Annotated in this window: 70 protein-coding genes; 66 read left to right on the top strand and 4 right to left on the bottom strand. The window is 70.4% G+C overall.

What is annotated here, in order from left to right; translation table 11 throughout:
- Positions 1-162: 162 nt before the first annotated feature.
- From ABT300_RS19095 to ABT300_RS19030, 14 genes are all read left to right on the top strand, one after another.
- Entirely contained in the window at positions 163-870 is a 708-nt protein-coding gene (locus ABT300_RS19095; RefSeq protein ID WP_351676929.1) for a hypothetical protein, read from the top strand.
- Positions 863-1,195, top strand: coding sequence for a hypothetical protein (locus ABT300_RS19090; RefSeq protein ID WP_351676926.1), 333 nt, complete (start codon positions 863-865; stop codon positions 1,193-1,195). The genes ABT300_RS19095 and ABT300_RS19090 overlap by 8 nt, the downstream gene beginning before the upstream one ends.
- A complete protein-coding gene (locus ABT300_RS19085) occupies positions 1,192-1,788 on the top strand; it encodes a hypothetical protein (RefSeq protein WP_351676923.1) in 597 nt (198 codons plus the stop codon). Before ABT300_RS19090 ends, ABT300_RS19085 begins: the two co-directional genes overlap by 4 nt.
- The gene (locus ABT300_RS19080; RefSeq protein WP_351676920.1) at positions 1,788-2,234 is read left to right on the top strand and encodes a hypothetical protein; all 447 of its coding nucleotides are present in this window, start codon (positions 1,788-1,790) and stop codon (positions 2,232-2,234) included. Before ABT300_RS19085 ends, ABT300_RS19080 begins: the two co-directional genes overlap by 1 nt.
- Positions 2,231-2,437 (top strand): hypothetical protein, encoded by a 207-nt coding sequence (locus ABT300_RS19075; RefSeq protein ID WP_351676917.1) that lies wholly within the window; start codon positions 2,231-2,233, stop codon positions 2,435-2,437. Before ABT300_RS19080 ends, ABT300_RS19075 begins: the two co-directional genes overlap by 4 nt.
- A complete protein-coding gene (locus ABT300_RS19070; protein ID WP_351676915.1) occupies positions 2,437-2,733 on the top strand; it encodes a hypothetical protein in 297 nt (98 codons plus the stop codon). The genes ABT300_RS19075 and ABT300_RS19070 overlap by 1 nt, the downstream gene beginning before the upstream one ends.
- Positions 2,733-3,074 carry a WhiB family transcriptional regulator gene (locus ABT300_RS19065; RefSeq protein WP_351676913.1) on the top strand — a complete coding sequence of 114 codons (342 nt, stop codon included), beginning with the start codon at positions 2,733-2,735 and terminating at the stop codon, positions 3,072-3,074. The genes ABT300_RS19070 and ABT300_RS19065 overlap by 1 nt, the downstream gene beginning before the upstream one ends.
- A 225-nt stretch (positions 3,075-3,299) precedes the next feature.
- Positions 3,300-3,539 carry a hypothetical protein gene (locus ABT300_RS19060; protein ID WP_351676911.1) on the top strand — a complete coding sequence of 80 codons (240 nt, stop codon included), beginning with the start codon at positions 3,300-3,302 and terminating at the stop codon, positions 3,537-3,539.
- Positions 3,540-3,576: 37 nt separating this feature from the next.
- Complete coding sequence (locus ABT300_RS19055; RefSeq protein ID WP_351676908.1) at positions 3,577-3,717, top strand: hypothetical protein; 141 nt, start codon at positions 3,577-3,579, stop codon at positions 3,715-3,717.
- Positions 3,718-3,787: 70 nt separating this feature from the next.
- Complete coding sequence (locus ABT300_RS19050; protein WP_351676905.1) at positions 3,788-4,096, top strand: helix-turn-helix domain-containing protein; 309 nt, start codon at positions 3,788-3,790, stop codon at positions 4,094-4,096.
- A complete protein-coding gene (locus ABT300_RS19045; RefSeq protein WP_351676903.1) occupies positions 4,096-4,527 on the top strand; it encodes a hypothetical protein in 432 nt (143 codons plus the stop codon). Before ABT300_RS19050 ends, ABT300_RS19045 begins: the two co-directional genes overlap by 1 nt.
- Positions 4,524-4,961, top strand: a complete 438-nt coding sequence (locus ABT300_RS19040; RefSeq protein WP_351676900.1) for a hypothetical protein — start codon at positions 4,524-4,526, stop codon at positions 4,959-4,961. Before ABT300_RS19045 ends, ABT300_RS19040 begins: the two co-directional genes overlap by 4 nt.
- Positions 4,958-5,146: a hypothetical protein gene (locus ABT300_RS19035; protein ID WP_351676897.1), complete on the top strand. Its 189-nt coding sequence runs from the start codon at positions 4,958-4,960 to the stop codon at positions 5,144-5,146. The genes ABT300_RS19040 and ABT300_RS19035 overlap by 4 nt, the downstream gene beginning before the upstream one ends.
- On the top strand, positions 5,143-5,370 hold the full coding sequence (locus tag ABT300_RS19030) for a hypothetical protein (protein ID WP_351676894.1): 228 nt from the start codon (positions 5,143-5,145) through the stop codon (positions 5,368-5,370). The genes ABT300_RS19035 and ABT300_RS19030 overlap by 4 nt, the downstream gene beginning before the upstream one ends.
- Before the next feature lie 9 nt (positions 5,371-5,379).
- Here the strand turns inward: ABT300_RS19030 and ABT300_RS19025 are convergent, their stop codons facing one another.
- Positions 5,380-5,580 carry a hypothetical protein gene (locus ABT300_RS19025; RefSeq protein WP_351676892.1) on the bottom strand — a complete coding sequence of 67 codons (201 nt, stop codon included), beginning with the start codon at positions 5,578-5,580 and terminating at the stop codon, positions 5,380-5,382.
- 111 nt (positions 5,581-5,691) lie between these two features.
- Here ABT300_RS19025 and ABT300_RS19020 point away from each other — a divergent pair, with 111 nt between their 5' ends.
- The 10 genes from ABT300_RS19020 to ABT300_RS18975 all read left to right on the top strand — a co-directional run bounded on the left by ABT300_RS19020 (position 5,692) and on the right by ABT300_RS18975 (position 11,027).
- Positions 5,692-6,270 (top strand): GIY-YIG nuclease family protein, encoded by a 579-nt coding sequence (locus ABT300_RS19020; protein WP_351676890.1) that lies wholly within the window; start codon positions 5,692-5,694, stop codon positions 6,268-6,270.
- Entirely contained in the window at positions 6,267-7,598 is a 1,332-nt protein-coding gene (locus ABT300_RS19015) for a hypothetical protein (protein WP_351676888.1), read from the top strand. The genes ABT300_RS19020 and ABT300_RS19015 overlap by 4 nt, the downstream gene beginning before the upstream one ends.
- Before the next feature lie 56 nt (positions 7,599-7,654).
- Positions 7,655-8,266 carry a hypothetical protein gene (locus tag ABT300_RS19010; protein ID WP_351676886.1) on the top strand — a complete coding sequence of 204 codons (612 nt, stop codon included), beginning with the start codon at positions 7,655-7,657 and terminating at the stop codon, positions 8,264-8,266.
- A gap of 72 nt (positions 8,267-8,338) precedes the next feature.
- The gene (locus ABT300_RS19005; RefSeq protein WP_351676884.1) at positions 8,339-9,121 is read left to right on the top strand and encodes a hypothetical protein; all 783 of its coding nucleotides are present in this window, start codon (positions 8,339-8,341) and stop codon (positions 9,119-9,121) included.
- Positions 9,122-9,367: 246 nt separating this feature from the next.
- Positions 9,368-9,574 (top strand): hypothetical protein, encoded by a 207-nt coding sequence (locus ABT300_RS19000; RefSeq protein ID WP_351676883.1) that lies wholly within the window; start codon positions 9,368-9,370, stop codon positions 9,572-9,574.
- Positions 9,571-9,750: a hypothetical protein gene (locus ABT300_RS18995; protein WP_351676881.1), complete on the top strand. Its 180-nt coding sequence runs from the start codon at positions 9,571-9,573 to the stop codon at positions 9,748-9,750. Before ABT300_RS19000 ends, ABT300_RS18995 begins: the two co-directional genes overlap by 4 nt.
- Positions 9,747-10,064, top strand: a complete 318-nt coding sequence (locus ABT300_RS18990; RefSeq protein WP_351676879.1) for a hypothetical protein — start codon at positions 9,747-9,749, stop codon at positions 10,062-10,064. Before ABT300_RS18995 ends, ABT300_RS18990 begins: the two co-directional genes overlap by 4 nt.
- Positions 10,064-10,561, top strand: a complete 498-nt coding sequence (locus ABT300_RS18985) for a hypothetical protein (RefSeq protein WP_351676877.1) — start codon at positions 10,064-10,066, stop codon at positions 10,559-10,561. Before ABT300_RS18990 ends, ABT300_RS18985 begins: the two co-directional genes overlap by 1 nt.
- On the top strand, positions 10,561-10,827 hold the full coding sequence (locus ABT300_RS18980) for a hypothetical protein (protein WP_351676875.1): 267 nt from the start codon (positions 10,561-10,563) through the stop codon (positions 10,825-10,827). Before ABT300_RS18985 ends, ABT300_RS18980 begins: the two co-directional genes overlap by 1 nt.
- Entirely contained in the window at positions 10,824-11,027 is a 204-nt protein-coding gene (locus ABT300_RS18975; protein WP_351676873.1) for a hypothetical protein, read from the top strand. The genes ABT300_RS18980 and ABT300_RS18975 overlap by 4 nt, the downstream gene beginning before the upstream one ends.
- 138 nt (positions 11,028-11,165) lie before the next feature.
- Here ABT300_RS18975 and ABT300_RS18970 read toward each other — a convergent pair whose 3' ends face one another.
- Positions 11,166-11,513 carry a DUF6233 domain-containing protein gene (locus tag ABT300_RS18970; RefSeq protein WP_351676871.1) on the bottom strand — a complete coding sequence of 116 codons (348 nt, stop codon included), beginning with the start codon at positions 11,511-11,513 and terminating at the stop codon, positions 11,166-11,168.
- A gap of 63 nt (positions 11,514-11,576) precedes the next feature.
- Positions 11,577-11,903, bottom strand: coding sequence for a hypothetical protein (locus tag ABT300_RS18965; protein ID WP_351676869.1), 327 nt, complete (start codon positions 11,901-11,903; stop codon positions 11,577-11,579).
- Positions 11,904-12,209: 306 nt separating this feature from the next.
- Between ABT300_RS18965 and ABT300_RS18960 the strand changes: the two genes are divergently transcribed.
- The 7 genes from ABT300_RS18960 (at position 12,210) to ABT300_RS18930 (ending at position 15,913) form a co-directional block, all read left to right on the top strand.
- Positions 12,210-12,389, top strand: a complete 180-nt coding sequence (locus ABT300_RS18960; RefSeq protein WP_351676867.1) for a hypothetical protein — start codon at positions 12,210-12,212, stop codon at positions 12,387-12,389.
- Positions 12,389-12,622 carry a hypothetical protein gene (locus tag ABT300_RS18955; RefSeq protein WP_306952461.1) on the top strand — a complete coding sequence of 78 codons (234 nt, stop codon included), beginning with the start codon at positions 12,389-12,391 and terminating at the stop codon, positions 12,620-12,622. Before ABT300_RS18960 ends, ABT300_RS18955 begins: the two co-directional genes overlap by 1 nt.
- A gap of 76 nt (positions 12,623-12,698) precedes the next feature.
- On the top strand, positions 12,699-13,214 hold the full coding sequence (locus ABT300_RS18950; protein WP_351676864.1) for a hypothetical protein: 516 nt from the start codon (positions 12,699-12,701) through the stop codon (positions 13,212-13,214).
- Positions 13,211-14,011: a hypothetical protein gene (locus tag ABT300_RS18945; protein ID WP_351676862.1), complete on the top strand. Its 801-nt coding sequence runs from the start codon at positions 13,211-13,213 to the stop codon at positions 14,009-14,011. The genes ABT300_RS18950 and ABT300_RS18945 overlap by 4 nt, the downstream gene beginning before the upstream one ends.
- 34 nt (positions 14,012-14,045) lie before the next feature.
- A complete protein-coding gene (locus ABT300_RS18940; protein ID WP_351676860.1) occupies positions 14,046-14,462 on the top strand; it encodes a hypothetical protein in 417 nt (138 codons plus the stop codon).
- Positions 14,459-15,538 (top strand): hypothetical protein, encoded by a 1,080-nt coding sequence (locus tag ABT300_RS18935; protein WP_351676858.1) that lies wholly within the window; start codon positions 14,459-14,461, stop codon positions 15,536-15,538. The genes ABT300_RS18940 and ABT300_RS18935 overlap by 4 nt, the downstream gene beginning before the upstream one ends.
- Positions 15,539-15,658: 120 nt before the next feature.
- Positions 15,659-15,913 (top strand): hypothetical protein, encoded by a 255-nt coding sequence (locus tag ABT300_RS18930; protein ID WP_351676856.1) that lies wholly within the window; start codon positions 15,659-15,661, stop codon positions 15,911-15,913.
- A gap of 56 nt (positions 15,914-15,969) precedes the next feature.
- On the opposite strand, the gene ABT300_RS18925 is transcribed toward ABT300_RS18930, so the two are convergent.
- Positions 15,970-16,257 carry a hypothetical protein gene (locus ABT300_RS18925; RefSeq protein ID WP_351676854.1) on the bottom strand — a complete coding sequence of 96 codons (288 nt, stop codon included), beginning with the start codon at positions 16,255-16,257 and terminating at the stop codon, positions 15,970-15,972.
- Positions 16,258-16,428: 171 nt separating this feature from the next.
- On the opposite strand from ABT300_RS18925, the gene ABT300_RS18920 reads away from it, so the two are divergent.
- The 35 genes from ABT300_RS18920 to ABT300_RS18750 all read left to right on the top strand — a co-directional run bounded on the left by ABT300_RS18920 (position 16,429) and on the right by ABT300_RS18750 (position 42,948).
- Positions 16,429-16,644 (top strand): hypothetical protein, encoded by a 216-nt coding sequence (locus ABT300_RS18920; RefSeq protein ID WP_351676852.1) that lies wholly within the window; start codon positions 16,429-16,431, stop codon positions 16,642-16,644.
- A gap of 67 nt (positions 16,645-16,711) precedes the next feature.
- Positions 16,712-17,401, top strand: a complete 690-nt coding sequence (locus tag ABT300_RS18915) for a hypothetical protein (RefSeq protein WP_351676850.1) — start codon at positions 16,712-16,714, stop codon at positions 17,399-17,401.
- A gap of 35 nt (positions 17,402-17,436) precedes the next feature.
- Positions 17,437-17,793: a hypothetical protein gene (locus ABT300_RS18910; RefSeq protein WP_351676848.1), complete on the top strand. Its 357-nt coding sequence runs from the start codon at positions 17,437-17,439 to the stop codon at positions 17,791-17,793.
- Positions 17,794-17,825: 32 nt separating this feature from the next.
- Positions 17,826-18,089: a hypothetical protein gene (locus ABT300_RS18905; RefSeq protein WP_351676846.1), complete on the top strand. Its 264-nt coding sequence runs from the start codon at positions 17,826-17,828 to the stop codon at positions 18,087-18,089.
- A gap of 180 nt (positions 18,090-18,269) precedes the next feature.
- Complete coding sequence (locus tag ABT300_RS18900) at positions 18,270-18,611, top strand: hypothetical protein (RefSeq protein WP_351676843.1); 342 nt, start codon at positions 18,270-18,272, stop codon at positions 18,609-18,611.
- Between the two features lie 19 nt (positions 18,612-18,630).
- Entirely contained in the window at positions 18,631-19,155 is a 525-nt protein-coding gene (locus ABT300_RS18895) for a hypothetical protein (RefSeq protein ID WP_351676840.1), read from the top strand.
- Positions 19,156-19,221: 66 nt separating this feature from the next.
- A complete protein-coding gene (locus tag ABT300_RS18890; RefSeq protein WP_351676837.1) occupies positions 19,222-19,596 on the top strand; it encodes a hypothetical protein in 375 nt (124 codons plus the stop codon).
- A 51-nt stretch (positions 19,597-19,647) separates the two neighbouring features.
- Positions 19,648-20,538 carry a hypothetical protein gene (locus ABT300_RS18885; protein ID WP_351676835.1) on the top strand — a complete coding sequence of 297 codons (891 nt, stop codon included), beginning with the start codon at positions 19,648-19,650 and terminating at the stop codon, positions 20,536-20,538.
- A 25-nt stretch (positions 20,539-20,563) separates the two neighbouring features.
- Complete coding sequence (locus ABT300_RS18880; protein WP_351676832.1) at positions 20,564-20,710, top strand: hypothetical protein; 147 nt, start codon at positions 20,564-20,566, stop codon at positions 20,708-20,710.
- A 19-nt stretch (positions 20,711-20,729) separates the two neighbouring features.
- A complete protein-coding gene (locus ABT300_RS18875; protein WP_351676829.1) occupies positions 20,730-20,909 on the top strand; it encodes a hypothetical protein in 180 nt (59 codons plus the stop codon).
- A gap of 127 nt (positions 20,910-21,036) precedes the next feature.
- Complete coding sequence (locus tag ABT300_RS18870; RefSeq protein WP_351676826.1) at positions 21,037-21,291, top strand: hypothetical protein; 255 nt, start codon at positions 21,037-21,039, stop codon at positions 21,289-21,291.
- Positions 21,292-21,355: 64 nt separating this feature from the next.
- Complete coding sequence (locus tag ABT300_RS18865) at positions 21,356-22,411, top strand: N-6 DNA methylase (RefSeq protein WP_351676824.1); 1,056 nt, start codon at positions 21,356-21,358, stop codon at positions 22,409-22,411.
- A gap of 27 nt (positions 22,412-22,438) precedes the next feature.
- Positions 22,439-22,732 (top strand): hypothetical protein, encoded by a 294-nt coding sequence (locus tag ABT300_RS18860; RefSeq protein ID WP_351676821.1) that lies wholly within the window; start codon positions 22,439-22,441, stop codon positions 22,730-22,732.
- Positions 22,733-22,755: 23 nt separating this feature from the next.
- A complete protein-coding gene (locus tag ABT300_RS18855; RefSeq protein ID WP_351676818.1) occupies positions 22,756-22,980 on the top strand; it encodes a hypothetical protein in 225 nt (74 codons plus the stop codon).
- Between the two features lie 141 nt (positions 22,981-23,121).
- Entirely contained in the window at positions 23,122-24,657 is a 1,536-nt protein-coding gene (locus tag ABT300_RS18850; protein ID WP_351676816.1) for a hypothetical protein, read from the top strand.
- A gap of 90 nt (positions 24,658-24,747) precedes the next feature.
- A complete protein-coding gene (locus ABT300_RS18845) occupies positions 24,748-25,230 on the top strand; it encodes a hypothetical protein (protein WP_351676813.1) in 483 nt (160 codons plus the stop codon).
- Between the two features lie 63 nt (positions 25,231-25,293).
- Complete coding sequence (locus tag ABT300_RS18840) at positions 25,294-25,488, top strand: hypothetical protein (protein ID WP_351676811.1); 195 nt, start codon at positions 25,294-25,296, stop codon at positions 25,486-25,488.
- A gap of 128 nt (positions 25,489-25,616) precedes the next feature.
- Positions 25,617-26,114 carry a hypothetical protein gene (locus ABT300_RS18835; RefSeq protein ID WP_351676809.1) on the top strand — a complete coding sequence of 166 codons (498 nt, stop codon included), beginning with the start codon at positions 25,617-25,619 and terminating at the stop codon, positions 26,112-26,114.
- A 121-nt stretch (positions 26,115-26,235) separates the two neighbouring features.
- Complete coding sequence (locus tag ABT300_RS18830; protein ID WP_351676807.1) at positions 26,236-27,483, top strand: ParB/RepB/Spo0J family partition protein; 1,248 nt, start codon at positions 26,236-26,238, stop codon at positions 27,481-27,483.
- Positions 27,484-27,729: 246 nt separating this feature from the next.
- A complete protein-coding gene (locus ABT300_RS18825; protein ID WP_351676805.1) occupies positions 27,730-28,557 on the top strand; it encodes a class I SAM-dependent methyltransferase in 828 nt (275 codons plus the stop codon).
- 119 nt (positions 28,558-28,676) lie between these two features.
- Positions 28,677-29,057: a hypothetical protein gene (locus ABT300_RS18820; RefSeq protein ID WP_351676802.1), complete on the top strand. Its 381-nt coding sequence runs from the start codon at positions 28,677-28,679 to the stop codon at positions 29,055-29,057.
- Positions 29,058-29,116: 59 nt separating this feature from the next.
- Positions 29,117-29,536, top strand: a complete 420-nt coding sequence (locus ABT300_RS18815; protein WP_351676799.1) for a hypothetical protein — start codon at positions 29,117-29,119, stop codon at positions 29,534-29,536.
- A gap of 32 nt (positions 29,537-29,568) precedes the next feature.
- On the top strand, positions 29,569-29,751 hold the full coding sequence (locus tag ABT300_RS18810; protein WP_351676797.1) for a hypothetical protein: 183 nt from the start codon (positions 29,569-29,571) through the stop codon (positions 29,749-29,751).
- Positions 29,752-29,823: 72 nt separating this feature from the next.
- Positions 29,824-30,744 carry a hypothetical protein gene (locus ABT300_RS18805; protein ID WP_351676795.1) on the top strand — a complete coding sequence of 307 codons (921 nt, stop codon included), beginning with the start codon at positions 29,824-29,826 and terminating at the stop codon, positions 30,742-30,744.
- Between the two features lie 30 nt (positions 30,745-30,774).
- Positions 30,775-31,662, top strand: a complete 888-nt coding sequence (locus tag ABT300_RS18800) for a hypothetical protein (protein WP_351676793.1) — start codon at positions 30,775-30,777, stop codon at positions 31,660-31,662.
- Between the two features lie 151 nt (positions 31,663-31,813).
- Positions 31,814-33,544, top strand: coding sequence for a DNA cytosine methyltransferase (locus ABT300_RS18795; RefSeq protein ID WP_351676792.1), 1,731 nt, complete (start codon positions 31,814-31,816; stop codon positions 33,542-33,544).
- A 121-nt stretch (positions 33,545-33,665) separates the two neighbouring features.
- The gene (locus ABT300_RS18790; protein WP_351676791.1) at positions 33,666-33,884 is read left to right on the top strand and encodes a hypothetical protein; all 219 of its coding nucleotides are present in this window, start codon (positions 33,666-33,668) and stop codon (positions 33,882-33,884) included.
- Between the two features lie 109 nt (positions 33,885-33,993).
- Complete coding sequence (locus ABT300_RS18785; protein ID WP_351676789.1) at positions 33,994-34,725, top strand: magnesium chelatase domain-containing protein; 732 nt, start codon at positions 33,994-33,996, stop codon at positions 34,723-34,725.
- A 79-nt stretch (positions 34,726-34,804) separates the two neighbouring features.
- On the top strand, positions 34,805-35,422 hold the full coding sequence (locus ABT300_RS18780) for a hypothetical protein (RefSeq protein ID WP_351676787.1): 618 nt from the start codon (positions 34,805-34,807) through the stop codon (positions 35,420-35,422).
- An 86-nt stretch (positions 35,423-35,508) separates the two neighbouring features.
- Positions 35,509-36,261, top strand: a complete 753-nt coding sequence (locus ABT300_RS18775) for a hypothetical protein (RefSeq protein WP_351676784.1) — start codon at positions 35,509-35,511, stop codon at positions 36,259-36,261.
- 120 nt (positions 36,262-36,381) lie between these two features.
- The gene (locus ABT300_RS18770; RefSeq protein ID WP_351676783.1) at positions 36,382-37,053 is read left to right on the top strand and encodes a hypothetical protein; all 672 of its coding nucleotides are present in this window, start codon (positions 36,382-36,384) and stop codon (positions 37,051-37,053) included.
- Between the two features lie 389 nt (positions 37,054-37,442).
- Positions 37,443-38,798 (top strand): putative antirestriction adenine methyltransferase, encoded by a 1,356-nt coding sequence (locus ABT300_RS18765; RefSeq protein WP_351676780.1) that lies wholly within the window; start codon positions 37,443-37,445, stop codon positions 38,796-38,798.
- Positions 38,795-39,733: a ParB N-terminal domain-containing protein gene (locus tag ABT300_RS18760; protein ID WP_351676778.1), complete on the top strand. Its 939-nt coding sequence runs from the start codon at positions 38,795-38,797 to the stop codon at positions 39,731-39,733. The genes ABT300_RS18765 and ABT300_RS18760 overlap by 4 nt, the downstream gene beginning before the upstream one ends.
- Positions 39,730-40,326, top strand: coding sequence for a hypothetical protein (locus ABT300_RS18755; protein ID WP_351676776.1), 597 nt, complete (start codon positions 39,730-39,732; stop codon positions 40,324-40,326). The genes ABT300_RS18760 and ABT300_RS18755 overlap by 4 nt, the downstream gene beginning before the upstream one ends.
- A gap of 3 nt (positions 40,327-40,329) precedes the next feature.
- On the top strand, positions 40,330-42,948 hold the full coding sequence (locus ABT300_RS18750) for an LAGLIDADG family homing endonuclease (RefSeq protein WP_351676773.1): 2,619 nt from the start codon (positions 40,330-40,332) through the stop codon (positions 42,946-42,948).
- Positions 42,949-43,009 lie beyond the last annotated feature (61 nt).

The following is a 43,009-nucleotide window of genomic DNA, read 5'->3' as shown; positions in this document are numbered from 1 at the left end:
CCCCACCCAGCCGGCCCCGCCCGCGCTGTGGCTGGAAGGCCGCGCCGATCTCGCCGATTTCGACCACTGCCCGCAGGAGAACCGCCGGAGACCGCACGCGATACGCGTGGACGGCTCCCGGTGCCGCTTCTGCTGCGGACACGAGACCCCGGGACGAACCTCATGACGCAACCCCTCGCAACCTGCCCGCCTCCGGAGCCGCAGAAGCTCCGACCGGCACAGCTGCCGTGCCCCAACTGCTCGTGCTGCTCCGCCGTGCTGTGCGAACGCGGCCGGAACGACATCGGTGAGTGCATCGCCCACACCCCCGCGGACCATGCCGCCACCGTCGCCGACTGCCCGTGCTCGGCGGAGACCACGCGCGGCACGCACGCGTGGCGGGCGGCCATGCTCCGGATCACGAAGCACGCGACCGAGAACCCGATGGCACCCCAGGCGCAGAGCATCCTCCACGCCCTCGCCGGTGACGCCATGGCGTTCGAGGACCCCAAGGGGCACCTGCGGACGCTGCGCTCCCTGCGGTACGTCACCGGCTCCGAGCCGGCGTACCAGATCACGGACTTCGGGCGCCGCTACCTGGCCGCGGTCACCGAGCCTCGCTTCACGACCCCCGTCGAGGTCGAGTCGGTCGACCTCAAGCTGCGCACGGCCCGCGTCGTGGTCGTCGGCTGGAACATCGCAGATCCCGTGACGGTGCTCCTCGACCCGATCCGTCAGTCGACCGGGCTGAACCCGGAGCAGCTGATCGGCCGGTTCCTGGAGGCCAAGGCCAACTGCTACGCCCAGACCGCCGACGACATCGTTCTGACGCGGATCCAGTTGGCGCCGCCGCTGCCCGAGAACTGGATGACCGGGGGCAGCGGTGAGTGAGCCCCTGAAGACCGTGGTCACGGTGATCGCCGTCGACGAGGGCAGCCGGCTCGACTGCTGCGACGAGGACACGGCTCACGTATGGGTGCGAGTGACCGTGTGGTCGCCGCGCCGCGCCTACCTGACCGGTGCATCCCCGTTCGTTGCAGCGTCCGGCGAAGAGGCCGCTGCCCTGGTTGGGCTGCGGTTCTTCGCGGACCTCGACCTCGACGACCCACCCAGCAACACCGACACGGACGGCGAACGGCTGGAGTGGCCCGGCCTCGCCCTCTGCCCGCCCATCCCCGCCGAGTGGCTCGCTGGCGGGGAAGGGGGCGCCCGGTGAAGAGCATCAACCGGTTCGAGTCCTTCCCGGAGCCGGCCCTCGAGATTCCGCCCGGCCCGTCGGTCGTCGGTGTCGACACGTCCCTGACCGCGACCGGTCTCGCCTCGTCGGAGGGCTGGTGCCGGGTCATCGGCTACGAGGACAAGAAGAACCCCATCACGAAGATGCCGCACGCTGAACGGCTCTTCACCATGCGGCGCGTCCTCGACGCAGTCATCGACGCCGTCGGGCGCCCCGATCTTGCCGTGATCGAGACGGCAGCCCTGTCGCGGGCCGGCGGCGGCGCGCACGAGCGCGGCTGGCTGTGGTGGCGGGTCTACGAGCGGCTGACTGACGCCGGAATCCCTATCGGATTCCTGACGCCGAACCAGCGGATCTTGTACGCCACCGGCAAAGGCACGGGACAGAAGACGGCCGTCGTGGACGGTGTCGCCCGCCGGTGGCCCCAGTGGCGGACCGGCGGCAACGACAACGCCGCCGACGCCGTAGCCCTCATGGCGGCGGGCCGTGACTGGCTGCTCGCCCCCATCGCCGACGTGCCCAAGACACATCGCGCCGCAATCGACAAGGCGACCTGGCCGGAGGTGCAGTGATGAGCAGCACGATCGTCGACGTCAGCGACGACCAGATACTTCGCGCCCTGCTCGACGTGGAGGACATCTCGAACCGGGCTGTCGCTGACCTGCTGGGGTGCCCGTACCGGCGGGTCGAGGAGGTCCGTAAGCGGGCCGGACTGCCCACGTACGTGCGTGGCCGCCGGGCCGCCTACGCCACGCTGAAGGAAGCTTTCCTCGCTCAGGTCGAGCCTGTGCAGGGCGGTCACCTGCGGTGGACCGGCCCGCGTGAGAAGACGGGTACGCCCGTCGTGCGGTGGCGCCGCCTCCTGGACACCGCGTACCGGGTCGCGTTCCGGTTGCACCACCAGCGTGAGCCGGTCGGCTACCTGACCCGGTCGTGCAAGATCCCCGGCTGTGTCGCCGGCGCACACCAGGAAGACCGGCCGATGCGCGAGGCCCGCACCGCTGGGAGCGCCTCATGACGGACCTGCGCGCGGTCGCCACGTGGGCCGCTGGTGTTGATTTCGTGGCCGTCGACCGCGTCCTGAACGGCACGCTCTCGCCCAAGGAGCTGCGGCCGGAAGAACTGAGGTACGCGGCGCAGGCGTCGCAGGCCTCCGCGCGCAGTGTCGCGAAGCTCCTCGCGGTGTCCGAGAAGACCGTCGCGGACTGGCGGGAGGCGTGATGGACACCGTTGTTCTCGTCCTGATCTCCGTCGCCGAGGTCGTCGACTGGGTTCGGGCGCTCGGCTGGTGGCTCGTGCCGATCATCACGCCCGGCCTGGCCGTGTGGGTGTGGCTGTGGCTGCGGCCGACGGGCAGGCACCGGAGGCCCGTCCCGCACCGGCCGGTCCCGCCCCCGCGGCCCTCGCCGCCGGTGGTCGACCTCGACGACGACGCCGACTCGGCCACGATCGTCTTCCAGCCGGTCACCTACGCCGACGCGCCCACCGCGTCCGGCGGCGGGGAGGCCGACCGCTGATGCCTCGTCCAAGCCGCTTCGCCCCGGGCGGGCTTCCCCGCCCGCCGCACTGGTCCGACGACGCCGCATGCCGCGACTCCCGGGACGAGGCCGTGTTCTTCCCCGAGGACTTCGGCGTGGGCCTCGCCCACATCATCGCGGCGGAGGCCAAGGCGTACTGCGGGCGCTGCCCGGTGCGTGAGGCGTGCCTCGCGGCGGCGCTGGAGCGGCGCGAGCCCGCCGGGGTGTGGGGCGGCTTGGACAGCGACGAGCGTCGGGCGATCAGGCGACGGCAGCAGCGGCGCGCCCGCCGGCGGAAGGAGGGCGCTCATGCCGCGCCCGAAGCGGCCGACGCTGCCTGACCTCCCGCCGAGCGGAGTCCTCGACTGGTCCGACGCGAAATGCCACTGGGCCGAACGGAAACGGCCGTGTCGCTACTGCAAGGGGCCGACGAACCTCCGCGACGAGGAAGGCCGCCCCTCTCACAAGACCTGTGCGGAGACGCACCGGGCCCGCAGGCAGGCGTACGCCGCACAGCAGTACGCCGACCGGGGCCAACTCACAGACCAGCAGACAGGAGTGGATTGATGCGCAAGGTGATCGGAGTGGCGGTGGCCCTCGTCATCGTCGGCGCGCTCGTCGCCGTCGAGCTGGCCGCCGCGCACACGGGGAAGGGCGGCTCCCGCAGCAGCGGGCGCAAGTCGAGCTCGGGCAAGTCCGGCCAGGGGCCGGGCAAGACGTCCGGCCGAAGCGGCAGCCGCCACGGCACCGGCCACAGCAGCACGAGCCACGGCTACCGGCATGCGGACGGCGACTGCGACGACTGACCGGCCCGACCCCCGCCAGCTCGAAAGGAAACACCCCATGCACTACAGCCCGTTCCGCCGGCTCATCGTCGGCCTCGCCGGCGGCCTCATCGCCTGGGCGCTGACCGCGTTCCTGCCGTTCGTCGCCCCGTGGGCGCCTGTGATCGGCGTGGGCGTCGCCCTCGTCCTCTGGGCCTGAACCGCCCGCCCGGGGCCGCACCACGCGGCCCCGGCCCCCTCAACCACCCTGCACAGAAAGGTCCGTTTGCGTGGACGTCGCTGCCCTCTACGAGGAAGGCCTGAGCATCCATGGCGTCGCGGCAGAGACCGGCCGCTGCTACTCGAACGTTCGGCGGGAGCTGCTGCGCGCCGGGGTGAAACTCCGCCAGAGCGGCGGCCGACCCGTCGACGTCGATCCGGTCGCCGAGTACCTCGCCGGCCTGTACCGGCGCGGCCTGAGCCTGCGCGCCATCCAGCAGCGCGAGGGCTACGGCTACGACTTCATACGGACGCGTCTCCTCGCCGCCGGCGTCCAGCTCCGCGACCACGCGGGACGGTCCCGGAAGGCGGTCGCCTGATGGATCAGCAAGAGCTGTCCCGGCTCACGTCGGCCGCGCTCGCCCGCGCCATCGACGGCGACATGGACGGGGCGGCCACCGCGATCGTCGAGATCGGGCGGAACAGCCCGGACGGGTACGACGTGTACGCGGCGTGCTGCGGCTTCGCGGAAGCCGCCCGGCAGGCCATGGTCACGCTGGACGGCGGAGACCCGCACGGGCCCGGCCGCGAGGGTGGCTGGGGGATGCGCCCCATCGACGACGGGGACCAGGTCGACGCGCCGCTGCTGTTCGCGCGGCGGTTCATCGTCGCCTACGCCAACGGCGACCAAGACAACACGCTCGCCCTGTGGAGGGCTGCGCTCCTCGCCAGCCACGCCGAATACGTGGCCTCCGTCGCCTCTCTCCTGGCGACCGCCGCACGCCTCGCGAACCAGGCGGCCGCCCGGTGACCCGCTACTTCCACGGAGGCGTCGTCGGCCTCAAGCCCGGCGACCTCGTCACCCCGCACCAGCCGGCCATCGTCGACGACTGCCCGATCTGCGTGGCCCGCGCGAAAGGAGACACGTACACCGACGAACACGGCCGGATCGTCGACCCCCCGACCGGGCGCCCCGACCGGGTCTACATCACCACCGACCGCGAGTACGCCCGGTTCTACGCCTCGAAGGTGTGGCTCGGAGACCTGTACGTCGTCGAGCCCGTCGGGGAGCTCCAGGAGTCCACCGAGGACCCGTTCCCCACGTGGACGTGCGAGGCGGCCCGCGTGCTGTCGGTGTACAACCGCGCCGTCCGGCTCACCCCCGGCCAGCGGCGGACGCTGTCCCACCGGTGGGCCCGCGCCGACATGGCCTCCGCCCTCGAAGCGTTGGCGGCCGGCCGGTGACCCACATCGCGCTGTTCGTCTTCGTCGTCACAGCCACCGCCGCCGGCCTCCTCGGACACCCGCACGTCCTGGCCCGGGCGGCACACCGCACCATCACCCAGGCCTCACACCGGCATGCCCGCGACCGGCACATCGCCCGCCTGCAACCCATCCCGTCGTGGATACGAAACGAGGGCGAGCGATGACCCCGGGCACGCCCCCGCCGCTCGGCGACTGCCAGCTGTGCCGCACCCGAAGGCACCTGTTCCCGCACAAGTCGAGGCATGACGGACTGGTGCGGAACCTGTGCGTGGGCTGCCACGGGTCGGCCACGGCCACAGAGGAGCGCGGCGGGTTCCTGGACTTCGACCAGGCGTTCACGCACGGCTCAGACGACGACCTTCTGTCGTGGCTGCGGGGTGACGTGTGATGCCAACGGTCATGCCGAGGGTTCACCGGCGGGCTTGGTCAGCAGGTGCTCGGCGGCCTGGGCGAGGTCCAGCGGGACGATCGCCGCGACCCGCTTCCCGCGCTGCATCACGTAGGCGATTTTCCGGTCGGCGATCACGTCGAGAACGACGTTCCCCAGGGACGCGCGAAGTTCCCGAAGGCCGTATTCAGCACTTGTGTTCTCTGCCATGCCGTAAGGGTATCCGATGTACTTTTGAGTGCTCTAGAGTACACATTGGAGAGCGGGGGCCCTTGCCCCCTGATCCCTCCTGACCAGCACGAATCCGAGAGCGAGCACCACGTGAGCTACACACAGCTCCCCGTCGCGTTGATCTTCGACAACCGGCTGAGCCTCCGCGCCAAGGGGCTGGTCGGTGAGATCGCGAGCTACGCGAAAGAGCCGAAAGGCTCGATGCCGTCTCTCACCGACTGCGGACCGGACGGTCGTGACGCCGTCCTACGTGCGCTCGCTGAGCTGGAGCGCTTCGGCTACCTGAAGCGAGAGCAACACCGCGGGCCCAACGGTCAGTTGAACGGCATGGTGTACCGGCTCTCCTGGGGCCCGGTCATCGTGCAGGGCACGAGCGCGACGGAGCTCTCTACGACTGGCTGGGCCTATGCCATGCGGCCTGACGGGTCGAGTGCGGTCAAGATCGGATGCAGTGCGAATCCCGCCGAGCGTCTCCGGGGCGTGCAGACGAGTCAGCCGACCCACGTGCGGATCATCTGGAAGGCCAAGGGCGGCAGGGCCCTTGAGAGCCACCTGCACGGCGTGTTCGAGCCCTACCGCATCCGTGGCGAGTGGTTCGACTTCGCTGGCCGCGACGCGGTCGCCCTGATCTCCCACGCCGCAGACGAATGGGCGGGGAGCCGCCGATGACCACGCCCGACGAGGTGGCCGTTGGCGACGATTGGCCGTCCACGTTCGCCAAGGTGCCGGACTGGATCACCTTGCATCCAGACCTCAAGGCGCAAGCGGTACGCGCGTACGCGTTCCTTGCCATGCACGCACCGACGGACGGACGTCGCCGCATCGCCTTCCCTGGCCAGACGTCCATAGCCCGCGCGCTTCAGGTCAGCCGTGCCGACAAGGTCATTCCGTACCTCCGCTCCCTGGAGCAGGTCGGCGCAATCAGGACCGAGGAGATCGCGACGCCGAAGGGGCGCGCGAACCGGTATGTGCTGCGGTTCAACCCGCCGCCTGGCTACACCGGCCCGACCTGCCTCCGCGACTTCTACGGCGCCAGGAAGGACGACGTCGAGAGCCCGTGGGGAGGCTGGTCGGCAGCGACAGCGCCCCTCAGGCCGTCCTCTACCGGGTCTACCCGAAAAGAGGGATACCCCCGAGAAGAGGTAGACCCGTCTACCCGAGAACAGGTAGACGGGTCTACCCGAGAACAGGGATCTAAGAAGACCAACAGGAACCAGACCAAGGAAGATCAAGACCCTGCGCCTTCGGCGCGTAGCGCCGCTGACGTCCGTAGGACTGGTGCAGGTAGTAGCGCGCGAGGGAACGGCGGCTCCGCCGCGACGGGCAAGCCTGTTCTGACGGGTGAGGAGAGGCGGGCGGTCCGGGCTGTCGGGGCTGCGCTTCCTCGGCCGCTCCTTGCTGCGCTGCCTGGCCAGCGGATCCCGGGCAACAACCACCGCGCGGTGCTCGCCGCCTTGGACGCGCGGACGATCGAGCAGGTCGCCGAGCGGATCGGTCGTCGCTGGGTGTCGTGGGGCTTCGAGCCCGCGTTCCACCTCGGCGAGATCCGCAACCCGATCGGTGCGGCCATGGCGCTGATCGGGCCGACGCCGTACTGCCCGGACCCGTCGTGTGAGGACCGCGTCATGGTCGACACAGGCGCGGAGTGCCGGGCGTGTGCCGAGCGGCGCGCGAACCGCCGCGCGGCCTACAACCGCGGCGAGGATCCGCGCCGGACCGGCGGCGCTGCCGCGCCGCGCGCGGAGTGCGTCGACTGCGGTCGGCCGCTGGTCGGCGACGTCCTCGGCGACGGGACGTGCAGGGGATGCCGCGACATGCCCGTCACCGCTCTGGCCGCACTCAAGGCGCGATGGGCAGCCGAGGACCGCGCACGTGCCGAGACGCAGGCCCTCGAGGAGGAGGCCGCCCGCCGCCGCGAGGCGCGCCGCGCGGCCGACGAGCAGCCCGAACTCGCCTACCCCCAGATGCCCCAGCAGGGCGGCCCACCGCCGTTCTAGGCCCGCCGCACCCACCCGCCGGCCCCCAGGCCGGACCACGAAGGAGGAACCCGCTCATGACATGGAATCCGCGGCTTGACGTCGTCGAGGCGCTCGAAGCGTTCGGCTGGGTCGGTGACGAGGACAACCCGCTCGGGCTGCTCCGCCACGGCGGCGCCGTCTGGGGTGTGACCAGCAACGCCGGCGACTCCAGCCTGACTGAACCGGGCGGTGCCGTCGTCGAATTCCCCGGCGACGCGTCCGTGGACCTCGTCGTCGCCGCGTGTCTCGCCACCTCCGGCCAGCTCCTGGACCTGGTCGCCCGGGCGGGCCGCCTACGTATCGCGCTCGCCTCGGCGAAGCGCCGCGCCCAGCGCAGGCAGCCGCACGAGCGGGAAGGGCTGATCTTCCACCTGGAACGGCAGAACAGTCGGCTGTCGGCGTTCGCCCGCCTCGCGAACGAGACCGCGCAGATGTGCGCGCGGAACTGGGACGAGACCCGTGAAGAGGCCGCGAAGGCGCGGGGAGCGAACGGCGAGCTCCATGAGCGGATCGCCGGCCTGGAACGCCGGATCACCGGCCTCGAGCGCGAACTGGCCGCCGAGAGGTGCCGGTGCCCGGAACCCGCCACAGCGTGCGACGGCTGCGGCGACACCTGCCACGACCAGCCCGCACCCGCCCCCGCCTGACGTCAGCGGCACCCGCCCTCAAGGCAACTGAGGGCGGGCGCCGCCCCGATCACATCACACCGAGGAGATCCAATGCAGTACGAAGCCCCCGCGGACCTGCGAGCGTTCCTGCGTCTCTGCCTGGACCCGGGCCCCGGCCGCGACAAGCGGACCCCCGTCCGTCTGGTGGAGATCCTGCCGCCGCCGCTCCACGACGAACTGCTGCGGCACGCCCCGCACCTGCGCCCGATACGGCACCGCGCCGACGCGCTCGCCGAGCAGCAGCACGCCGCGCGCCAGGAGTACGCAGACGCGCTCGCCGCATGGATCCACGGCGAGGAGCCGAAGCCCGCACCGGACACCGAGGAGCGGTACGTGATCGGCCGGGACGGCGTCTTCGCGACCCTGTACGACCGGCAGGAACACCGCCCTGTCGTGGAGAACGCGACCGAGGAGCACTGCCGTCAGGTGCGGGACGAGCTGCTCGCCATCGAGGACAGGCCGTGCGTGAAGTGCAGCGCACCCTTCGCCTCTCACATCGCGTGGGCGGCCGGGCACCTGTACGTGGATCCCGGCGAGCCGAAGCAGCAGCCGGCCCCGGCGCGGCGTCGGTCGAGGCCGCTCATGGAGGCCGCCGCGGCGGCGTACGACGCCGTGGTCTCGCACGCCGCGACGTGCGGCACCTGCTGGCCCGGCATGCGCCTGGAGGAGATGTGCGGCGACGGGCAGCGTGCGGCGGTCGCCGCACTCGACGTGCCCACGGACTGCACGCACGACGGCTCCGACGACTTCCGTACCGCAGCCGGCCAGGTGATCCGGGCCCGCTGCCCCGACTGCGGCGAGCGCCTGGCACCCGAATGCGCACACCTCGCCTGAGAGGTCCTCAGCGAGTACCGCAACGCCCGCCAGCTGTGGGTCAAGTCCCGCAAGTGCGGCGACTGCGGCGAGCACCTGGACCCGCTCGTCGACCCGGAACCCCACTGGCCCGACAAGGCCGTGGAGGCCTGCCCCGGCTTCGAGAAGGCCTACCAGGGCGAGAGCGACGCCAAGCGGCGGCTCGCCCCGTGCACGTACTGCCGCCAACCGAAATCCGCCCACCGAGACCGACCGTGAGAAAGACCGATGAGCTCATTCCCCTGCCCCGCCCCCGCCTGTGAGAGCACCCGCAAAGCGGGCCAATACCTGTGCTGGGACTGCTGGGACGCCCTCCCCGCCCCGGCCCGGCGCGCACTGGGCATCCGTGACGACCTCGCCATGGCCCGCCTCCGGGTCCTGCACCGCCAGCTCACCGCCGGAACCCTCCCGCACGAAATCGAGATACGCCTGTGAACAACGACTGCCGCCAGGCCCGCGCCCTCACGACACCGCCGCGCCTCGACCCGGGGCCGGGGCACGGCGGCCTGTACTGCTTCGGCGAGTTCGGCGACGTCCTGTGCATCCGCCCGGCCGGCGACGCCCACAGCTACCACGTGCCCTACCGGCCAGGCCCCGGGGAGCGGCCGTGACCGACACGCAGCTGCTCGCCTTCGCCCTGGCCTGCATGTGGGTCGGCGGCTACGCCACCGGCCGGGGCCGCATCGTCCGACGCCTCGTCCGGTGGGCCGACTGGCAGGTCGCCTACGCCTCCCGCCACTCGCCCTGTTTCTGGACCGCCGTACCGATCCTCCTCGTCTCAGCCGGCTGCCTCTGGGTCTTCCGGCCCCACCGCACCCTGACCAACTACCGCGCGTGGAAGGCCCGGCAAGAGCCGGTGCCCGTTCCCCGACGCGACCCCGACTGGGCCGCCAGGCGCGCCCACGACACGAACGGAGACACCTGATGGGACAGGCGACGGACGCGATCCTCGTCTACGGCTACGACCTCGGCGGCCCCGACGAGGGCTGGAAAGTCCACGGCCTCGGCAAGTACGGCGAACTGCCCCCGCTCGACTGGTACGACGAAGACGCAGACGAAGACGACAACGACTTCGTGAGCGCCGTCGAGAGCCGGATGCTGGCCGTCGTCGCCGGGTTCACCGAGCAGTGCGAGCCCGACGCCCGCGAGAACGGCTACTACGACCGCAAGACGGCAGCGGAGAAGCGAATCGGCGTCGTAACCGAGATGTACTGCTCGCACTCGTCGCCCATGTACGCGCTCGCCGCGCACTCGACGACCGTGCACCGCGGGCACATCGAGTACCTCGACCCGGACGACATGCTCAGCCGGCCGGCCACGCAGGACTGGGACAGCCGCCTGGTCGTTGCCCTCGACGCTCTCGGCCTGACTCCCCTCGAGCAGCGCCCCCGCTGGTTCCTCGTCTCCTACGGGGACCTGTGATGCCCAGCCCCTCCCAGCCCATGGAGCTGACCATGCGTCTCACCCTTCTCACCCCCGACCAGGCCCGCGCCGTCGGCGCTCTCTTCGAACGCCTCACCGCCTGGGGGCGCCGCATCCGCGAGCAGCTCGCCGCCCTCGCCCAACGCATCGGCGAAGCAGCCCGCAGCCTCGCCCGCCACGCCGTCCAGGTCCGCGCCGCCGCGCGCCGCCCCGACCGGCCGGCCTGGGCCAGCCCGTACGGCCCCGCACCGAAGGGACACCGATGACCACCCCGCCCACCGGCCACGACACCGACCCGACAGGGACCGAAGGGACCGAGGCCCAAACTGAGCCCGAGCACGACAACGGCGTCCGCATCGAGTACCGGGCCCGCGTCCCCTGGCACATGATGGGCGCCGCACTCACTGAAGCGTTCGCCCACATCAGCCGCGAGACGCAGCAGCAGGGCCCTCCGCCCTCCGACTGACGACCCGGAAAACGCGCAGGGCCCCCAACGGGATTGCTGGGGGCCCTGATGCGTGGACGCGCATATTCAGCGTAGGGAGTTACTGTCGGTACGTCGATGTAAGCGATCAACGGATCGGGTTGCCGGACCTCGGCCGGCCTACTCCGGAATCACCCGCAGAGCCGTGTCGGGGTTGCAGAATTCGCAGGCGCCGACATGTGCGTACAGCGCACGCCGCGCCTGGTCCTCCGTGATCGCCTGGACTCGGACGCCCTGCGCCATGTGGCACCCACCCCGGTGAACCTGCATCGGCGGACTCCCCACTCCGATGCCCCGCTCGATCAGCCACTCCGGCTTAGGGCGCCGCTCCTCGGCCCTCCGCTGCGCGGCCTCCCGCTCCTCCTCGGCGGCGATCCACCCGTCCACCTGGGCGAGGCTCGCCGCAGCCTGCTGCACGATCACGCGACGCGCGAAGCGCAGCAGCTCCAGACGAGACGGCTCGGTCATGCGTTCGATTCTATGGCTGATTTCGCACCGGGGGCTCGCGGGGTGAAGATCGGAAGGGCTCCATCACGTCTCAGGCCGTTCCTTCGCTGCCCGCTCGTTCTTCTTGCGCTGAGCTCCGCTCAGGCCCTTGCCGATCTGCTGGGCGCGCTCGGGCGTGACCTTGCCGATGATCGCCGCGATCTCGGGCCACGTCTTCGCGTGATTGTCGCGAAGGGAGTTGACCCGAAGCTCGCGCAGTTGTCGCAGCTCGGCGCCCAAGTCCGGCCAGACGCGCAAGGCCTCCGAGACGGCCGCTGTGCATTCGGCGTCGTCTTCGATCGCTGCGAACTCCGCAATGGCTTCCCGCAGTTTCGTCACCTGCTCGGGCACCTCCCTTGGTTCATCGGCCAACGCCCCGCTCCTTCCATCTGCCAGGGCGCGACAACGCGACACCAACCCTAGGGCTTGCCCTCCTCAATGCCAAGCCCTAGGGTTTGTATCTGCGAGGCCGCACCCACCGGTCTCGTACGTACAGAACAGCCCCCGGTCGGGGCCTGAGAAACGCCGACCGGGGGCCCACGCCAGACCTGCCGTTAACAGGAGCTGACGCATGACACAGGTTACTGACGCGCGCTCGGGATATGGCCCGGACGTCGCGAACGACGAGATGAAGACGGGCACCGCACGCGCCGCCCGGGTGCTTGGGGCGGTGGGCCAGTGACCCGCCGGATCGACACCAAGACGCCGAACCAGGTCGCGGCCAATCCAGCCACGGTCGAGGCCTGCAAGCAGGACATGGCGGGTGCGGACGGGAAGGGCCCGGGACGCAGGCAGGCGAACGCAGCCGTCCAGCTCGGCCTAGTCCGCTCCGTCGGCACCGCAAGGGCGGCCGAGTAGTGGGGCTCTTTGACGGGGTCCGTGCCGCGTTCGGTGGCGGCCCCCGCTACACCCCGGCGGTTTCCCGGTACGCCCCGACGCGCGAGCAGGACAAGAACGCGAAGGTCCGGGCGAAGGAGGCCGAGCAGGCGGCCGGCCGTCGACGCCGCCACAGGGCGGCCGTCGCGAAGAAGGGTGACGCGGCCGGCGTTCGCTTCGGCTTCGACGACGGGCGCGGGCACCGCCGCACCTGACCGCGCATGACCGGCCGGGCCCGCGTGTCCCACGCGGGCCCGGCGTCACATCCCACCGCATTCGAAGGATCACACCGTGAGCACACCGCCCGCCGTCGGTAAGAACGCCTCCGTCAAGGTCGACGCACAGATGTACGACGACCTTGAGACGATGCTCGCCACCGGTATGAAGGTGTCGGACGCCGTGCGATCCGCGTTGCACATCGTCGCCGGCATCTACCGCAAGGTGTGGGACGCCGGCGCCGTGCCGACACACGCGCGTCCGACGATCGAACGGTTCTGGATCACACGGTGCGACCCCGGTCAGTGGCCTGCACCCGGCACCGTGCAGATGACCGTTCCCACCGTCTACTGGGACCGTCCGACGCCGGATCCCACCGGTGCGACCGCCCGTCCGACCCCTGGTCCGACCGGTGCGACGCCCCGTCCGACCCCTGGCCCCACCCATGCGACGGCCCGTCCGACGCGGCGTCCCACCGGCAGCCCTCCGTCGTACCCGGCGGTCCCGGCCAGTGTGACCGTGCTCGCCCCGCGTCCGACACCGGTACGACCGGACGGGCCCGCAGAGACAGCCCAAGGACACCAGCCGTGAACGAGGTCGACGAGGGCGAGACGAAGGTACGAGCGGCGCTGCGCCGTCTCGGTGCCCGCCCGGCCGGGCACGCCGCCGAAGAGGAGCAGCCCGCGCCCGTGATCCCGCCCCGCCCCGACTACGCCCCCGACGTTCCCGCGTCCCGGCCCGGGCGGGGGAGTGGCCGCCTGCCCGACTGGTGGGTCAAGGACAAGCCGTCACTCGAAGAGCCCGCCACCGCCGCCGACGCCCCTGCCGCCGAGGAGCCCGCCGCCGGCGACGACGACCAGCCCGCCCCGGCGCCCCGGCCGCACGGCCGCAACGTCGAGAAGGTCACCGGCCCGGACCTGGGCGAAGAGCCCGACGAAGAGCCCGGAGAGGACGACGACGAGCCGGTGGGGGAGAAGCGGCGGGGGAAGTGGTCCACGCGACTGCGCCGCCCGGACCGCGAGCCCACCCGGCCGCCGTTCGCGTCCCCCGTGCCGCTCCACCGCTCCGTCGAGAAGCGGTCTCTCCCCGAGCTGATCGGGGCGATCCCCGCACACCGGAAGTGGGTGCTGTACGCGGCCAGCGGGGTCGCCGCCGGCTGGTACTTCGGCATCCCCCAGTTCGCCCGCGATGCAACGGCGAGCGTTGCACAGCACGGCGGCCCGTTGCGCGACAACCCGGACGTCTACTTCTGGGGCGTTGCAGCGGTCATCGCGCTCAGCCTCGACCGCGCCACCCGCCGGTCCTGGTTCCTGATCGCCTGGGCGACCCGCGGCCTCACCGTCAGCCTCGTCGTCGGCGCACTGCTGTACGGCAACCCCATCGCCTGACCCCGCCACCCCTCGCACAGCAAAGGACAGAACAGTGAAAGCCCTGATCCCCACTCTCGGGATCGTCTCCTTCGCCCTCGTGCTCACCGCCGTGCTGATCCTCGGCACCAAGGAGCAGAAGGTCGGCAAGGCGAAGCCGCTCGGCTGGTGGTGGACGCTCGGCCTCGCCATGCTCGCCGGGACCTCGTACACGGCCGCCGGATGGCCGTTCAACATCGTGCCCCAGCTCGTCATGGGCGATGGCGTCGGCCTGGCGCACGCCGTCATGCCCGGGATCTCCCTGCCGGGCCTCACGCTGCTGGTCCTGGTGTTCATGGCCTGGCTGGGGCTCACCCGACGTCAGGTCGCCATTACCGGCATCATCCTGGTCCACCTCATGGCGGGCGCAGGCGGCGGCTTCGGCACCCTCGTCCAGCGGATCCACGCCATCGCGATGCACTTCGCGTCATGACGACCGAGGTCAACGAGCCCGAGCCCGAGGTGGGGGAGAGGCCCGAGAAGATGCGGGCCCTCGCCATGCCGGACCTGCGCCCGTACGCCGACCCCAAGGCCGTTGCACACGTCGCATGGCAGGGCATCGCAGCGAGCCGCAAGCCGGCGGCCAGCGTTGCACGTCGCACCGCGGCGGGCATCGCAGCCGTTGCACGGTCCTTCTGGGCCGGGAACCGGACCCTCGCCAGCCTGCTGTACGGCTGGCTCACCGGCGCCCACGGCAAGCAGCTCTCGATCCCCGCCCGCCTCGGAGCAGTGGTCGTGATCCTCCTCGCCACCGCCCACACCATCGCCGAGCACCGCACCCGCGCGGTGCTCGGCGTCGCCGGCGTGTGGCTGCTCGTGGCCGTCACGACCGCCAGCGGCAAGCTCGACCGAATCCTCGGCAAGAAGAAGGAGCAGCCGAAGGCCCCCGAGAAGACTCCGGAGAAGGGCCAGGAAACGGACCCGCACGAACGCCGCCGAGGCCTCGCCCGGCTGCTCCGCCAGACCCCCGAGCAAGCCCCCGCCGCCACCCCCGTCAAGGCCGTCGACCAGGCCCCCGCCGAGGCCCCCGTGGAGGCCGCTGCGGAGCCCCCGCTGATAGCCCTGATCCGGGAACTGACCGGCGACGACAACGGGGTCCACCTGGGGGTCCTCCGGCCGGCTATGCGGGAGCGTCTCCCGGGCCTCGCCGAGGCCGGCGACAAGCAGCTCCGGCAGGTGCTCCGGGAGGCCGGATTCGACCCCTCCCGCACCTTCCGGGCGAGGGGGGTCGCCGGGCGGGCTGGAGTGCACCGCAGCGAGCTGCCTCCGCTCCCCTCCCCTGGAAGCCGCCCAGAGGACTCCCCGCGCCACTCTCCGCCACCGGAGAGTGGCGCTGACCTGCGGAAATCTCCGGTAGCGGAGAGTGCCCCGGAGAGCGGTCGGAGAGGCCGCAAGGGGGTCCCGGAGGGATGGACGGAGGAGGAAGTCGCCAAGCGGGAGCGATGGGTGAACGACCCTGAGCGGGGCCCCCACGCGTGGATCAGAGAGCGACTGGAAGGCGTCGATTGACCGGCCGGCGCAGCGAACCGAACAGTCCGTAAGAGGAGCGAAAGGCAGGGAACCATGGGCCAGCTGAGGGCAGCGTCCTCCATCATGAGCGGTGACAAGACGCGAGTGAGGAGGGCGCCCGTGGGCGGGCCGTACGCGTACCGCTGTCCGCAGTGCCGCACGACGTCGGAGCCGGTCGAGACGAAGGCGGAGGCGCGCGGCGAAGGCCGGGAGCACCGGGACGAGTTCCACGGCGGTCACCACCCGGACGGCGAGGAGATCATCCGCGCGCAGTACGGGCCGACGCGGTGGAGCGACATGGAGACCTGGGAGAAGGTCGCCTCGGTCTGCATCGTGCTGGCGCTGCTGGTCGGCGTCTGGGTCAAGACGGGCTGACGGGAACGACGAAGGGCCGCACCTCCGACGGGGTGCGGCCCTTCGTGCTGTCGGGGCTAGTCCTGCTTCTTGGCCTTGTTGGGCTGGCGGGGCGGGACGCCGTGCTCGGTGCCGATGATGCGCAGCGTCGCCTCGGTCCACGGCACGAGCGGGTGGTTGGCGACGGCCGCGTACGGCAGGTCGGTGTCGGCCTTCAGCTCGTCGGCCAGTGCCTTGCGCGCCGCATGGCGCGTCTTCTCCTCCTCTTCGAGGGCTTTCTTCCACGCGGCGAGGGCGTCGAGGACGGCGTCGCTGGGCTTGTACTCGGGCAGCGGCTTGCCGCCGCGGTTGAAGAGCTCGGGCATGGCTCCAGTCTTTCACGATGCGGTTTGGTCAAACCGATTGAACGTCAGCGTGAGCAGCGAACCTTTGCCGCCAATTTACTGAACATGGTTGTTAAAACTGGATAGGGCAAGGCGATTTGGAAAGAATAGGTGTAGCACCACAAACCGCCCCCAGACAGGAAGGAAGCGCTCGTGCCCACCACGGACGAACTCAACCTCCAGCCCGGCGACCTCGTCGAAGGCGTCGCATCCGGAAGCACCCACGGCTCCGTCCTCCGGCGCCGCCTCGACCGCAAGCCCTGGTCCCACATCGGCAGCGACGGCCGCGAACACACGACCGTCAGCGACGGCAAGGGCGTCGACAGCCTCTACACCGACACGATCCGGATCATCGAGCGCGCTCGCTAACCCAACTGACTGCTGGTCGCCTGCCACCTGGCGGGCGGCCCCCACCCCAGGGAGGAACGAACCGATCATGAGTACCTACGCCGAGCGCCTCGCCGCCGCCTCACCGCTGGCCGGCGCCGCGTACCAGTTCGCGGAGATCGTCGAGGCCACCGACAAGGCCCGTGCCGCGAAGGAGGCCGGCCCGAAGGTGTGGCACTTCGCCAGCAGTGCCGACGCCCGTACCGCCGCCGACCGCGAACAGGTCGCCGACGGGGACGTCCTGGTCGTCGAGTCCGAGCGGATCGTCGGCTTCGTCGTCATCCACCTGCCGGTCGCCATCACCGAGCAGCACGGCGCTTTCCACTCGTACGAGAAGCTCGCGAAGCCCGCCCGCGACTACTGCAAGGGCGACTACATCCCCAGCGTCGAGCGTGCCGAGCAGGTGGCCATTGAGCTGGGCTACGAGCTGGCCGACCCGTCCGCCGCACAAGCGGCCCGCATCACGGCCGGCCTGCCCGTCGCCTTCGAGACCCCGCGCATGCTCGTCGAGCCCGCTGACGTCCTGCACGCCTTCGGCGCCCGCCTGAACGTCGTCGACACCGGGGTGCGGATCGACGCCGAGAACGGCCGGGGGGAATGGTGGGCGCTCGTCGAGGGCGCCACCGAGGAGGACGGCCGCCGGACCTACCGCGGCCGGTGGGCGTTTGCCGTGCCCGTCGAGACCGCGGCATGGGACGTCGTGACCGTCGAGCGGGTCGTTCCGGCCCCGAGTGCGTGACCGGAACCGACAACACGAGAGAAAGGGCAGCGACAGTGACGCAGAACTTCGAGACCTTCAAGGGCCAGATCGAGCGTGCGTTGTCCGCGTGCGGGGTGGAGCCACACGCGGTGTGCGAGGTGGACGCCGCCGCGACCTATCTGACCGAGGACCAGCACACGAACGCGCCGGACGAGTTCTGGACGGTGGTCCGCCGCTTCCGTCGCGCGCCTGAGCGGGAGGCCGCGATCGACCGGGCGGTCCTCGTCGACGACCTCGAACTGGAGCTGACGGGAGGGTGCGGGCGCTGCGGTCTGGAAGCCGACTGGATGTGCGTCGCCTGCGGGCGCTGCAACTGCGACCGGCACGACCAGTGCACCCGGCCCGCCGCCGAAGCGGCCCCGACCGCCTGACAGCAACGAGAAGTCACCACAAGAACCCACCAGTGGAGGAAGAGATGATGGGCGGATACCCCGCAGGTAAGCCGGTTGAACGATTCACGGGCGCAGGGGCCTGGGCGGCCGCAGGCCGTGTCCTTCCGGACGACAGCGACATCGCGCACGCGACGGTCGCCGACCTCGTCGTCACCTTCGCGTCGGTGATGGAGAACATGACGCGGACCAACAACACGACGTCGCTCGCTCAGCTGGGCCGGTACGCCGGGCAGCTCTGGTGGGAGATGACGGGCCGGGGTGTCGAGTTCAAGTGAACGCCGCCCTCGTAATCCGAGCACCCAGCTGACCAGGGGGACGAGGGAGCCGCAGGCTCGTAACCTGCGGTTTTCTTTGCGACTCCTTTACTGAATCAGCTTGTTAAAACTGGCTAGGGCAAGTCGATTTGGAAAGAATGGAAGTAGTTCAAACATCACCAACCAAGACAGGAGCGGGCCATGCGCGCACAGAAGGCGACCGCCCAGCACAGGTGCCTGAAGTGCCGCAGGCCGCTGAAGAACGCCAGCCCGGACGGACTCGGACCCACGTGCAGGCGCAAGGTGCGCCGCGCGGCCCGGACCGAGTCCGTCCACCCGAAGCCGCAGGCCGCCAAAGCGGCCGAGCTGCTCGAACTCGGCGCCGTGATCCCGCTCCGCCAGAACCGGATCTTCCTCGTCGTCTCCGACGACGGCACGGAGGTCTACCGGACCGCCGCCACCGGCCAGTGCAACTGCCCGGCCGGCCTGCGCTCCGCCCGCTGCTATCACGCGGTCGCCGCTGAGTGGCTGGCCGCCGCCTGATCACGAAGGAAGGACACCCATGTCTGCCTACCTCGCCACCGCGCGCCGCCTGAACCACCTCGCCGCCGTCGTACGCGGCCGCGCCTACCACCCGCAGCGCTACATGATCGAGACGCTCGCCGGCGCCATCGAGGACGCCGCGATCGCCCTCCAGACGTACCCGGTCGACGAGCCCGGCCAGCTCCCCCAGGGCGCGACGGACGCCCTGCGCGAGGCCACTGACCTGCTCACGCAGAACGACTTCATGATCCCGGCCGCGATCATCGGCTACGCAACCGCGCCGGTCACCGGCGACATGCCGAAGATGGCACCGCTCAACGCGGTCAGCGTGCGCCTCGCACGCGAGGACGCAGACCTCCGCGCCCGCCGGTTCGCCCTCGTCGAGCACGGCCACCTCAACTCGCGCGACGAAGAGGTGCTGAACGCGGCCCTCACCGCACTGATCGTCCTGCACCGCAAGCACGAGCGCCTGGCCGCCGCCGTCGCCGTCGACAACGACCGGCCCTGCAACCGCGGCAAGGCCCCCGCCGACCTCGCCCGCTGACCCCCTCCCGGCCCGGCCCCGACCCGGGGGCCTGGCCCCGCCACGAGCAGAAGGAAGAACCACGCCATGAGCACCGCCATCCTTGACCGCCTCGCCGCCGTCGGCACCGGCGACAGGCCCAGCCGCATCCGCCTCGCCGACGGCAAGACGATCACCGTCCACGCCGGCCCGTACGCCACCTGCCTGCCCTGCCCCGGCGCCTCCGGCCCCTACGGCGCGCCCCGCGACTACGCGGGCCCGTACACGCACCTGGAGGTGTACCTCGACGAAGGGATCACGCCCGGCCACGGCGAAGGCTGGGAGCTGGAGGACTCCTGGGAGATGCACCTGACCTCCGGAGACGAGCCGGTGAAGGGCCGCCTGATCTACGAGGTGCCCGTCGAAGATGTCCGCGCCCTCATCGAGGAGCACGGCGGCGAGCACGCCGAACAGAACGCCTGACCACTCCCGGCCCGGCAAGGGCCGGGCCACCACCCGAGAAAGGAAACGATCGTGCCGATCTACCTGCGCGCACCCGAAGCCCCGGCCGGCGGGCCAGACGGGAAAGGCTGGAACAGGCTCAGCCTCAACGCGCACTTCGGCTTCCCCGCCCAGTGCGCCCTGCGTCCCCGACGCTGGGGTGCGCTCCTGGAATCCCAGGACACGCGGCGGGCCCGCTGGGGAGGGTTCGGGGTCTGCATCAACCGCGGCAACTGCGAGGACTGCCCCCTGCGGAAGGCGATCAACGAGCAGCCCACCACCGTGGAGGTGAACGCCCCCAGGGTCCTGGTGCGCATCGAGCCGCTCTACGCGGGGGACGACGCGGTGTTCAATGCCGGGCCGGACGGCTGGCGGCTGTGGGTCACGACCGGCCCCGACGACCGCGACTACCGCAACCGGCGGCCGTGGGTCTGGGAGGACGCCGCTCGTGTGCACGGCTGGGACCTCGGCCGCCCGTACGGCGACGAGCACGGCGAGGGCTTCTGGCTGGAGCGCACCACCCGCGTTCCCGCGTGGGGCTGCGTCATCGCGAGCCGCGCGCGGCCGTCCTTCACCCGGCACGGGTTCCGGGTGAACGGGACGCGGGTTGCGTTCCTGCACCACTACGAGGCGTGCGAGCACGGCGAGGAGTTGCTGAACGCGATCTCCCACGCCTGCCCCGGCCCGGACGGCGCCGACGAGGAGCGCGTCTCGGTCCGCTCGTTCCAGAGCCTGGAGCTGACGCCGCAGCCAGTCGGCGGCGTCCGCTTCCACGTCGAGGTCACCAACATGAGCGTGCACATCAAGGCCACCGCGGGCCTGCGGGACGAGAAGGCCCGGCTGTCGCTCACCGGCTCCGGCTGGACCGCCGAGCGCGTACGAGCCGCCGCCGAAGCGCTCCGCACGCACCTCGCAGACCACTGACCCGCCTCGACAGACCGGAGCCACGATGCCCCGCCCGCAAGCCCTGGACGTCGACCACCCGGAGAACAGCGAAGAGCGGTGCGCCCACTGCCACTGCTCGGAGAACGAGTTCACCCCGGGCTGCAACTGCCCCAACCTCATGGACTGCCCCGCCAGGTGCGGGCAGCCCTGACCAGAACAGGAAGACGACCGTGAGCAAGAAGCGCTGCCCGATCTGCTCCACCGGCGGCGAGTGCCTCCAGTGCGACGGGTGTGAGGCCCACGAGGACCAGCCCTGCAAGCCCTGGTGCGAGCACTACGAGGACGACAGGTACGAGACCGGGCCGGAGACCCCGTCGGCGTACGAGGAGCCCGTAGCGCCCGGCTGGTAGCTACCTGACCTGCTTTCTTTTACGTTCTTTTACTGAAACGACTTGTCTAAACTGGCTAGGGCAAGCCGTTTCGGAAAGAATGAAAGTAGTTCAAACCACACCAACCCGCCCAGACAGGGAGCCAGCCATGAACGCCACCCGAACCGCCGCGATCTTCACCGCCGCGACCACCGCCACGAACTGGACGAACACGAACCTCGGCCTCACCACCAGGGTCGGCGTGGAGGGATACGACTACACGGTCCGCCTCCCCAAGGGCAGCGGCAAGGCGTTCATCGCGGGCCGCGACGGCTTCGGCGGCAGCGAGTTCCTCGACGTGGAGGCCACCTGGGCTCAGACCTTCGAGATCGTCGAGGCGGCCATGGCGGCCACCCGCATCTGACCACCTCAACCCGAGCCCGGCACCCGAAGGTGCCGGGCTCGACCCATGCCCGCACGGAGGGCCCATGGAACAGCTCGACCTGTTCGCCGAACTCGGCGAGCCCGAACCCCCCACGCCCGAGAAGACGATCACCTTGCCGAAGCCGACCGCCGGCCAGTACGCGAGCATCGCGGAGAGACCGCCCCAGCAGCCGGCCCTCATCCCGGACGCGGACCCGGCCCCAGCCCGGCTCCGCCCGGAGTTCGCCATCCGCCCTGCCAACGGCGTCACCTTCGGCGAGGCCGTCGCGGACGCCTGGCACGGCTCGCACGGCGGGAACCGCATGGAGACCCCCGTGGGCATCGTCGCCACCCTGGCGCTGTGGCCGCAGAAGGGACACCCGCGTACCCTGGCCGACTTCCTGCGCGGCCTGGACGCCGAGCAGCTCATCGCCTGCGTCCGCGAGGTCGCCGCCTACTGGTGGATGCGGCGCCCCGACCTCATCGACACCGCGTCGGTGCTGTTCCGCTGGGCGGAGGCCGAGACGTTCACGAAGAACGAGCTGGCCGCCATCCGGGCCACGTTCCACGCGGCACTGAAAGCGAACGCGCTCGACCACACCGGGCACGAGGACCCGGCGTGGAACTCGGAGATCGACCTGATGTCGTGGGCGGTCACCACCCTGCGGCACAAGTCCGCCAGGTCCGGCCTGGGCGAGTACCACACGCCCCCAGAGGTGTGCGACATGATGGCCGCCCAGATGCTCGGCCACGACCCCGCGCAGATCGGGGACGGCTACTCGGTCCACGACCCGTGCGCGGGCACCGGCGGCATGTTCCGGTCGGCCGTCAACCACATGCGGAGCATGGGCATCGACCCGGCCCGCATGACGTGGTTCGCGCAGGAGCTCGACCCGATCGCGGCAGCGGGCTGCGCCGTCAACATGATCGTGTGGGGGATGGGCCCGAACGCCATGGTGGCCTGCGGTGACACGCTCACCGAGCACAACATGTGGCAGCGCGCAGTGGAGCACCGGCGGCTGCTGGTCAAGGCGCGGGACGACGCCGCGGCCGCCATGGCGATCGCCCGCGCGTTGCACCAGGTCGAGCGCCTCGTCTCCAGAACCACAGAAGCCGCCTGACCGGCAGAACCCGAGAAAGGAAATCAGATGACCCATGAGTACGCGTTCGACGTCACCCTCGCGGCCACGATCCGCGTGAAAGCCGCAACGCTCGAGGAAGCGGTGATCATCGTCCGCGAGTCGCAGGGCGTGGACGGCATGACGTACAACCACGGCACCGCCCACCTCGGAGAGTGGTCGACGATCGGAACCCCGAACCTGTTCGAGGTCGACGACGTCAACGTGGAGGAGTTCGACCTCGCCCCGCCCACGCCCCTTCGCCGGCTCCGGGCTGCGCTCCTGCGGCTCGTGGCGGCCTGCACGGAGAGGCGGAGCCGGTGAGCAGCGCGCAGCAACCGCGGTCCGTGGCAGCGCCCGCCTTGACGGGCCTCGACCAGATCGCCGACGCCCTGGAGATCGCGGCCGCCGTCATCGACGGCAGCGACGAGGGGGACGACGGCCCCGTGTGCCGCACGTGCGGCGACGAGTACCCGGAATTCGGTGACGGCTGGGAAGGCGAATGCCCGAGCTGCGCCGACCGGACCCACCTCGCCGAGTACGGGGATGACGACCCCGAAGACGGCGACTGACCCCGCAGACCGCTTCTGACCTGCGCATCCTTAGACGTTCTTTTAACGAAACGGCTTGCCAAAACTGGCTAGGGCAAGCCGTTTCGGAAAGAATGAGAGTAGTTCAACCACCACCCAACCCGCGCGAAAGGAAGGCCCCGAATGGCCGCCGCACCGCACTCCGCCTCGATCGCCCGCATCCTGCGCGGCCTCGGCCTCACCCAGGGCAAGGGCTGCGACTTCCGCGTCACCGGCGACTACCGCAACGGCGAGCGGATCGGCACGTTCGTCCTTGTCCTCACCCGCCACGCGAACGAGGTGATCGCCGAGCACGCCGACGAGATCGAGCGCCTGTCCGATGAGGCCGGGTGGGTGTTCCGCGTGTCCGTCCGCTACCACGACCGCAAGCGCCCGACGGTGAGCGTCGCGAACTACGGCAGCCGCGTGCGCGAGGAGCCCCCCGCGAGCGCGGACGCCCTCGAGGCGGCCGAGCCCGCCGAGGAGGCCGCGCCCGTGGCGGCCGAAGAGCCCGCGCGCGAGGAAACGGCCGGGCGGCCGGCGATCGTGCCCGCCGTCCTCGCCTGGCTGTGGGCCGACGACCACAGGGCCCCGATCTGCTCGCCCCTGCGGCACATGATCCTCAGCAAGGAATGCGACAAGTACGGGCGCCCGACACGGGCCGCGTTCGAGCGGATCGCGGCCGAGCTGAACGCGCTCCCCGCCGACCCGCCCGCCCTCGCCCAGCTGTGGGCCGACGACCCCCAGGCCCCGGTGTGCTCGCCCCTGCGCGACATGATCCGGTACGACGAGTGCGGCGACGACGAGCAGCCGACGATGGCCGCATTCGAGCGGATCGCCGCCGAGGTACGGGCGCTGGCCCTCCCCGTGGCAGAGCCCCAGCACGAGGAGTACGGGCCGCGCGCACTGCCCCCGGCCGAGTCCGAGCCCGCAGCCGAGGAGGTGCCCCTGAGGGCCCGGCGCCTGGAGCGGGCGCAGGCGGAGGCGCTGGGCTGGTCGGCGGGGCAGGCCGAGCTGGTCGCCGCCGCGGCCGCCGGACAACTGCACCGGGACTTCGGCGCCGTCCTGCGGATCGTGCCCGTACCGGGGCACCCCGGGCGGGTGACGTCGATGCACCGGCTCGGTCCGCTGGTCGACGCCGGGTTCCTCGCCGTCGGTGAGCCGGACTCCACCGGCCGGCGTGCCGTCCGCGTCACCCCGGACGGCCGCCACGCCCTGGCCGTGTGGAAGCGGTGGCGGCCCCGGCCGGTGGAGATGACCCACAACGACGAGTGCGAGCGGCTGCGCCCGCTGCTGTACGGCGCGCAGGCCAGACGGCTCGCCGCCGTCGCCCGCGAGGAGGAGGCGCAGGGGCGGCGCTACCGCGAGGAGCTGCGGGCGGCGACGCGGCGGCTGTACGAGTGGGAGGAGCGCGAGGAACGGCTGCGGGCGGCGTGGGCGCGGGTGAACGGCATCCGGTCCGCGTTCCAGCGGCGGCCGGTCGGCTGGGTGCCAACCGGCGAGGAGATCGCCGAGCACGGGCTCGACCCGGAGGTGGTGGCCGAGCTGCGGGCGGACGCCGAGAACCCGAAGCCGAAGCCCGACCTGCCGACCGGCCGGCGTGTCGAGCGTGCCGAGCTGCCGCCCCTGGAGGCGGACGCGCAGACCCCTGAACAGCTTTCTTTGCCTTCCTTTTGCTAAATTGGATTGTTAAAACTGGCTAGGGCAAGCCGTTTCGGACAGAATGAAAGTAGTTCAAAACGCACCAATCAGCCGAGAAAGGGATACGTCATGACGAACCTCCTCCCCTACATCACCTCCGGTCTGCGCTTCGCCCCCGACGACACCCCCTGCCGACCGGGCGCCTTCAGCTGCAACTACAGGGGCGAGGGGCCGGCCATGGCGATCCACACCTGGAAGGGCCGCCACCTGTGTGCGTACCACTCGCCGTTCGACAACAAGTACGTGCCGTGCGCGGAGTGCGGCGAGAAGCCCGCCCTGATGGACGGCGACGGGGTGTGCGACGACTGCCTGGTCGCCATCAACCGGGTCACGGAGTACGACCACTACCTGGCCATGACCGGAGCGCACGACCTGCGTCACCCGAATCGGCCCGCCCCGGTCGACCTCCCCGTGAGCGACTACGTCGACTACCACACCAAGGAGAAGGTCGGAGCGAACGGGGCGGCCGGCCGCGTCCGCGACGAGGGCGGGGAGCGCGCCGCGAACGGCCGGTACGTGTCCGACGCCCAGGCCTCCTACTGTGCCGCCTGACAGCCCCCCACCGGCCCGGCGCCGCCGGGCCGGCCCCCGTCGCACGAAGGAAGGACCGAGGACATGGCGACGAAGAGGACGAACGAGCTGGTGGCCAAGCTCCGCGAGAACGGCGCCCAGGTGGTGAAGCGCGGATCGCGGTGGCGTGTGACCCAGCCGGGCAAGGGCCTGGGCTTCCTGGCGACCACGGACCCGACGGACCGCAACGGATTCGACAACAAGATCGCCGACCTGAGACGCAAGGGCTACCGGGTGTGAGCCGCTGACCTGCTTTCTTTTCCATTCTCTTACCGAAACGGCTTGTTAAAACTGGCTAGGGCAAGCCGTTTCGGAAAGAATGAAAGTAGTTCAAACCACCCCACCAGTCACGGCCAGAGGAGAGCGCAATGAACGCCGAAAGCATCACCGAGGAGATCGAGCTGATCGTCGAGATCGGTGAGGCCGGCGACGCGCTCGCCCTGGCCAAGCGGCTGGCCGCCGACGGGCAGACCGCGTGGGCGGTCGACGTCCGGCGGACGGTGACGCGCGGCGAGCTGGACCGGAACGCGCTCCGCGCGGCCGGCGGCCGGATCGCCGCCGCGTGCAGGCCGCTGACGCTCGACCTGGGGCTGCTCGACGTGCTGACCGAGATGGAGGCCGGCCTGCGCGCCGCCCTGGCGGCCGACGCCGCGATGCCGCGCGCCGAGCGCCGCGCGAGCAGCGCGCGGCAGTGGACCGAGCGGCAGCGGTGCGCGGAGCGCGTGAGCGCGTACAACGAGCAGGTCGAGTTCGTGAACCGCGAGCGCGGCCGTGCGGCCAACCGCGCGCAGGCCGCCGCGGTCCGCGCGGTGACCTGCGGTGGCTGCTTCCAGGTGCCCGCCGCGAACGGCGCCTGTGGCTGCTGACCTGCGGTTTTCTTAGAAGTTTCTTTGCCGAATCAGTTTGTTAAAACTGGCTAGGGCAAGTTGATTCGGAAAGAATGAAAGTAGTTCAAACCACCCCACCCCGTCAGTGAAGGGACACGCTGTGACCGCCACCGCCACCGCCACCACCGAGGCCACCACCGAGACCGAGCACGAGGACAGCCACGTCGACCCCTCGGCGACCCCGGCCGGCCCCGCCCCCGACGGCCTCGGCACGCGAGACGACGACGCACCGGCCGAGAAGAAGGCCGCCCGCCGCGCCCCGCGCCGCACGCCGGCGAAGAAGACCGCGGCCGCCGCGAGAAAGACGGAGACGAAGACGACCGCCCCGCAGGCCGCCAACGAGGTCCGCACCCAGCTGCGCACCATCCTCACGGCGAAGATCGACCGCGACCCGGGCCAGCCCCGCGAGCACTTCGACCAGGCGGCGCTCGAAGAGCTGGCGAAGTCCATGGCGAAGCTGGGCCAGCTCCAGCCGATCAACGTCCGCTACAACGAGGACACGAAGCGGTACACCCTCATCATGGGCGAGCGCCGCTGGCGGGCCGCCCAGATCGCCGGCCTCACCCAGATGAAGGCCGTCATCATGCACGGCATCGGCGAGAGCCGTGAGACGTTCGCGATGGCCGTCGCCGAGAACGTCGGCCGCGCGGACATGACCCCGGTCGAGGAAGCGAAGAGCTTCCATAAGCTCGTCGAGGCCGACTACACGGTCGACGAGGTCGCCGAGCTGGTCGGCAAGAGCGCGGCGTACGTCCAGTGGCGGATCGACCTGTTGGACCTGTGCCCGGAGGCCCGCGAGGCCCTGGTGAAGGGCCAGCTTCCGGTCGGCCTCGCCTGGTACGTCGGCAAGCTCGCGGGCGGCAACCAGGTGAAGTTCCTGGGGAAGTGGGTGCGCGGCGACTTCAAGTCGGCCCGGGACGCCGAGAGCTTCGCGCAGGCCCTGCACGCGGAGGAGAAGCGGCAGGAGCAGCAGGGATCGTTCTTCGTCCTGTCCGAAGAGGCCGCCGCGACCCGCAAGGAGAACGGTCAGGACTCGCTGCCCGGCTCCCTGGACCTGCCCGACGAGGAGCGGGAGCGGATCATCGCCGACCGCAACAAGCTCGTCGGGAAGATCGACAAGCTGGGCCAGGCCGGAGAGATCCTCTCCCTGCTCGCCGCCGCCGACGAGGAAGAGCTGGCTCTGCTGCTCGCCGGGACCCCCGGCGGCATCGGCGGTCACCGCCTCCGGGTCAAGCACCTCCAGGACATCGCGACCAAGGCGATGGCGAACCTGCGGAAGGCCGAGATGGTCGCCGAGGTCCGCGCCAGCGGCCTGACCGTCAACCCGGACGCCGAGGCCGCTGCCTGACCTTCCCCGCCACGACGCACCGCCCCCGGGCGGTGCGCCCCCTTCCCTGGCGCGGAGATCACCGGCCTCACGGTCACGCCCGTCAACAGCCGGCCCTAAGCCCGTCTCAGCCCCGTTGCGGCGGCCCGAACCCTCACCCTCCGCAACGGAGCCCACGGGCGGCCCAAGCGGCGTCCACCGAGGCGGCCACAGCCCGCCTAAGCCCCGTTCGCGCAGACCGAACCCATACCCCTCGAAAGGACCGAGATGGAGATTCCAAGCGGCGTCTACGACGTCCTCACCGACGCCCGTACGGTCATCGCCGGCGACCGGGTGCAGATCCCGTTCGAGCTGGATCGCGCCCTGTACGAGCAGGTGAACAAGACGCTGAAGGAGGTCGGCGGCCGGTGGGACGGCCGCACCGCGGTGCGCGCCCACGTCTTCCCGTTCCCGGTGGAGGACTACATGCGGGCGTGCCTGGCCAGCCGCGAGTTCCCCAGCCGGTACGAGCAGGGCTGGTACCCGACGCCGACGCGCGTGGTCGACGAGATGCTCGCCCACGCGGGCGTCCGCGAGGGCATGAGCGTCCTCGAGCCCTCGGCCGGAACCGGCTCGATCGTCGGCCCGGCCGCCGAGCTGGGCGGCGTCGTCGACTGCGTGGAGATCGACGAGCGGCGCGTCCGCGTCCTCCGGGAGCAGGGCGCCGCCCGCCGCGTCGTCCAGGGGGACTTCCTCGACCTGGACCCGCTCGACTGCCCGCACGGCTATCGCAGAGTGCTGATGAACCCGCCGTTCGCGGCCGGCGTGCAGCACGTGAAGCACGCGCTCGGGTTCCTCGACGACAACGGCACGCTCGTCGCGGTCCTGCCCGAGTCAGTGATGTGGCACAGCGACCGCGCGACCGTCGAGTTCCGTGAGCTGATCTCCCTTGCGGAAGGCACCTGGGCGCCGCTGCCCGACGAGTCGTTCGCGCCGTCCGGGACCAGCGTGCGCACCGTCCTCCTCGTCGTCGACGCCGAGGAGGGAGGGCCGCTGCCCACCCACGGCTGGCACCAGAGGCAGCCCCGGCAGCTGGACCTGTTCGCCCTCACCTGACCCGCGTTTCTTTGCCGCTTCTTTACTGAATCAGATTGTCTAAACTGGCTAGGGTAAGCCGATTCGGAAAGAATGAGAGAAGCGCAACAAACCACCACCTGTCAGGAAAGGCAAAGGCCATGGAAACCCAGGACCTCATCCAGGGCATCAACAACGGGGACTTCTTCCTTCTCGCCCAGGAGGAAAGGGAACTCATCCTCCCCTGGCTCCGGAACACCATCACCACCCAGGGGGAGGACCCCAAGGGGCTTCTCCTCCAGGCCCTCACCAACATCCTGGAATCCGGGGACTACAAGAGGATCCACAACAGGAACCTCCTCCTCCTCAACCGCCAGGAGGCGGAATCCTTCCTCCCCTGGCTCTGGGAAACCCTCACCACCCAACAGAGGGAGGACGACAACTCGGATCTCTGCCAGACCTTCTCCAGGGTCCTGAACACCGCGAACCAGGTCTACGGCACAGGGCCCTTCAACAGGGCCACCTGTATCTGCAACGGCTAACCCACCACAGGGGCCGCTCCAGCGGCCCCTGACAACCAATCCCCCCGGAAAGGACGGGAATGGATCTCGCCACCTGCACCTACCAGGAGTTCACGCCCCCGATGGGCGCTCCGATCCGCACCACCGCGGGACACCCGCGCTTCCCGCTCGCCTACGAGCTCGCCGGCCACGCCCGGCTGATCACGCCGACGCGGGAGCTGCTCGCGCAGAACCTCCCGAAGGACGCGTACGAGTTCAGCTACCGGCGCCTGCTGAACGGCCAAGGCATCCACCGCATCCACGCCGAGCTCGCCGGCCTTGCCGCCCGCACCGGCGCCGCCCGCCTGGTCCTGCTCTGCTTCGACCGCTACGACCGGCTGAAGCCCCCGAACGACTGGTGCCACCGGGAGTTCTTCGCGAAGTGGTGGCTGGAGCAGACCGGAGAGGAGATCCCCGAACTCGGCGCCAGGTCGGCGACGCCGCCGCCCGCCCTCTTCTGACCGCCGCACCGACGCCCTACGAGGAGGACGCCATGGCCGGCGCCTACTGCAAGTTCTGCGGCCACCGCTGCTTCGTGTACCGGGTCATCCCCGACGGCCCGCAGAAGGACTGGGCCGGACACCTCGCCACCTGCGCCGAAGGCATGGCGTACGACCGCGAGCAGACCGGGCACGACCACACGACGGCGACCAACCCGGTGCAGAACACCGACTGAGCAGCCCACCGCACCATCACCCGGCCGGGACCCGCGAGGGTCCCGGCCGGACCCATCTCCGGAAGGAAGAACATGATCGAGACCCGCGTATGCATCGACGACACCTTCGGGCCGTACGACGCGAAGCTGGACCCGGCGAACCTGTGGAACGGGTTCCTCGCCCCCCACTTCACCCTCGACACCGTCAAGAGGATGTCCGCCCGCACGATCGAGATGGCCGAAGAGGAGTGCGGCTACACCGCCATCCCGACGATCCACGTCCTCGAGGGCCGCGCCGACAGCCCGAGCAGCGTCCACGTCATCGACGGCGGCCTGGACCGCGACGGGCACCCCCGGCGGATCAGCGCCCACGTCCGCTGGGAGCTGGTCGACCAGAATCCCGACCGGGCGGCGAGCATCCTCAAGGCCCAGCCCGGAGCCGAGGTCGACGCAACCGAACCCGCCGGTGAGGGCGAGTACCGCGCGGTCGTGTTCGTCATGGACTGGCAGTGCTGGGACGACGTCGAGCCCGGCGAGCAGGCCGGCGGCGTCTACGCACCCGACGACGAAGGCCGGTACGCGGTCGGCGCCTGGTCGTGGTGCTGGAGTTACACCAGCTGGTGGTGTGTCTGCGGCCGGGACCAGTACTGGCACGAGACCGAGTGCCTGTGCGGCCTGACCCGCGGCGCCCAGCCGAAGACGCCACTGGCCATCGCCACCGAGAGGGCTGGCCAGACCCTGCGCACCCTGGCCCCCGAGGCGACATCGGCCCTGGTCGACCTGACCGACCTCGCCCGCGTCTGCGAGGTCTACGCCGGCGACACCGAGCTCGACACGGCCGACGACACCGGCCCGTTCGACACCGAGACGCTCGGCGCGGCTGACCGGATCCTGCGCGACGCCCTGGACGACGCGGACTCCGCCGACCTGGAAGCGGCCGGATGGGAGCACGTCCCGGACGAGGAGTCCGCACGCCTCTACCGGATCACCTTCCCCGCCCCGGCCGCCCACTGACCCCCCACCCACACGAAACGAGGAAGCCACATGAGCGACCAGGCCCCTTCCCGCCCCGCCTACCGTCTCCCCGACAGCGGCGCGCTCGGCGCGGCCACCGACACGACCCTGAAGGACGCGGAGCGCGCGCACGAGCAGCTCGGCCGGGTCATGGTCGTGGTGACCGCTGCTGCGGTCCGCGACATCCTGACCGGCTGCAAGCCCGACGCCCCGTTCGACGCGGCGGCGGTCGAACTCGTCGAAGGCGCGGATGGCTCACTGTTCCCCAACGGCCGGTACTGGACGTTGGCCGGCGACGAGCGCACGTTCACCGAGACGGTCGGCTTGACCGAGGCCGGGAACGGCATCCACGACATGAGCGGGTGGACTGCTTACCTGGACGACAACACCCAGGACGTCTGGCGTCCGCTGTGCACTGAGCTGCCCGACCGCAACGGGCGGCCGGCGTACCGCCTCGACCTCCTTCGGGCGGCGGCCGTCACGCTCGACGGGCCCGTACCGGTCCCGGCCGCGCGCCCGCTGAGCACGATGGTCGACGTCATGGTGTGCGCGAACGACGTGTACCGCTATCCGGCGTTGGTGGACCCGGCCGTTCAGCGGGACGGGTTCGTGAAGCCCTGGTTCGACCTCGACACCGTCCGGCGGATCGCGGCCGACACCCAGGCGGACGCCGCCCGGTTCGGGCACGGCTCAATCGACACGGTGCACGTCTTGGACGGCATGGTCGAACGGAAGGCGCAGGCGGTCGTGCTGGTCATCTCCTGGATGTACATCGGGGGCGGGCGGAACGAGAAGGCGACCGAGATCCTCCAGCCGAACGCCGACGGCAGGTACGCCATCGGCGGGTTGGACTGGTGCTGGTACGTGGTCGGTGACGACCTGACTCCGCAGATCCCGTTCCAGCCCGAGGCCGTCTGACCTGCGGCTTTCTTAGAAGTTCTTTTGCCGAATCAGGTTGTCAAAACTGGCTAGGACAACCTGATTCGGAAAGAATGAGATCAGTACCCCACGCACCACCAGCGCCGCCCCGGCCGGGGCGGCGCTCGGCATGACCGCAAGGAGAGAAGACGTGGCCACCGCGTCCAAGAAGAAGAAGTTCCGCATTGCGGCCCACCGGCCGGCGAGGAGGCAGCGCCGCTTCCAGCACGACAGCCTCACGGCGTGTGATCTGTTCAGCGGCTTCGGCGGACTCACCAAGGGCATCGAGGACGCCGGGTTCGACACGATCATGGCCGCGAACCACAACGAGTACAAGGTGCGGATCCACGAGACGAACCACCCGACGGCCGAACACTGGATCGCCGACCTCGTCGACCCCGAAGCGTCCGACTACCACTCGGCGAGAGACCTTCCCGGGGTTGACCTGCTGACTGCGGGCGTGAGCTGCGTTAACCACTCGATCGCGAACACGCAGAGGGCCTACGAGGAGGGCCTGGCGCTGTTCGAACTTGAGGACCCGGAGTTCGAGTCCCGGGTCACGAGGTCGGAGCGGGACCGGGCGACGGCGACGTGCGTGCTGCAATACGCCGGTCAGCATCACCCGCGGCTGATCCTCGTCGAGTGCACGACCGGCCTCCAGTCGTGGGGGAAGGCGCTGCCCAACAAGGCGAAGATCGGCGATGGCTCGACGTATCGGTGGTGGCTCGGCGAGTTCGAGAAGTTGGGCTACCGCTACCGGGTGCTGTACCTGAACTCGCAGTTCTTCGGCGTCCCCCAGAGCCGGGATCGGCTCTACATCTGCTTTTGGGACGCCTCGCTGCCCACGCCCGACCTCGACCACCGGCCGGCGTCCTGGTGCGGTCACTGCGACAAGCGGGTGGAAGCGGTGTGGTCGTGGAAGACGGGCGTCCCGGCGTCGGGGCTGGTCTGCTACGGCAAGCAGTACAACTACCGGTGCCCCAGCTGTCGCCGCGAGGTCGTCCCGCCGATGACGCCCTCGCTGTACGCCCTCGACCTGTCCGACCTGGGCACGAAGATCGGCGACCGGGACACGCCGCTCGCCGACAGCACGATGGCCCGCGCCGAGCGCTGCCGCCAGCGCTTCGCCCAGTTCCCGGCCGTCCTCCTCCCGGCGAAGGGCGTACACGGCACCGAACGCCACCCGTGGCAGCCGCTGTCGACGCAGACCAGCCAGCAGGAGGCGGCGCTGCTGACGACTGGCGCGATCGTGGCCGCGCACCGTCACAACGGCGAGGGACAGCACATCCTGCGGCCGATGGACACGGTGACCGCGACGCATGAGAAGGCGGTGTTCCTGGCGGTCGACAACTACCAGGGCGGACCGCGCGGCGCGCACATCCCGCTCCCGACCCAGGTCGGTTCGGAGACGCTCGCGGTGGTGTCCTCCGGGATCGTGCCCTTCCGGAAGAACACGACGCCGACGGTGCACGCGGAGGCGATGCCGACGGTCACCTCGGAGCAGATCCCGGGCATGCTCACCGCGGCCGGGTGGTTCAAGCAGAACGGGGCCACGGGGGCCGAGACCGCGCCGCACCCGCTGACCGATCCGCTCGGCACGCTCACCGCACGGGACACGACCGGCCTGCTGGTCGCCGAGTGGCAGGCATCGCTGGCGGACCTGCCGCTGGCCGAGTGCTACTTCCGGATGATGAAGGCGAACGAGGTGGGCGTGGGCTGCGGCTTCGACGTCGACTTCGCAGGCCGCAAGGGGACCTTCAAGGTCTGGGGCAGCGCGAGGAACCAGGTGGACGGGTTCGGCAACGCGGTGTCCCCGGCGGTCGGGACATGGATCGCGGCCCGGCTCCGAGCCATCATCCACGGCGAGCAGGTAGCGGCCTGACCTGCGTTTTTCTTGTCCGTTCCTTTACTGAATCAACTTGTTTAAACTGGCTAGGGCAAGCTGATTCGGGCAGAATGAAAGTAGTTCAAAACACACCAACCTGAACAGAAAGGCGCAAGCCATGCTGAACATCCGCCTCACCACCATCGCGAGCGGCCCCGTCAACACCGTCCCCGTGACGCCCGACCTGCCCACCGCGGCGGTCATGACGACCCCCCTGCCCGTCGTCGAGGACCTCGGCACCTGCCCCGACTGCGGGGCGGAGATGACGTCACTGGTCAACGACAAGGGCGAGGTGCGGGCGGTGTTCTGCGAGTACTGCGAGTTCGGCAACTTCTGACCGGCCGGGCGGCCAGCAGGCCGCCCCCTGAGCAGGCGGCGTGAACGGGCCTTGAGCCCGGTACGCGCCGCCCGCCCAGGAACCGCCCCACCACGAGAGAGAGACCCGTATGACCATCACCCGAGCCGGCGTCATCAACGACGGCATCCTCATCCAGGCCGACAACCCGTTCAACCTGCGGTACGCCGTCCTCGACGCCCAGCCGGCCGACATCCTCGAGGACGTCACCACCCCGAACTACGAGGTCGGCGACGCCCTGTACCGCACCGGCGTGGTCGTCGACGCCGACCACCGAGGACTCGGCGTCGCCTGGCCCTTCGAGAGCAGCACGAGCCAAGGCCGAGCCCAGGTGCGTGCCGCCGGCGAGGCCGCCGCCGTCATCCACGCGACGGTCAGCCCCGGCCCCAACTGGCTCACCATCAGCGGCGTCAGCTACGAGCGGGAAACCATGGACCGCGTCCGCGCAGCCGTCCTCAACGGCGGCTACAGCTGGCCCGAGGGCCGCGTCACGGTCACGGTCGAAACCGTCGTCGGCCGCCCCCTCGACAGCACGCACGACCTCGCCCTTGCCTGCGCGATCCTCGGCGCGGCCGGGCACTACAGCCCGACCGCCATGACCGACGTCGCGTTCATTGGCGAACTCGGCCTCGACGGCCGCGTGCGGCCCGTGCCCGCCATCAACGAGGCCGCCCGCGCCGCCATCGCCGCCGGCTGCACGACCGCGCTCATCCCCGAGGCCAACATGAGCGACATCGACGTGCCTGACATCGGCATCTACAGCGTGGAGAACGTCGACCAGGCCGTGCGGGTCCTCCAGACCTTCGACCGCGCCAACTCCTAGGCGACACGCGAGGGCCGGGGGCAGGCAACGCCCCCGGCCCTGCACACCGACCACCCAACACCACGAAGGGACGTCTCCCATGCCCAGCAAGGCCTTCTGGACCGAGCACTTCGAGGACGCCTACCGCGACGCCCGCAAGAAGCGGCGTGAGGTCATCGACCGTGGCCTGCTCCTCATCGCCCACCAGATCCGCGAGGAGCTGCCCACCGCCACCGCCATCAGCGTCACGAGCAGCCTCCTGACCGCCGTGCACGACACCGACGGCACGATCTGGCGCTCCCTCGACGCGGCCACGGCCGACAAGCTCAGCCGCCCCGTCCTCAACGACGTCCGGGACACGCTCCTCGACATGCTCGACTTCGCCAGCACCGGCCGCCCGCTCCTCAAGGCCGGATGGCAGGAAGACCCGCAGCAGCCCCACACCTACCGCGCCGAACTCCCCGCGGACCCCGACAAGGACCAGCCGCAGGACACCGCCCCGGCCGCCACCGCTCCGCCGCACGGCACACCGGGGGAGGACGCCGGAACCTGCACCCAGTGCAGCCGACTGCTCATCTGGGACAGGACCGGCAAGAGCGTGAACGACGAGTGGGGCGAGTACCTCTGCTACGGCCCCCGCCCGGAAGGCACCAAGTCCGCCGTCCACGTCCTCACCGCACCGCAGACGACCGGCGAGCAGCCGACGGCACAGAGCTGACCGCCATCCGACCGGCAGGCCGGGGAACAGGCAACGTTCCCCGGCCGCACCCCTCACCCCCGACCAGCGCACCCGAACGGAACACCATGACCGACGTCGTCTTCACCGCGTACGGCCCCGACCGCTTCGCCCCCCACCTGCCGTTCGCCCGCCACGGCTACCTGTTCACCGCCCCCGGTACATGGCCCGACGACACCCCGGCCCACACCAACGTCACCAACTGGGAGATGGCCGTCTACCGGACCCGCGGCGAGTGGGAGGTGCGAGACGTCGACGGCAACCGGCGAGTGTGGGGCACCGGCCCCTCCCGACGCGTCGCGACCGGCCTCGCCTTCCAGGAGATCGCCCGGCGGCGCCGCAAAGAAGCGGCCGAGATCGCCCGGCAGCGCGTGAACGTCCTCGGCCTGGAGCCCATCCCCCCGTTCACGATGGAGGTCACCGCCAGCGTCACCCTCGTCCTCGCCCCGAACGCGATCGGCGTCCTCGCCAGCACCCTCCCCGGCACAGAAGGCGGCCCCGAGCGGCACCTAGTGCTCGACATCGACGGCGGCGAGCCCTACGAGATCGTCGACCACCCCACGGTCAGCCTGCACACCACCCAAGTCGGTGTGCTCCACCACCGATGTGACTGCAACCCCGAGAACGCCGCCCGATTCGAGAGCGAGCCCCAAGCGCTGACCTACGCCAAGTACGCCCTGACGCAGTGCTGGCCGTGTACGGCCCTGCACCCCACCGCATGCGTCCACTGCGCCGAACAGCGCGCCCAGCCCCACAAGGCCTGCACCCCCGACGAGCCGTGCGCCACCTGCGCGGCGGCCGCCCTCGAGCCCGTCGGCTGACCACACCTGCCATCTGTGAGGCCGGGGAACAGGCAACGTTCCCCGGCCTCACAGCTGTCCTACCGGGCTCCGCCCCCGCCGCCCACCCCGCCCCGACCACACCGAGAAAGGCCGCCACACATGGACTGGAAGCCGCGCCTCATCCGCCTCCCCGACTCCCACCTTCCCCGCGGCCCCGAAACCGACTGGAAGTGCAGGACGTGCGGCACGGCCTGGCCGTGCGAGACGGCCGCCGAGCATCTGACGGAGAATCGATGCAGCTGCGGCAGTCCCTCGTACTGGGAGAAGCGCGGCCCGAGGAACTGGCACGCCGGCCCCAGCTGCTACACCCCCGCCGACGTCATCCGCCGCCAGGCCGCCGACCTGCACGCCTACCGCGAGGCCCACCCGCACTACCCGCCGAGCCACTACTACCCGAAGAAGCCGCGCCGCCCGAAGTGGCAGGAGCCGGCCTACGAGCACACCCCGGCCGGGCCCGGAGACATCCAGCCCGGAACGTGGACGTGGGTCAAGCCCGGCGGGCTGCACCCCGGCTGGGGCGACATCCACCGTCTCGCCATGATCACCCGGCCGGGCCTGCCCAAGTGCGAGGTGTGGCTGATGTGCGACGGCACCGTGCACGACGTCCGCGCCGACCGCCTCATCCTGTCCGGCCAGCCCCGGAAGGCCCCCGCCGCCTGGTGGCAATGGACGGTCGCCGAACACCTCGAACAGCAGCCGAAGCCCTGCCCGCAGGCCGAGGACCGTACCGCGGAGCAGCTCGAACTGTTCCCCGGCCTCACGCCCGTCTAAGCCCCTCAACCCCCCGAGCCCTCCACCACCCCAAGCCCCGGCAACGAGGCGGCCACAGACGGAACCACGGCCCCTACCAGCCGGAATACCGCCCCGCCTACCTCCTCCGAAGGTCCGCACACGGCATGTACTATCCGACTCGGCTGATCGTTTCGAGCAGCGGCGCGATCAGCCCACGCGCCGGAGGTGTAACCGTCGCACGGCCCTCTTCCAGGGGGTAGGACCACGTTCAACTCGTGGCCGGCGCTCCACCGCTCCACCCGTGAAGGCCTCCGCCCACCCCAGGGCGGGGGCCTTCCGCATGCCCGCCGATTCTTGGAACCGGGAGAAAGCCGCAGGTCGGCTACCATCTCCGCCCGCCTCAGACGGATGACCAAGGAGCGGCCCCTATGTTCCACGGCTCGATACCCGCGCCCCTGCGCTCGATCATCTACGAGCACGCCGGGACCTGGCCCGGGGAGGACATCTACGTCGGCTGCTCCGGGAACTTCACCATCGAGCGGGTGCTGCACGCCCGGTTCGGCAACGAGCGCCGCGTCCACGGCAACGACATCCAGGCCTACTCGTGCGCCCTCGGCTGGTACCTCGCCGGCGACGACCTCAACTACACCCTGCGCGACGAGTACGAGGAGTCCCTCGGCTGGCTCAAGCCCTACCTCGAGGACCGCACGGACCTCCTCGCCACCCTCATGCTCGGCACCCGCTTCCTCCAGTACGTCGGCAAGGAAGGCACCTACTACCGGCGGATGATGGACGCGACCCGCGACCAGTGGGAGCGGATGCACGACAAGACCGCCACCAAGCTGCGCAGCCTGGAAACCAGCCTCGGCTCGTTCTTCGCCGGCGACGTCCGCGACTACCTCGAACACGAGGTGCCCCAGGACGCCCCAGTCGTGATGTTCCCGCCGTTCTACGCGAAGGACTACCAGGCCCAGTTCGCGACCATCGACGCCGCGTTCCACTGGCCTGAGCCGTCGTTCGACGAGCTCACCGAGGACGGCAAGGAACGCATCATCGAACAGGTCCAGGACCGGCCGAACTGGGTCCTCGGCCTGCACATTCAACGCCCCGAACTGCGGGACCGCCTCGCTGGCGTCGTCCAGACCGCGAACCGCGGCCTCCCCATCTACGTGTACGCGGCGGCCGGGCCGCGCCGCATCGTTCGGCCCCGGCAGCCCGTCGAGGCGATCCCCATGCCGAAGATCGGCAAGGACGAGGAACTCGGCGACCGCATGACGGTCCACATCCTCACCGGCGGCCAGTTCGCCGGAATCCGCTCCCAGTTCATGTCGAAGACGATCAAACCCGGCTCGCCGCTCATCGCGTGCGGCGTCGCCGTCGACGGCAGGCTCATCGGCGCGTTCGCCTACCTGCCGCCCAAGTTCGACCCGAACACCGCCTACCTGATGTCCGACTTCCCCGTCTCGTGGACCCGGTACCGGCGCCTGTCGAAGCTCATCGTCATGGCCGCGTCCACGAAGGAAGCCCAGCTCCTGATCCAGCGCTCCTTGTCGAAGCGGATCGACGGCTGGGCGACGACCGCGTTCACCGACCGGCCCAACTCGGCGAAATACGGGCGCGGCATCCCCGGCGTGAAGCTCCACAAACGTACCGAGGCCAGCAGCAAAGACCCCGGCGACGGCATCCACCGCTACCAGCTCCAGTACGGCGGCCCCCTCGGTCAGTACGACCTCGACGAAGCGCTCGCCCTGTGGAAGCGCAAGCACGGCAAGGACATGCGATGACGATCGACACGACCACGCCCCTTTTCCGCCCCAAGCTGGTCCGCCGCGACCCGCGGGCCCTCACCCGCCTCGAAGTCAACGCCCGCTACATGCGCAAGGAGGAGTACGACCGGCTGGTGGAGAACATCCGCCGCGACGGCTGCCTCACCTCCACGCCCCTGATCTACTCCGGCGGCGAGCACGCCGACGGCCAAGAGCTGATCCTGTCCGGCAACCACCGCACCATGGCAGCGGTAGAGGCCGGGCTCGACGAGATCGACTGCATGCTCATCGAGGAGCAGCTCACCAAGCAGCAGCTCGTCGCGATCCAGCTGTCGCACAACGCCATCGCCGGCCAGGACGACCCCGCCACCCTCAAGCAGCTGTACGACGAGCTCGACGACGTCGACTGGCGCGCCTACTCCGGTCTCGACGACGAACAGCTCAGCCTCCTCGCCGAAGTCAGCCCCGAAGGCCTCTCCGAAGCCAACCTCGACTTCGCCACCGTGAGCCTGATCTTCCTGCCCGCCGAGCTCGAAGCAGCCCGCGAAGCCTTCGACCAGGCCCGCGTCGGCCAGAACGAAAGCTGGCTCGCCGCACGCGCCGACTACGAACAGACCCTCGACACGCTCGCCTCCACACACGCCGCCCACAAAGTCGGCAACGTCGCCACCGCCCTCCACGCCATCCTCGCCATCGTCGAGAACCACCTCGACGAACTCCAAGCCGGCTACACCACCCCCGACGGCACCCCCCGGCACACAGGACAGGTCGGCCTCGAGACCGTCCTCGCCTCCCGCAGCCTCCCCGCCCCCGCCGCCGTCACCATCGCCAAAGCCATCAGCGCGGCAGAAGGACGCGGCGAGATAGAGCAGGGCCAGGGCTGGCGCCTCCTCGAACGCCTGGCAGGTGAGTACCTCTCCGGCCCCAACCACGTCCCCAGCGAACCCGCATGAGCACCCGCCCACCCATCACCCTGAACCCCGAACTGGACCCGTGGGAACGTCACCCCAACGAGACCCCCCACAAACACGGACAGTTCGCTACGTACAGGGACCTCGGTAGGACCCGCACCCTGACCGAAGCCGCGCAAAGGCTGACACTCGCGTACGGGCACGTGAGGAACCTGGCCGCCCAGTACCGGTGGCGGGAGCGTGTCGAGGCATACGACCGGCACCTAGACCGGCAGTACGAGGCGATGTGGCTGGAGGAGCGACGCAAGGCCGCCGAGAACGACGCGAAGATCCTCGGCGCGGCGGTCGGCAAGCTGGCGCAGCGGCTCCAGACACTCCGAGCCGAGGAGCTGTCCGCCGGCGACTTCATCCGGCTCATGGACGTCGCCATGCGGCACCGGCGCGTCCTGTTCGGCGACCCCACGGAGACGATCGCCGTCACCAGCGAGGGCACTACCGCGCTGGCGCAGCACTTCGCCGACTTCGCGGAGATGTCCCCGGAGCAGCGGCGGTCCCGCCTCGGCGAGCTGGCGGCGTCGGTGAACCAGCGGATCAAGGCCGTGGACGGTAGCGACGACGAGGACGAGGAGGCTTAGACGGTGACGGTGGCCGTGGACGAGCTGGAGCACCTGGACGACGCGGAGGTCTACCGGCAGCTGGAGGCAGCGCGCCGGGCCATGAGCGCGGACCTGCTGCGGGACCCGGTGACGCTCGCTCGCGGCCTCGACCGGCGGTTCCGGATGCGCCCGCACCTGAAGCTCATCGGCGAAGCCCTTGCCGCCGTGGGCCGGGGTGAGTACGACCGCCTGCTGATCCTCACCCCGCCCCAGGTAGGCAAGCCGGTCTATGCTGGGTCCATGATTCTCATGGGCGACGGGTCACGGAAGCGGATAGACGAGATCGAGGTCGGAGAGGAGGTCATCACCCACACGAGCCGCCCCCGACGCGTCTCCGCCGTGCACCGGCAAGGCGCTCTGCCGACCGTCCGGATCACGACGCACGGTGGCAGGGAGACCGTCGCAGCGCTCGACCACCCGTTCCTGACGCCCGAAGGCTGGGTGAACGCTGGCGACCTGGTGGTCGGCCAGTCGCTCGCCACCGTTCCGCGCCCTGCGACCCGGGCTACGAGCGAGCTACTGCCCGAGGAAGCCCGCCTGATGGGGTACTTCGTCGGTGACGGCAGCGTGTCGTACATCAACCCCGGTCGCGGCGACGGCCAGTTCTCCAGCGCGATCACGACGTTCGACGCCGGGGTGCGCGCCGAGATCCAGCGATGCTGCGAAGCCCTCGGCTTCCAGGCGGCCGATTCGAGCGCCAAGCGCGGCCGGGTGAACGTCTCCGGAGGGTCGCGCCCGTGGCTGCTGAAACATGGCCTGGCCGGGAAGAACTCGTGGACCAAGCGGGTGCCCGAGGCCGTGTTCACCAGCACGCCCGAGGTCATCGCCGAGTTCATTGCCGGCTACTGGGACTGCGACGGTGTGGTCACCTCGCGCGGCAAGGCCCGCGACGGCTCCGCCCGCCAGGATGTCGCGGTCGAGCTGTACTCGGTTGCCCTCAACCTCATGAAGGACGTGCAGCACCTGCTGCTGCGCCTGGGCATCCGGTCGATGATTCGCTTGAAGAAGGGCGCCTACAAGGACGCTGAGCACATCTCGTACAGGCTCGCCGTCATTGCGCGGGACGACGTCGCCAAGTTCCGGAAGCTGGTCCGCCTCGCTCACCAGAAGCGCGCTGCCGCCCTCGCCGGGCACACGCTGCCCCGCACGGACTTCGACGCGCAACTCGCGGCGGACTCCATCGTGTCGATCGAGCCGAACGGCGAGCAGGAATGCCGCTGCCTGACGGTCGAGGACGACCACACGTTCACCAGCGACGACCTGGTGGTGCACAACAGTACGACCGTCGCGGAGTGGTTCCCGTTCTGGTGGCTGTGCATGTACCCGATGGACAAGGTGGCGGTCACCTCCTACGGCGACGACCTGGCGCTGCGGCGCGGCAAGAGGATCCGCGGCTACGTCGAGGAGTACGGCGACGAGTGGGATCTGCGGATGAAGGCCGGCTCGGGGGCGATGCAGGACTGGGAGGTCACCGCGGGCGGCGGCTGCCGCTCAGTGTCCGTCGGTAAGGGCCTCACCGGTTTCGACGTGAACCTGCTGATCATCGACGACCCGCACAAGGACCGCGCCGACGCCGAATCGGAGGCCGCCCGCCGGGCCCTGCACGACTGGTACTCGTCGGCCGCCCTGTCCCGCCTCCAGCCCGACCGCGGCGCCGTGGTGGCGATCCAGACCCGCTGGCACCCCGATGATTTCGCCGGCCGCCGCATCCAGGAAGAGGGCCGCCTCGAGGACGGCGGCCGGTGGAAGGTGATCCACCTCCCCGCGGTCGCCGACCCCAAGTTCGGCCCGGATCCGCTCGGCCGTGAACCCGGGGAGCCGCTGCCGCACCCGAAGATCCCCACCCGCGCCGTCGCCAGGCTGAAAGCGTGGTGGGCGCAGAAGAAGGCGACATCGATCGTCCGGGACTGGCATGCCCTCTACCAGGGCGACCCTCAGCCCGGTGAAGGAGCGCTCGTGTCCGAGGAACTGCTGCGCCTTCTGCGCGACACCACCACCCCGGTGGAGCCGCAGAAGATCGCCGTCTCCATCGACCCGTCCGGTGGCGGCCGGGACGTCGCCGGCGTCATCGGCGGGTTCCTCGGCGACGACGGCCGCGTGTGGGTCACCGACGACGTGTCCGCGCCGATGTCGTCCGCCGACTGGTCCACCGCCGCGTGCCGGCTCGCGCACCGCACGAACGCGTCGATCATCTACGTCGAGTGGAACTTCGGCCGGGACATGTGTGTCCTGGCGATCCAGACGTCGTGGGAGGCGTTGCAGAGGTCGGGGGAGATACCGCAGAACGTCCTCATGCCCGCCATCGCGCCTGTCCGCGCCAAGCAAGGCAAGCTGCTGCGGGCGGAACCGATCGCGCAGCAGATGGTGCAGGACAAGGTTCGCTTCCGGGGCGTGTTCACCGACCTCGAACGAGAGTGGGCGACGTGGCAGCCGACGGACCCGGACAGCCCGGGCCGCATCGACGCCTCCTGCATCCTCGTGTACGGGCTGATCCCCGACGCCAACCAGGGCGCCATCGTCCACGCCCCGCTCCCGCAGGCCCCGCAGCCGGGCGGTCGGCCTGGCGGCGCAGCATCGGCGTACGGGCGCCGCATCGGCTAGAGAACCTCTTCGTCTTGGTCGGCTCCCCGATCACCAGCCGTGGCACGGAAGGCCGCCCGGG

It is taken from the genome of Streptomyces sp. NPDC001027 (assembly GCF_040299045.1).
Classification (GTDB): Bacteria; Actinomycetota; Actinomycetes; order Streptomycetales; family Streptomycetaceae; genus Streptomyces.
Note: the sequence above shows the minus strand (reverse complement) of the source record. Positions and strands in the feature narration are given on the sequence as shown.

What these genes read in the sequence shown, in the direction of transcription:
- ABT300_RS19095 (WP_351676929.1), top strand. Translation starts at nt 163, where the DNA reads ATGACGCAACCCCTCGCAACCTGCCCGCCTCCGGAGCCGCAGAAGCTC.
- ABT300_RS19080 (WP_351676920.1), top strand. Translation starts at nt 1,788, where the DNA reads ATGAGCAGCACGATCGTCGACGTCAGCGACGACCAGATACTTCGCGCC.
- ABT300_RS19075 (WP_351676917.1), top strand. Translation starts at nt 2,231, where the DNA reads ATGACGGACCTGCGCGCGGTCGCCACGTGGGCCGCTGGTGTTGATTTC.
- ABT300_RS19070 (WP_351676915.1), top strand. Translation starts at nt 2,437, where the DNA reads ATGGACACCGTTGTTCTCGTCCTGATCTCCGTCGCCGAGGTCGTCGAC.
- ABT300_RS19065 (WP_351676913.1), top strand. Translation starts at nt 2,733, where the DNA reads ATGCCTCGTCCAAGCCGCTTCGCCCCGGGCGGGCTTCCCCGCCCGCCG.
- ABT300_RS19060 (WP_351676911.1), top strand. Translation starts at nt 3,300, where the DNA reads ATGCGCAAGGTGATCGGAGTGGCGGTGGCCCTCGTCATCGTCGGCGCG.
- ABT300_RS19055 (WP_351676908.1), top strand. Translation starts at nt 3,577, where the DNA reads ATGCACTACAGCCCGTTCCGCCGGCTCATCGTCGGCCTCGCCGGCGGC.
- ABT300_RS19045 (WP_351676903.1), top strand. Translation starts at nt 4,096, where the DNA reads ATGGATCAGCAAGAGCTGTCCCGGCTCACGTCGGCCGCGCTCGCCCGC.
- ABT300_RS19030 (WP_351676894.1), top strand. Translation starts at nt 5,143, where the DNA reads ATGACCCCGGGCACGCCCCCGCCGCTCGGCGACTGCCAGCTGTGCCGC.
- ABT300_RS19025 (WP_351676892.1), bottom strand. Translation starts at nt 5,580, where the DNA reads ATGGCAGAGAACACAAGTGCTGAATACGGCCTTCGGGAACTTCGCGCG.
- ABT300_RS19015 (WP_351676888.1), top strand. Translation starts at nt 6,267, where the DNA reads ATGACCACGCCCGACGAGGTGGCCGTTGGCGACGATTGGCCGTCCACG.
- ABT300_RS19010 (WP_351676886.1), top strand. Translation starts at nt 7,655, where the DNA reads ATGACATGGAATCCGCGGCTTGACGTCGTCGAGGCGCTCGAAGCGTTC.
- ABT300_RS19005 (WP_351676884.1), top strand. Translation starts at nt 8,339, where the DNA reads ATGCAGTACGAAGCCCCCGCGGACCTGCGAGCGTTCCTGCGTCTCTGC.
- ABT300_RS19000 (WP_351676883.1), top strand. Translation starts at nt 9,368, where the DNA reads ATGAGCTCATTCCCCTGCCCCGCCCCCGCCTGTGAGAGCACCCGCAAA.
- ABT300_RS18985 (WP_351676877.1), top strand. Translation starts at nt 10,064, where the DNA reads ATGGGACAGGCGACGGACGCGATCCTCGTCTACGGCTACGACCTCGGC.
- ABT300_RS18980 (WP_351676875.1), top strand. Translation starts at nt 10,561, where the DNA reads ATGCCCAGCCCCTCCCAGCCCATGGAGCTGACCATGCGTCTCACCCTT.
- ABT300_RS18975 (WP_351676873.1), top strand. Translation starts at nt 10,824, where the DNA reads ATGACCACCCCGCCCACCGGCCACGACACCGACCCGACAGGGACCGAA.
- ABT300_RS18970 (WP_351676871.1), bottom strand. Translation starts at nt 11,513, where the DNA reads ATGACCGAGCCGTCTCGTCTGGAGCTGCTGCGCTTCGCGCGTCGCGTG.
- ABT300_RS18935 (WP_351676858.1), top strand. Translation starts at nt 14,459, where the DNA reads ATGACGACCGAGGTCAACGAGCCCGAGCCCGAGGTGGGGGAGAGGCCC.
- ABT300_RS18925 (WP_351676854.1), bottom strand. Translation starts at nt 16,257, where the DNA reads ATGCCCGAGCTCTTCAACCGCGGCGGCAAGCCGCTGCCCGAGTACAAG.
- ABT300_RS18915 (WP_351676850.1), top strand. Translation starts at nt 16,712, where the DNA reads ATGAGTACCTACGCCGAGCGCCTCGCCGCCGCCTCACCGCTGGCCGGC.
- ABT300_RS18900 (WP_351676843.1), top strand. Translation starts at nt 18,270, where the DNA reads ATGCGCGCACAGAAGGCGACCGCCCAGCACAGGTGCCTGAAGTGCCGC.
- ABT300_RS18895 (WP_351676840.1), top strand. Translation starts at nt 18,631, where the DNA reads ATGTCTGCCTACCTCGCCACCGCGCGCCGCCTGAACCACCTCGCCGCC.
- ABT300_RS18890 (WP_351676837.1), top strand. Translation starts at nt 19,222, where the DNA reads ATGAGCACCGCCATCCTTGACCGCCTCGCCGCCGTCGGCACCGGCGAC.
- ABT300_RS18880 (WP_351676832.1), top strand. Translation starts at nt 20,564, where the DNA reads ATGCCCCGCCCGCAAGCCCTGGACGTCGACCACCCGGAGAACAGCGAA.
- ABT300_RS18870 (WP_351676826.1), top strand. Translation starts at nt 21,037, where the DNA reads ATGAACGCCACCCGAACCGCCGCGATCTTCACCGCCGCGACCACCGCC.
- ABT300_RS18865 (WP_351676824.1), top strand. Translation starts at nt 21,356, where the DNA reads ATGGAACAGCTCGACCTGTTCGCCGAACTCGGCGAGCCCGAACCCCCC.
- ABT300_RS18860 (WP_351676821.1), top strand. Translation starts at nt 22,439, where the DNA reads ATGACCCATGAGTACGCGTTCGACGTCACCCTCGCGGCCACGATCCGC.
- ABT300_RS18850 (WP_351676816.1), top strand. Translation starts at nt 23,122, where the DNA reads ATGGCCGCCGCACCGCACTCCGCCTCGATCGCCCGCATCCTGCGCGGC.
- ABT300_RS18845 (WP_351676813.1), top strand. Translation starts at nt 24,748, where the DNA reads ATGACGAACCTCCTCCCCTACATCACCTCCGGTCTGCGCTTCGCCCCC.
- ABT300_RS18840 (WP_351676811.1), top strand. Translation starts at nt 25,294, where the DNA reads ATGGCGACGAAGAGGACGAACGAGCTGGTGGCCAAGCTCCGCGAGAAC.
- ABT300_RS18835 (WP_351676809.1), top strand. Translation starts at nt 25,617, where the DNA reads ATGAACGCCGAAAGCATCACCGAGGAGATCGAGCTGATCGTCGAGATC.
- ABT300_RS18825 (WP_351676805.1), top strand. Translation starts at nt 27,730, where the DNA reads ATGGAGATTCCAAGCGGCGTCTACGACGTCCTCACCGACGCCCGTACG.
- ABT300_RS18820 (WP_351676802.1), top strand. Translation starts at nt 28,677, where the DNA reads ATGGAAACCCAGGACCTCATCCAGGGCATCAACAACGGGGACTTCTTC.
- ABT300_RS18815 (WP_351676799.1), top strand. Translation starts at nt 29,117, where the DNA reads ATGGATCTCGCCACCTGCACCTACCAGGAGTTCACGCCCCCGATGGGC.
- ABT300_RS18810 (WP_351676797.1), top strand. Translation starts at nt 29,569, where the DNA reads ATGGCCGGCGCCTACTGCAAGTTCTGCGGCCACCGCTGCTTCGTGTAC.
- ABT300_RS18805 (WP_351676795.1), top strand. Translation starts at nt 29,824, where the DNA reads ATGATCGAGACCCGCGTATGCATCGACGACACCTTCGGGCCGTACGAC.
- ABT300_RS18800 (WP_351676793.1), top strand. Translation starts at nt 30,775, where the DNA reads ATGAGCGACCAGGCCCCTTCCCGCCCCGCCTACCGTCTCCCCGACAGC.
- ABT300_RS18790 (WP_351676791.1), top strand. Translation starts at nt 33,666, where the DNA reads ATGCTGAACATCCGCCTCACCACCATCGCGAGCGGCCCCGTCAACACC.
- ABT300_RS18785 (WP_351676789.1), top strand. Translation starts at nt 33,994, where the DNA reads ATGACCATCACCCGAGCCGGCGTCATCAACGACGGCATCCTCATCCAG.
- ABT300_RS18780 (WP_351676787.1), top strand. Translation starts at nt 34,805, where the DNA reads ATGCCCAGCAAGGCCTTCTGGACCGAGCACTTCGAGGACGCCTACCGC.
- ABT300_RS18775 (WP_351676784.1), top strand. Translation starts at nt 35,509, where the DNA reads ATGACCGACGTCGTCTTCACCGCGTACGGCCCCGACCGCTTCGCCCCC.
- ABT300_RS18770 (WP_351676783.1), top strand. Translation starts at nt 36,382, where the DNA reads ATGGACTGGAAGCCGCGCCTCATCCGCCTCCCCGACTCCCACCTTCCC.
- ABT300_RS18765 (WP_351676780.1), top strand. Translation starts at nt 37,443, where the DNA reads ATGTTCCACGGCTCGATACCCGCGCCCCTGCGCTCGATCATCTACGAG.
- ABT300_RS18760 (WP_351676778.1), top strand. Translation starts at nt 38,795, where the DNA reads ATGACGATCGACACGACCACGCCCCTTTTCCGCCCCAAGCTGGTCCGC.
- ABT300_RS18755 (WP_351676776.1), top strand. Translation starts at nt 39,730, where the DNA reads ATGAGCACCCGCCCACCCATCACCCTGAACCCCGAACTGGACCCGTGG.